The organism is Microbacterium sp. R86528 (assembly GCF_044596335.1).
In the GTDB taxonomy this organism is placed as follows: Bacteria; Actinomycetota; Actinomycetes; order Actinomycetales; family Microbacteriaceae; genus Microbacterium; species Microbacterium marmarense.
In genome coordinates this window covers 2809861-2867531 of the sequence record NZ_CP138996.1, presented here as the reverse complement: position 1 = coordinate 2867531, position 57671 = coordinate 2809861, and the positions used below count along the sequence as shown (strand labels likewise).

General features: G+C 63.4%; 53 protein-coding genes and 3 tRNA genes (2 of these 56 only partly in view). 21 read left to right on the top strand and 35 right to left on the bottom strand.

The window, feature by feature from the left end:
* Positions 1 to 508 carry the 3' portion of a DMT family transporter gene (locus SJY18_RS13270; protein WP_396667902.1) on the top strand. 422 nt of this gene lie to the left of the window's left edge, so the window shows 508 of its 930 coding nt (coding positions 423-930); its start codon lies beyond the left edge, outside the window; the stop codon is at positions 506 to 508.
* A 129-nt stretch (positions 509 to 637) separates the two neighbouring features.
* Here SJY18_RS13270 and ispD read toward each other — a convergent pair whose 3' ends face one another.
* Both ispD and SJY18_RS13260 read right to left on the bottom strand, forming a co-directional pair.
* Positions 638 to 1843 (bottom strand): 2-C-methyl-D-erythritol 4-phosphate cytidylyltransferase, encoded by a 1206-nt coding sequence (gene ispD, locus SJY18_RS13265; protein ID WP_396667901.1) that lies wholly within the window; start codon positions 1841 to 1843, stop codon positions 638 to 640.
* Positions 1844 to 1852: 9 nt separating this feature from the next.
* Entirely contained in the window at positions 1853 to 2335 is a 483-nt protein-coding gene (locus tag SJY18_RS13260; RefSeq protein ID WP_337337512.1) for a CarD family transcriptional regulator, read from the bottom strand.
* Positions 2336 to 2506: 171 nt separating this feature from the next.
* Here SJY18_RS13260 and SJY18_RS13255 point away from each other — a divergent pair, with 171 nt between their 5' ends.
* On the top strand, positions 2507 to 2977 hold the full coding sequence (locus tag SJY18_RS13255; protein WP_337337511.1) for a DNA modification methylase: 471 nt from the start codon (positions 2507 to 2509) through the stop codon (positions 2975 to 2977).
* A gap of 60 nt (positions 2978 to 3037) precedes the next feature.
* Here SJY18_RS13255 and SJY18_RS13250 read toward each other — a convergent pair whose 3' ends face one another.
* Together SJY18_RS13250 and SJY18_RS13245 are read right to left on the bottom strand one after the other, a co-directional pair.
* Complete coding sequence (locus SJY18_RS13250) at positions 3038 to 3721, bottom strand: response regulator transcription factor (RefSeq protein ID WP_337337510.1); 684 nt, start codon at positions 3719 to 3721, stop codon at positions 3038 to 3040.
* On the bottom strand, positions 3718 to 4944 hold the full coding sequence (locus SJY18_RS13245; RefSeq protein ID WP_396667900.1) for a sensor histidine kinase: 1227 nt from the start codon (positions 4942 to 4944) through the stop codon (positions 3718 to 3720). The genes SJY18_RS13250 and SJY18_RS13245 overlap by 4 nt, the downstream gene beginning before the upstream one ends.
* Before the next feature lie 166 nt (positions 4945 to 5110).
* Here SJY18_RS13245 and phoU point away from each other — a divergent pair, with 166 nt between their 5' ends.
* Positions 5111 to 5878, top strand: a complete 768-nt coding sequence (gene phoU, locus SJY18_RS13240) for a phosphate signaling complex protein PhoU (protein WP_396667899.1) — start codon at positions 5111 to 5113, stop codon at positions 5876 to 5878.
* A gap of 65 nt (positions 5879 to 5943) precedes the next feature.
* Here phoU and SJY18_RS13235 read toward each other — a convergent pair whose 3' ends face one another.
* From SJY18_RS13235 to SJY18_RS13215, 5 genes are all read right to left on the bottom strand, one after another.
* A complete protein-coding gene (locus tag SJY18_RS13235) occupies positions 5944 to 6690 on the bottom strand; it encodes a phosphoglyceromutase (RefSeq protein ID WP_337337507.1) in 747 nt (248 codons plus the stop codon).
* An 81-nt stretch (positions 6691 to 6771) separates the two neighbouring features.
* Positions 6772 to 7869, bottom strand: coding sequence for an FUSC family protein (locus SJY18_RS13230; protein WP_337337506.1), 1098 nt, complete (start codon positions 7867 to 7869; stop codon positions 6772 to 6774).
* A 36-nt stretch (positions 7870 to 7905) separates the two neighbouring features.
* Positions 7906 to 9012, bottom strand: coding sequence for a YgfZ/GcvT domain-containing protein (locus SJY18_RS13225; RefSeq protein WP_396667898.1), 1107 nt, complete (start codon positions 9010 to 9012; stop codon positions 7906 to 7908).
* On the bottom strand, positions 9012 to 9614 hold the full coding sequence (locus SJY18_RS13220; protein WP_396667897.1) for an FABP family protein: 603 nt from the start codon (positions 9612 to 9614) through the stop codon (positions 9012 to 9014). The genes SJY18_RS13225 and SJY18_RS13220 overlap by 1 nt, the downstream gene beginning before the upstream one ends.
* Before the next feature lie 127 nt (positions 9615 to 9741).
* Complete coding sequence (locus tag SJY18_RS13215; RefSeq protein WP_337337503.1) at positions 9742 to 10032, bottom strand: hypothetical protein; 291 nt, start codon at positions 10030 to 10032, stop codon at positions 9742 to 9744.
* A gap of 124 nt (positions 10033 to 10156) precedes the next feature.
* Between SJY18_RS13215 and SJY18_RS13210 the strand changes: the two genes are divergently transcribed.
* The 4 genes from SJY18_RS13210 to SJY18_RS13195 all read left to right on the top strand — a co-directional run bounded on the left by SJY18_RS13210 (position 10157) and on the right by SJY18_RS13195 (position 14599).
* Entirely contained in the window at positions 10157 to 10855 is a 699-nt protein-coding gene (locus tag SJY18_RS13210) for a response regulator transcription factor (RefSeq protein WP_337337502.1), read from the top strand.
* A 65-nt stretch (positions 10856 to 10920) separates the two neighbouring features.
* Entirely contained in the window at positions 10921 to 13089 is a 2169-nt protein-coding gene (locus tag SJY18_RS13205) for an RNA degradosome polyphosphate kinase (RefSeq protein WP_337337501.1), read from the top strand.
* Positions 13086 to 14024 carry an NUDIX domain-containing protein gene (locus SJY18_RS13200; RefSeq protein ID WP_396667896.1) on the top strand — a complete coding sequence of 313 codons (939 nt, stop codon included), beginning with the start codon at positions 13086 to 13088 and terminating at the stop codon, positions 14022 to 14024. The genes SJY18_RS13205 and SJY18_RS13200 overlap by 4 nt, the downstream gene beginning before the upstream one ends.
* Before the next feature lie 5 nt (positions 14025 to 14029).
* Entirely contained in the window at positions 14030 to 14599 is a 570-nt protein-coding gene (locus SJY18_RS13195; protein WP_396667895.1) for a chemotaxis protein CheY, read from the top strand.
* On the opposite strand, the gene SJY18_RS13190 is transcribed toward SJY18_RS13195, so the two are convergent.
* Genes SJY18_RS13190 through SJY18_RS13180 form a run of 3 tightly spaced genes read right to left on the bottom strand, consistent with a single transcriptional unit; the run spans position 14553 to position 20453 of the window.
* The gene (locus SJY18_RS13190) at positions 14553 to 15857 is read right to left on the bottom strand and encodes a M1 family metallopeptidase (RefSeq protein ID WP_396667894.1); all 1305 of its coding nucleotides are present in this window, start codon (positions 15855 to 15857) and stop codon (positions 14553 to 14555) included. The two genes, SJY18_RS13195 and SJY18_RS13190, sit on opposite strands and share 47 nt — an antisense overlap.
* Positions 15854 to 19765 (bottom strand): Pls/PosA family non-ribosomal peptide synthetase, encoded by a 3912-nt coding sequence (locus SJY18_RS13185; protein ID WP_396668925.1) that lies wholly within the window; start codon positions 19763 to 19765, stop codon positions 15854 to 15856. Before SJY18_RS13185 ends, SJY18_RS13190 begins: the two co-directional genes overlap by 4 nt.
* Positions 19766 to 19796: 31 nt before the next feature.
* Positions 19797 to 20453, bottom strand: coding sequence for a hypothetical protein (locus SJY18_RS13180; RefSeq protein WP_396667893.1), 657 nt, complete (start codon positions 20451 to 20453; stop codon positions 19797 to 19799).
* A 243-nt stretch (positions 20454 to 20696) separates the two neighbouring features.
* On the opposite strand from SJY18_RS13180, the gene SJY18_RS13175 reads away from it, so the two are divergent.
* The 5 genes from SJY18_RS13175 to SJY18_RS13155 all read left to right on the top strand — a co-directional run bounded on the left by SJY18_RS13175 (position 20697) and on the right by SJY18_RS13155 (position 26171).
* On the top strand, positions 20697 to 21797 hold the full coding sequence (locus tag SJY18_RS13175; RefSeq protein ID WP_337337496.1) for a phosphate ABC transporter substrate-binding protein PstS: 1101 nt from the start codon (positions 20697 to 20699) through the stop codon (positions 21795 to 21797).
* A 134-nt stretch (positions 21798 to 21931) separates the two neighbouring features.
* The gene (gene pstC / locus SJY18_RS13170; RefSeq protein WP_337337495.1) at positions 21932 to 22894 is read left to right on the top strand and encodes a phosphate ABC transporter permease subunit PstC; all 963 of its coding nucleotides are present in this window, start codon (positions 21932 to 21934) and stop codon (positions 22892 to 22894) included.
* Positions 22894 to 23982 carry a phosphate ABC transporter permease PstA gene (gene pstA / locus SJY18_RS13165; RefSeq protein ID WP_337337494.1) on the top strand — a complete coding sequence of 363 codons (1089 nt, stop codon included), beginning with the start codon at positions 22894 to 22896 and terminating at the stop codon, positions 23980 to 23982. Before pstC ends, pstA begins: the two co-directional genes overlap by 1 nt.
* 33 nt (positions 23983 to 24015) lie before the next feature.
* On the top strand, positions 24016 to 24795 hold the full coding sequence (pstB, locus tag SJY18_RS13160; protein WP_337337493.1) for a phosphate ABC transporter ATP-binding protein PstB: 780 nt from the start codon (positions 24016 to 24018) through the stop codon (positions 24793 to 24795).
* A gap of 557 nt (positions 24796 to 25352) precedes the next feature.
* Positions 25353 to 26171, top strand: a complete 819-nt coding sequence (locus SJY18_RS13155; RefSeq protein WP_396667892.1) for an endonuclease domain-containing protein — start codon at positions 25353 to 25355, stop codon at positions 26169 to 26171.
* Between the two features lie 706 nt (positions 26172 to 26877).
* Here the strand turns inward: SJY18_RS13155 and SJY18_RS13150 are convergent.
* The 4 genes from SJY18_RS13150 to sigK form a co-directional block, all read right to left on the bottom strand.
* Entirely contained in the window at positions 26878 to 27765 is an 888-nt protein-coding gene (locus SJY18_RS13150) for an aminodeoxychorismate lyase (protein WP_396667891.1), read from the bottom strand.
* 195 nt (positions 27766 to 27960) lie between these two features.
* Positions 27961 to 28599, bottom strand: coding sequence for a DNA-directed RNA polymerase subunit beta (locus tag SJY18_RS13145; RefSeq protein ID WP_337337490.1), 639 nt, complete (start codon positions 28597 to 28599; stop codon positions 27961 to 27963).
* A gap of 48 nt (positions 28600 to 28647) precedes the next feature.
* Positions 28648 to 29487: an anti-sigma factor domain-containing protein gene (locus SJY18_RS13140; RefSeq protein WP_396667890.1), complete on the bottom strand. Its 840-nt coding sequence runs from the start codon at positions 29485 to 29487 to the stop codon at positions 28648 to 28650.
* Complete coding sequence (gene sigK / locus SJY18_RS13135; protein WP_337337663.1) at positions 29484 to 30086, bottom strand: ECF RNA polymerase sigma factor SigK; 603 nt, start codon at positions 30084 to 30086, stop codon at positions 29484 to 29486. The genes SJY18_RS13140 and sigK overlap by 4 nt, the downstream gene beginning before the upstream one ends.
* Positions 30087 to 30261: 175 nt before the next feature.
* Here sigK and SJY18_RS13130 point away from each other — a divergent pair, with 175 nt between their 5' ends.
* From SJY18_RS13130 to SJY18_RS13120, 3 genes are all read left to right on the top strand, one after another.
* Complete coding sequence (locus tag SJY18_RS13130) at positions 30262 to 30927, top strand: fasciclin domain-containing protein (RefSeq protein ID WP_337337488.1); 666 nt, start codon at positions 30262 to 30264, stop codon at positions 30925 to 30927.
* A gap of 113 nt (positions 30928 to 31040) precedes the next feature.
* A tRNA-Lys gene (locus SJY18_RS13125) sits at positions 31041 to 31116 on the top strand.
* Between the two features lie 378 nt (positions 31117 to 31494).
* Positions 31495 to 32856 carry an esterase/lipase family protein gene (locus SJY18_RS13120; RefSeq protein WP_396667889.1) on the top strand — a complete coding sequence of 454 codons (1362 nt, stop codon included), beginning with the start codon at positions 31495 to 31497 and terminating at the stop codon, positions 32854 to 32856.
* A gap of 62 nt (positions 32857 to 32918) precedes the next feature.
* Here the strand turns inward: SJY18_RS13120 and SJY18_RS13115 are convergent, their stop codons facing one another.
* Positions 32919 to 33500, bottom strand: a complete 582-nt coding sequence (locus SJY18_RS13115) for an isochorismatase family protein (protein WP_396667888.1) — start codon at positions 33498 to 33500, stop codon at positions 32919 to 32921.
* Positions 33497 to 35791 carry an MMPL family transporter gene (locus SJY18_RS13110; protein WP_396667887.1) on the bottom strand — a complete coding sequence of 765 codons (2295 nt, stop codon included), beginning with the start codon at positions 35789 to 35791 and terminating at the stop codon, positions 33497 to 33499. The genes SJY18_RS13115 and SJY18_RS13110 overlap by 4 nt, the downstream gene beginning before the upstream one ends.
* A 57-nt stretch (positions 35792 to 35848) precedes the next feature.
* Here SJY18_RS13110 and SJY18_RS13105 point away from each other — a divergent pair, with 57 nt between their 5' ends.
* Entirely contained in the window at positions 35849 to 36802 is a 954-nt protein-coding gene (locus tag SJY18_RS13105; protein WP_337337484.1) for an EamA/RhaT family transporter, read from the top strand.
* Between the two features lie 14 nt (positions 36803 to 36816).
* Here the strand turns inward: SJY18_RS13105 and SJY18_RS13100 are convergent, their stop codons facing one another.
* From SJY18_RS13100 to SJY18_RS13050, 11 genes are all read right to left on the bottom strand, one after another.
* Entirely contained in the window at positions 36817 to 37215 is a 399-nt protein-coding gene (locus SJY18_RS13100; RefSeq protein ID WP_396667886.1) for a hypothetical protein, read from the bottom strand.
* A gap of 62 nt (positions 37216 to 37277) precedes the next feature.
* Positions 37278 to 37350: transfer RNA gene (locus SJY18_RS13095), tRNA-Thr, on the bottom strand.
* 73 nt (positions 37351 to 37423) lie between these two features.
* Complete coding sequence (locus tag SJY18_RS13090; protein ID WP_396668924.1) at positions 37424 to 38974, bottom strand: alpha/beta hydrolase; 1551 nt, start codon at positions 38972 to 38974, stop codon at positions 37424 to 37426.
* 5 nt (positions 38975 to 38979) lie between these two features.
* Positions 38980 to 40149, bottom strand: coding sequence for a DNA polymerase III subunit delta' (locus SJY18_RS13085; RefSeq protein WP_396667885.1), 1170 nt, complete (start codon positions 40147 to 40149; stop codon positions 38980 to 38982).
* A 10-nt stretch (positions 40150 to 40159) separates the two neighbouring features.
* A complete protein-coding gene (gene tmk, locus SJY18_RS13080) occupies positions 40160 to 40813 on the bottom strand; it encodes a dTMP kinase (RefSeq protein ID WP_396667884.1) in 654 nt (217 codons plus the stop codon).
* Positions 40810 to 43677 (bottom strand): type I DNA topoisomerase, encoded by a 2868-nt coding sequence (gene topA / locus SJY18_RS13075; protein ID WP_396667883.1) that lies wholly within the window; start codon positions 43675 to 43677, stop codon positions 40810 to 40812. The genes tmk and topA overlap by 4 nt, the downstream gene beginning before the upstream one ends.
* Before the next feature lie 67 nt (positions 43678 to 43744).
* The gene (locus tag SJY18_RS13070; RefSeq protein WP_337337479.1) at positions 43745 to 44062 is read right to left on the bottom strand and encodes an Rv3654c family TadE-like protein; all 318 of its coding nucleotides are present in this window, start codon (positions 44060 to 44062) and stop codon (positions 43745 to 43747) included.
* Positions 44062 to 44403, bottom strand: a complete 342-nt coding sequence (locus SJY18_RS13065) for a TadE family type IV pilus minor pilin (RefSeq protein ID WP_337337478.1) — start codon at positions 44401 to 44403, stop codon at positions 44062 to 44064. The genes SJY18_RS13070 and SJY18_RS13065 overlap by 1 nt, the downstream gene beginning before the upstream one ends.
* Entirely contained in the window at positions 44400 to 44606 is a 207-nt protein-coding gene (locus SJY18_RS13060) for a DUF4244 domain-containing protein (RefSeq protein ID WP_396667882.1), read from the bottom strand. Before SJY18_RS13060 ends, SJY18_RS13065 begins: the two co-directional genes overlap by 4 nt.
* A gap of 37 nt (positions 44607 to 44643) precedes the next feature.
* Complete coding sequence (locus SJY18_RS13055; protein WP_396667881.1) at positions 44644 to 45537, bottom strand: type II secretion system F family protein; 894 nt, start codon at positions 45535 to 45537, stop codon at positions 44644 to 44646.
* Entirely contained in the window at positions 45522 to 46553 is a 1032-nt protein-coding gene (locus SJY18_RS13050) for a TadA family conjugal transfer-associated ATPase (protein ID WP_396667880.1), read from the bottom strand. Before SJY18_RS13050 ends, SJY18_RS13055 begins: the two co-directional genes overlap by 16 nt.
* Positions 46554 to 46972: 419 nt before the next feature.
* On the opposite strand from SJY18_RS13050, the gene acs reads away from it, so the two are divergent.
* Positions 46973 to 48940: an acetate--CoA ligase gene (gene acs / locus SJY18_RS13045; RefSeq protein WP_396667879.1), complete on the top strand. Its 1968-nt coding sequence runs from the start codon at positions 46973 to 46975 to the stop codon at positions 48938 to 48940.
* A gap of 67 nt (positions 48941 to 49007) precedes the next feature.
* On the opposite strand, the gene SJY18_RS13040 is transcribed toward acs, so the two are convergent.
* Both SJY18_RS13040 and SJY18_RS13035 read right to left on the bottom strand, forming a co-directional pair.
* Complete coding sequence (locus SJY18_RS13040) at positions 49008 to 49475, bottom strand: RidA family protein (protein ID WP_396667878.1); 468 nt, start codon at positions 49473 to 49475, stop codon at positions 49008 to 49010.
* Positions 49476 to 49480: 5 nt separating this feature from the next.
* Complete coding sequence (locus SJY18_RS13035; RefSeq protein WP_363582061.1) at positions 49481 to 49696, bottom strand: hypothetical protein; 216 nt, start codon at positions 49694 to 49696, stop codon at positions 49481 to 49483.
* Positions 49697 to 49806: 110 nt separating this feature from the next.
* On the opposite strand from SJY18_RS13035, the gene SJY18_RS13030 reads away from it, so the two are divergent.
* The 4 genes from SJY18_RS13030 (at position 49807) to SJY18_RS13015 (ending at position 54428) form a co-directional block, all read left to right on the top strand.
* On the top strand, positions 49807 to 52524 hold the full coding sequence (locus SJY18_RS13030) for a transglycosylase domain-containing protein (protein ID WP_396667877.1): 2718 nt from the start codon (positions 49807 to 49809) through the stop codon (positions 52522 to 52524).
* A gap of 3 nt (positions 52525 to 52527) precedes the next feature.
* Positions 52528 to 53493, top strand: coding sequence for a metallophosphoesterase (locus SJY18_RS13025; RefSeq protein ID WP_396667876.1), 966 nt, complete (start codon positions 52528 to 52530; stop codon positions 53491 to 53493).
* A 24-nt stretch (positions 53494 to 53517) separates the two neighbouring features.
* A tRNA-Pro gene (locus SJY18_RS13020) sits at positions 53518 to 53591 on the top strand.
* Between the two features lie 63 nt (positions 53592 to 53654).
* A complete protein-coding gene (locus SJY18_RS13015) occupies positions 53655 to 54428 on the top strand; it encodes an HAD-IIB family hydrolase (protein WP_396667875.1) in 774 nt (257 codons plus the stop codon).
* Positions 54429 to 54492: 64 nt separating this feature from the next.
* On the opposite strand, the gene SJY18_RS13010 is transcribed toward SJY18_RS13015, so the two are convergent.
* The 4 genes in view from SJY18_RS13010 to SJY18_RS12995 are tightly spaced (at most 58 nt apart) and all read right to left on the bottom strand, a layout consistent with a single transcriptional unit that may run on beyond the window.
* On the bottom strand, positions 54493 to 55776 hold the full coding sequence (locus SJY18_RS13010; protein ID WP_396667874.1) for an alpha-hydroxy-acid oxidizing protein: 1284 nt from the start codon (positions 55774 to 55776) through the stop codon (positions 54493 to 54495).
* Positions 55777 to 55799: 23 nt separating this feature from the next.
* The gene (locus tag SJY18_RS13005; protein WP_337337467.1) at positions 55800 to 56510 is read right to left on the bottom strand and encodes an FCD domain-containing protein; all 711 of its coding nucleotides are present in this window, start codon (positions 56508 to 56510) and stop codon (positions 55800 to 55802) included.
* 58 nt (positions 56511 to 56568) lie between these two features.
* Positions 56569 to 57588 carry a UDP-glucose 4-epimerase GalE gene (gene galE / locus SJY18_RS13000; RefSeq protein ID WP_396667873.1) on the bottom strand — a complete coding sequence of 340 codons (1020 nt, stop codon included), beginning with the start codon at positions 57586 to 57588 and terminating at the stop codon, positions 56569 to 56571.
* Between the two features lie 13 nt (positions 57589 to 57601).
* On the bottom strand, positions 57602 to 57671 hold the 3' end of the coding sequence (locus SJY18_RS12995; RefSeq protein ID WP_396667872.1) for a thymidine kinase. It continues 584 nt past the right edge of the window; 70 of the gene's 654 nt are visible here — the last part of the coding sequence; its start codon lies off the right edge, out of view — the gene reads right to left on this strand; its stop codon occupies positions 57602 to 57604.

The window sequence follows — 57671 nt, the reverse complement described above, 5'->3', positions numbered from 1 at the left end:
TGTGGTGATGCTCGGCGTCGGGGGCGAATCGGGCAACGTCAGCACCGACCCGATCGGTCTCGCCAGCTCGGTGGGCGCGGGCGCCTGCTTCGCCGTGATCGCGAACTCACAGCGCACGCTGCTTGACTCGGGATGGGACCCTTTCACGGTCGTCGGGGCGATGGGAGCAAGCTCCGCGGCGCTGTCGGCGCTGTGTGTGCCGTTCGTTGATCTGCAGTGGTTGGGCACGCCGAGCGGCCTGTTCATGGCGCTCTGGGTGGGGCTGGCCGCGATCTCTGTCGCCTATGTGCTCTTCACGTGGGGGCTGAGCGGCTTGACCGCTGCCACGGCCGCGACGCTGACGCTCGGTGAGCCCCTCACCGCAACGGTTCTCGGCATCACTGTGCTGGGAGAGCAGCTGTCGCCGCTCGCGATCATGGGCCTCGTGATTCTCACCGCCGGCTTGGCGCTGCTGGCGTGGGGTTCTCGCAAGCAGCGAGACCCGGTTCCATTCGCCGTCGAGGGGTAAGCGTCGATGAACCTCCAGATTCGCCCGCCGACTTCGACGCCGACGACACCAGAGCTCTGGTCCGTCCTCGCGGTGTCGGTGGACTGAAACTGGAGGACCCCTACTCCGCGTTCATGGTGCGAAGCCTGTTTACGCCGGAACGATCAGTGCGACGGCAAACGCTGAAACACCTTCGCCCTGGCCTGTGAAACCGAGACCATCGGTGGTGGTTGCGGTGACGGACACAGGTGCGCCGCCGAGCGCAGCCGACAGCACCGCTTGCGCCTCCAGCCGGCGTGACGAAAACCGCGGGCGATTCGCTTGCACCTGCACCGAGACATTGCCGATCCGCCAGCCCGCTTCAGCGAGCAGCGCGCGGGTGCGGCTCAGAAACGCTTCAGCATGGGCGCCGGCATATTCGGGGTAGTCGGTGCCGAAATGCGTGCCGATGTCGCCGAGTGCCGCTGCGGCGAGAAGCGCATCGACGATCGCGTGCGCAACGGCGTCGCCGTCGGAGTGACCAGAGAGCGCTCGCTCGCCGGGCCACTCCAGGCCAGCAAGCCAGAGGTCGCCGTCGCCGCCGAAGGCGTGCACGTCTGTGCCCACACCAACTCGCGGCATGGCGGCCGCCCTGTTTGCGGCCGGATCGGATTGTTCAGTGACCGACGGCGTGACGAGGCTCTGAGCGCGTTCCAGATCGTCCCGTGTGGTGATCTTGAACGAGCGTGCATCGCCGTCGACCACGGCTACGCGGTGGCCAGCTTCGGCCACGAGTGCGGCGTCATCGGTGAACTCGGCGGTCGCCGAGCGGTAGGCAGCATCAAGCACCTCGCGGCGGAACCCTTGCGGTGTCTGCGCGGCCGCCAATCGCGAACGATCCACGTGTGCGGTGATCGTGGAACCGTCGACACGCTTGATGGTGTCGACGACCGGCAACACCGGGATCGCTGCCGGTGCTCCCGCCTCGATCTCGGCGATCACACGTTCAAATACAGCCGGGGGCGTAAGCGCCCTGGCCGCATCGTGCACGAGCACGATCTCGATATCAGCCCGCAGCGCCGCGAGGCCCGCCGCGACAGACGCCTGTCTCGTCGGTCCGCCGACCACAACGGATGCGAAGTCGGCTTTGTCGCCTGAAACCGCCAAGGCTTCGGTAAGAGCATCACCAGAGCGCGATTCGGGCGCGACAATCACGACCTGAGCATCTGGGACGGCGAAGACGCCATGAAGAGAGTGCCAGAGAATACTGTGGCTGTCGATGCCGACAAACGCTTTGGGAGCACCAGCTCCCAAGCGCGTGCCAGAACCGGCAGCGACCACGATGACAGCGACGCGCGGTACGGGTGTAATGCTCACCCGAGAAATCTAGCTTGCGAGAACCTCGTCGAGCAGAACACTGGCTTTTTCTTCGTCAGTCTTCTCTGCAAGAGCGAGCTCTGAGATGAGAATCTGCTTCGCCTTGGCGAGCATTCGCTTCTCACCCGCGGAGAGTCCGCGGTCTTGATCGCGGCGCCACAGGTCGCGTACGACCTCGCTGACCTTGATGACATCGCCCGAAGCGAGCTTTTCAAGGTTCGCCTTGTACCGACGCGACCAGTTGGTCGGTTCTTCAGTGAACGGCGCACGCAGCACTTCGAAAACCTGGTCGAGGCCTTCTTTGCCAATGACATCGCGAACGCCGACCAAATCGACATTCTCTGCAGGAACTTCAATAATCAGGTCACCCTGGGTGACGTTGAGCTTCAGATATTTCTTCGTCTCACCACGGATGATCCGGTCTTTGACCTCGATGATCGTTGCTGCACCGTGGTGGGGGTAAACGACCGTCTCGCCAACCTCAAAAAGCATGGAGTTATGTCCCTTCGGCAACCTCCAGGATAACACAGGCAACATACGCTAAGGTACGCCGCCTATCCGCTGGCGCCCTGTTGCGCGCCGCGAGATGCCGCGCCGACACCACGGGCGATACGCGGAGACCATAGAATGCAAGAGTCGTTGTCACCCGCACTTGGAGGATCCGTGAAATCGCGCCTCATCGCGTCGCTCGCCCTAGGCGCTGCCCTCGTTGTCACCACAACGGGCTGCAGCATGATCGCTCCGCAGGCGACCACCATCCAATACGCCGCCGCAGAGGGCGTGAATGTTCCGGACTCAGGACCGATCGAAGTGCGAAACGCCTTCATCGTCGCGACCGATGACGGCTCTGAGGGAAACTTCATCGCCGCGCTGATCAACGACACCGATCTGTCGCACACGCTGAGCATTCAGGTGGGCGAAGGCTCATCGAAGATCACCGAAACCGTGCGCGTTCCGGCGCGCACCACCTTGAGTCTCGGCGCCGACGAGGAGCCGCTGCTGCTCACCGATCTCGACGCTGTTCCTGGCACCGTCATTCTGGGGTACTTCGAATCAGACGGCACCGGAAGCCCAATCGTCGACATTCCCGTTCTTGACGGAGAGCTCGACTACCTCGCACCTCTGGTTCCGTAGCGAACAGCCCAAACGACAATCGCGCCCCGTGATGATCACGGGGCGCGATTCGTTTTGCGTTCAGTCTTCGAAACGGTAGCCCAGACCGCGAACGGTCACGAGCTTGGTCGGCACCGCAGGGTCTGCTTCAATTCGTGAGCGAATGCGCTTGATGTGCACATCGAGCGTCTTGGTGTCACCGAAGTAGTCGCTGCCCCACACTCGGTCAATCAGCTGACCGCGCGTGAGCACACGGCCCGAGTTGCGCATCAGCACCTCAAGGAGCTCGAATTCCTTCAGCGGCATGCTGATCTCTTCGCCCGCGACCGTCACCGAGTGCCGGTCGATATCGAGCACCACACGGCCGCCATCAAGCACCCGGTCTTCTAGGTCGGAGTCAGGCACTGCAAGACGACGCAGAACCGCGCGCATGCGCGCCAGCAGCTCGCGCGCCGAGTAGGGCTTGGTCATGTAGTCATCTGCACCGAGCTCAAGACCCACCACGATGTCTACCTCGGAGTCTTTGGCGGTAAGCATGATGATCGGCACCGCCGAGGTCGTGCGGATCTGCCGGCACACCTCGGTTCCGGGCATGCCGGGCAGCATGAGATCAAGCAGCACGATGTCTGCGCCGTCTGCGCTGTACGCGGCCAGGGCCGCTGGCCCGTCTTCCGCGATCTCGACTTCATATCCCTCACGTCGCAGCAGGTAGGCGAGCGGGTCTGAGAGGTCTGGTTCGTCCTCGACGATTAAGACGCGAGTCATTTAGGGTCTCCATCCTTGGAACGAGCTGTGGCCTCGCCAAGCTTTTGTTTCTTTGGCTTCTTCTTTTTCTTACGCTGTTTGCCTGGAGCCTCGTGAACGGGCGCGGCGATCTGAGGCAGGCGAATCGTGAACGTCGAGCCGCGTCCTGGGCGAGACCAAAGCGTGACCTCACCGCCGTGCAGCTGAATGGCGTGCTTGACAATCGCCAAGCCCAGACCGCTGCCTCCCGTACGTCGCGCGCGAGCAGGGTCGGCGCGGTAAAAGCGCTCGAACACCCGCGCTTGATCTCCCTCGGCGATACCAATGCCACGATCGGTGACTGCGATTTCGACAACGCTCTCGTTCACCCGAATGCCCACACCCACGTTGGTGTCGCGCGCTGAGTAGACGATCGCGTTGGAAATCAGGTTGCCGACCGCCTCGCTGAGGATCTGTGCGTCGCCGCGCACGTAGAGCCCTCGCTCGCCGCCTCGTGCGATTGTGATGTCGGCAGCGTCGGCCTGCAGTGCGTGAGCCTCGATGGCGCCCGCGACAACCTCGTCGATGGAGACGTCACGCTGAGCGTTGATGACGTCGCCCGATTGCAGTCGAGACAGACTCATGATGCGCGCCGTGAGGTTTGACAACCGACCGGCCTCGGCGAGCAGTCGCTCAGCGAAGATTCGAACCTGGGGCGGATCGTCAGCAGCAGACTCAATCGCTTCCGCGAGCAAGCTCACCGCCCCAACGGGGGTTTTCAACTCGTGGCTGGTGTTTGCGACGAAGTCGCGCCGCATCTGCTCCACGCGCTCGTGTTCAGTGATGTCTCGCATAACCAGCAGCGTCAGCCGGGTCGAGATGCGTGTGGCGCGAACGACGACGAGTCGGGGCTCGGCGGGCAATGCCCCTTTGCGAATTCGCAACGTCTCGGTCGTGGCCGCGTCGACAGTGCGAACCTCACGAACCACTTGCCGCAACTGATCGTTCGCGAGAGTCTCATCTTCTTCGAGCCCAAACGGCAGGGCCGGCCGAGACGCCGCCACGATTCGCATTGAAGAATCGACGACTACTGCCGCGTCGTCCATGGCGTGCAAGACGGCAGACACGCCTTCGGGAACGTCCACTGAAACAGCGGCGTGAGCTCGGTCTCGGGCGCGGAGTGATGCGACAATGACGGCTGCCACAGATCCGCCGATGAAGATTCCCGCAAGAAGCGCGACCAACGCCAGTTGCGTTACGTTCATTCTCACAGCGTATGGTGCCCAGAGGTGCCTGCACGCGCAAACGCCCCGGGACCGAAGTGACCGGGCTAGTATTCACCGCGGTAGCACCATTCGTTAACCTTCGCTCGCGACAATCACCAATGTCGCGCGGGCGGATGCCTGCCAAAGATCATGAGAGGTGCATCAGATGCGCGAAGTATTCCATCAGTCACTCGAAGACGTCCAAGACCGGCTCATCGAGATTTCAGAGATGGTGACGGTTGCCATCGACAAGGCGACCCGGGCCTTCGGCACCAGCGACGTCGCCCTCGCTGAAGAAGTGATCGAAGCCGACGCAATCATCGACGAGAAGGCAATCGCGCTCGACGAGCTCGCCATCGAGATTCTTGCGCGTCAGCAGCCGGTCGCACGCGACCTTCGCGTCGTGGTGAGCGCGTTGCGCACAAGCGCATCGCTTGAGCGTATGGGTGACATCGCCGAGCACATCGCGCAGCTCACACGCATGCGCTTTCCCGAACGCGCCATTCCGAGGGGCCTCAAGGGAACCTTCCGCAAGATGGGCGAATATGACGTCGAGGTCGCCCGGGCGCTCACCGAACTCTTGCGCACACAGGACCTGACTCTCGTCGAGAAGCTGCGCGATGCAGACGACAAGCTGGATGAATTGCACGCGTCGGTGTTCGAGAAGGTGTTGAGCGACAGCTGGCGAGGCGAAGCCGGCGCGACCGTCGACGCAACCTTGGCGAGCCGCTACCACGAGCGTTTCGCCGATCACGCGGTCTCGGTAGCCAAAAAGGTCGCCTACCTCGCCACCGGAGATTGGGTCGTCACGACCGACACGATCGGCATCGTCGTTGCGTCCAGCACGCCCGAGACCGATGCAGACTCAGCCGATGTTCTCGAAGTGGGCGACGTCGTCGAGGTCACCGACATCGACACAACTACCCAGCGCTAGCAGCTACATAAACGAAGAGAGCGGATGCCCCGGGGCATCCGCTCTCTTCGTTTATATGACGGGGCCTATTTGCCCTGGTTGGCCACGGCTGCAGCGCCCGCGGCAGCGGCCTCGGGGTCGAGGTACTCGCCCGGCCCCAGCGGATTGAGGTCTTCGTCTAGTCGGTAGACGAGCGGAATTCCGGTCGGGATGTTCAGCTCTGCAATGTCGTCGTCGCTGATGCCATCAAGGTGCTTCACCAAGCCACGCAGCGAGTTGCCGTGGGCAGTCACCATCACGGTCTTTCCCGCTTTGAGATCGGGGACGATGTCGCTCGACCAGTAAGGCAGCAGTCGGTCAATCACGAGCTTGAGCGACTCTGTGTGCGGAACCTCGCCGTCGATACCCGTGTAGCGAGGATCGTTCACCTGGCTGAACTCTGACTCGACGTCGAGCTCGGGCGGTGGCACGTCAAACGAGCGGCGCCACAGCATGAACTGCTCCTGGCCGAACTCTTCAAGTGTTTGCGCTTTGTCTTTGCCCTGGAGCGCACCGTAGTGGCGCTCGTTCAGACGCCAGGAGCGCTTGACTGGAATCCACAGTCGGTCGGCGGTATCGAGTGCGAGGTTGGCGGTTTGAATCGCGCGACTCAGCAGCGAGGTGTGCAGGACGTCAGGCAGAATTCCAGCTGCGGCAAGCAGTTCGCCGCCTCGGGCGGCTTCAGCCTTGCCCTTCTCAGTAAGACGGACGTCGACCCAACCGGTGAAGAGGTTGAGTTCGTTCCACTCGCTCTGGCCGTGGCGGAGGAGGATCAGGGTATGCGGGGCGGTCATGCGCCCAATGATATCGGCGCTTGAGCTACATCCGCAGTTCTGTGAAGCGTCGAGCCGCATCTGCGCTGAACAAACATCGCGTCACAGCCGCGGCACAGCCGCGCGCGCGTCGCTCGGGCTTACGCCGGCCGCGACTAACAGGTCGACCACAATTGGTCGAAGGGACGCGATGAGGTTCTGATCTCCCAGCGGTGCGTCGGGAGCGAGCTCGCGCGGGTCAAGGTGCGCAGCCACGGCAAGCAGCTGTGCGCGTGCGGTGGGTTCAACTGAGATATCGGTCAGCGAAGCGCTGACGACAGCCGCGCCCCGAAAAATGTCATTCACCAGATCGGCGGCCAGCGGCCGAGCCAGAGCGTCGTCTGACAGATAGACCGCACGGCGCGCCACTACCCGCAGTGATCTCACGACGAGATCCAACGAGGTGTGAATGCGAGCCTGTCGTTCAAGTTCGAATCGGCGCCGCCGCGTGAACGGCGAGATCCGCGAGATCGCCAGACCCGATTCGAGCGACTCTCCCCAGTTCTGCATCACAGGCTGCAGCGCGCGAGCTTTCTCCAGAGCGCGGGCAGCCCGCATACGGTCGCCCCGTCGCAGTGCCTGGCTGAGGGTAGCTGCAGCATCCTGAACTGCCGCGAATGCCGCTGCACCGTCGCGCAGTGTCGCGCGCAACGGATTGCGTGGAATGAGCGAGGTCACGACGATCGCGGCGATTCCGCCGATCACACCGTCGAGCAGACGCACGAAAGGCACGCCGACGGGCAACGCCATGACGATAATCGCCTGAATGGCAGCCGCGATCGCGAAGCTGGCCTTCGACGAGATGAAGCGCGCCACGATGAGCGCCACCCCTACCGAGAGCGCAAGCTGCCAGATTCCGGATCCGGCAAGAATCAACAGCAGCTCCGCGACGAGAATGCCCACCAGCATTCCCACAATCGTCTCAACCACCCGAATCGGGCGTGCATCGCGCACCAAACCGAGGCTCGACACGGTCACCGTGGCCGCCAACAGCGGAGTGGGATGCCCGAGGATGTCGGCAGCAAACCAGTAGGCAAAAGAAGCTGCGACGACGATCTGGACGATCGCGATGGCCGAGTCACGTACGCGCCGCAACCCCGGCCGCGGGTCGAAGCGTGAATACCAGCGGATGGGAATTGCCGTCGTCTGCGGATCAGCCATCTATGCTGCCTGACGGCGACGGAGCAGCCATCTCGATCACGTGGCGCGAGTACGCCGCGAGAGGCGCGGCATGCGCGGCACACCCGCCGTAGCTCCCGCCTCGGGGGGCACAATGATCTCTTGCGCGGCGGTGATCACACCGTCGTCGGTCTGCACAAGAAGAACTTCTTCGATCGGCGTCGTACGTTTGACCAGGGCCAGAGCGATGGGTCCGTCTTCATAGTGCAGCGCCACCGACGTGATCGATCCCACCACGGTTTCGCCCTTCAGCACGTCTGCGCCCACGGCCGGCAAGGTGCTGTCGCTGCCATCGAGTTGCAGAGCGACGAGGCGACGTGGCGGGTGGCCGAGGTTGTGAACCTTCGCCACAGTCTCTTGCCCGCGGTAGCATCCTTTGCTCAAGTGCACCGCGGTGCGCAACCAGTCCACTTCGTGCGGAAGGGTGCGTTCGTCGGTTTCTCTCAACCAGCGCGGCCGCCAGGCAGCCACGCGAAGGGCATCTACCGCCGCAAGACCCGAGATCGCAATGTCGCCTGCTGCAGCAGCAGCGGCGACTCGCTTCGCTTCGCCGTGGGTTGCGATCACTTCGACCCAGTCTCGGGCGGATCCAGGATGCGGCTCAGCGACCGCGTAGGCCCAACCACCCACTGAGACGGCAGGCCAGGGGTCAACCCAGACCAGCGGCACGCCAGCAGGCTCGGCAGCGGTGACGAGTTTCGCTCCCGACCGTGAGGCGCCAAAGACTGAGTACTCTTCGCTCGCGTCGCGAACCTCTACCCGCAGCCGGAACCGCATGCGGGTGAGCCAGGTTGCCAGCGCCTGCGCACCGTTTTTCTCCACAATGAGCCACGCTGTGGCACCGTCGTCGATTACCGATGCTGCGTGCTCAATGTGACCGTGTGGGTCAAGAACGAGCAGTTCGGTGCTCTCGCCGGGCGCGAGCGCATTCAGCGCTTGCGAGGTGAGCGAATCGAGCCACGACAGTCGGTCTTCGCCCGTTACCGCCAGCACACTGCGATCGGCGAGGGGTGCAATCGAGGTGCCGCGAGCGAGTGAGCGTTGCTCGCTGAGTGGATTGCCCAGATGAACAAGTCCGCGGTCGTCGGTCACCGCGCCGTCGAGGGTGCGGAATGCAGCATCCATCATTCAAGCCGCGCAAGCCGCGCGGAGGCATGGGAGCTGAGCTCTTTTCCAAGAGCGGCGATATCCCAGGCCCACAGCAGGTGAGCGTCTACGAGCCCATACATCCGCGTTGCCGCACCATATGGTTTCGCACCAACCGGGCGCACGATCGCGTCGGTTGCGATGTCGACACGCGGGCCTGCGATCTGGCCGAGATACAACTCGCTCACGCCATTGGAATGCACCAGCGAGACTTCGATATCGAACGCTCCCGCCTCGTTGCGGAGCTTCTCGATATCGTCGACTGTGCGCGCGAGCGGCGGCCCCTGCGGGCTCAGCAGCGCGGGACCAGGGTCAGAAACTTCTGCAGCAAGCGCCAAGCGCCAATAACCCACTTCAGAGACCAGCGAAGTGCGCACGTCATCATCACCGTGCAGCCAGGCTGACGCCGAGTAGTTCAGAAAACCGCCGCCATCGTGGCTGAAGCTCACGCGGTGAGTGAACTCGCCCGCGAAATGGTGGGTCTCAGTCTCGTAGTCAATGACACCGGTGCCTTCCCAGACGCCGATCAGCCACGAGAGCGGAGCCAGCTCGGCAGGAAGGTCGGTAGGAAGATCGAGCATCGCTCTAGCGCTGGCCGCGATACAGGTTCTTCAGCACGACGATCGAAACGAAGGCGATCGCAAGTGATGCGAGGCCGAGAAGTCCGACGAAGAACAATTCGAGCGCAACGAGATCCATGTGACCACCCTATCTGGGAACGACTTCTGCGAGCGCGAATCCCAAGCTGATCACTCCGAGAACCAATAGCGATCCGACCATGCTGGCTGCGACTCGAAGAATGAAGCCGTCAGCGCGGCCGATCATGAGCTGCACGACAAACGAGAGCATCAGGCACCCGCCGAGCGCCACTGCGAGCCACGCAGCACGCCAATCCGCTCCTACAAAGATGCCGATGAAAACGCCCGCGATCGCTGCCGCGATCCACACGACCGCGATGGAGCCGAGAGATTGTCGCTGAGCGAGTTCTGGTTGGGACACATCTCTATTGTGGCGCACGACCGCTGGGCGTGCACGAATCGCTCCGAGTAGCGCTGCGCACGAACACTCGTCGTCACGCTCTACACTGGAGCACGGCGCGAGACCGCGCGGGAAAGGCATTCCTTTGGCACAGCTCCTGGTTTTGAGCTCTACTCACGGCGGCAGTCCGGTGTTGCCGTCGCTGGAGTTGCTGAGCCATCGTGTGCGCCAAATCCCGGCTGAACCAGCCCAGCTCGTCAACGCCCCGAGCTCAGACATCATCTTCGTTGACGCCCGCGTTGATCTCGTCGGAGCAAAGTCGCTGTGCAAGATTTTGAACACCACAGGCCTGGATGCTCCCCTTCTGCTGGTTGTCACCGAGGGCGGGCTCACCGCTGTTTCCCCTGACTGGGGCGTGGATGACGTTATTCTCGTCACAGCCGGACCGGCTGAAGTCGACGCGCGAATTCGCCTCGCCATCGGTCGGCAGTCGGCTGAACAGGTCTCGACGCGCATTCAGACCTCGGGAATCACGATCGACGAATCTTCGTACTCTGCGAAGGTTCACGGCAAGCCGTTGGATCTCACGTACAAGGAGTTTCAGCTGCTTCACTTCTTCGCCACCCATCCGTCGCGGGTGTTCACTCGCGAACAACTGCTCAGCGAAGTGTGGGGCTACGACTATTTCGGCGGTACCCGAACCGTTGATGTGCATGTGCGTCGACTGCGCGCCAAGCTCGGCGATCTCGAGCAGCTGATCGGAACCGTGAGAAACGTCGGATACCGCTTCAACGTCTACGAAGACGACCAGGTTCCCACGCCCCGCGAGCGCTCAGAAGCCTAGATTTTGCAACTCTCGGCCCGTGGTTCGTTCACGTGCACGTCACCTGCGACTGCAATGATGAGTGGATGATCGAAAATGAGCCACTCGACGCTGGACTCGGCGGCGGAGACGACGACGACGACTTCGACGTAACTGAGGAGTTTGACGCCCAACTTCCCGAGCAGCGCTACCTTGACCGTGAGCTCAGCTGGCTCGCATTCAACCAGCGCGTGCTCGAGCTGGCTGAAGACCCCGCGGTGCCTGCGCTCGAACGCGCGAACTTCCTCGCGATCTTCGCGAGCAACCTCGACGAGTTCTTCATGGTGCGCGTCGCGGGCCTGAAGCGACGCATTCTCACCGGCTTGGCCGTGCCGACCAACGTCGGCCGCGCTCCCGCAGACGCTCTGGCCGACATCTCGACCGAAGCGCACCGGCTACAGGTGCGCCACGCAGAGGCGTGGATGAACGACGTGCGTCCCGCACTCGCTGAAGCTGGAATCGAGCTGGTGAAGTACGACTCGCTCAGCGACGACGACAAGTCAACGATCTACGACTACTTTCACGCCCAGGTCTTCCCTGTCTTGATGCCATTGGCTGTGGACCCCGCCCACCCGTTCCCGTACATCTCGGGTCTGTCACTGAACCTTGCCATCCGTATTCGCAATGCGCGCACCGGCCGTCAGGAGTTTGCACGACTCAAGGTTCCCGCGATGCTTCCGCGCTTCGTGCCGTTGCCGTCACTCGACGGCCGACTGCGCTACATGTCGATGGAAGACGTCATCTCCAACCATCTCGACGACTTGTTCCCGGGAATGGAAGTGCTCGATCACCACGCATTCCGCTTGACCCGCAACGAAGACGTCGTCATCGAAGAAGACGAGTCTGAGAACCTGATTCAGGCGCTCGAGGCCGAGCTGCTGCGTCGCCGGTTCGGTCCGCCGATCCGCCTTGAGATCACCGACGACATGGACGACGTCACGCTGGATCTTCTGCTCAAGGAACTTGAGATCACCGCGCAAGAGGTTTATCGCCTCACCGGACCTCTCGACCTTCGGGGGCTTTTCGACCTGGGGCGCATTGACCGACCCGACCTGCGCTACAAGCCTCATGTGCCCACGACGCATATGGCCTTCCAGCCCGGCGACAACAATGAGCGGCCCGATATCTTCGCCGCTATTCGCAAGAATGATGTGCTCGTGCATCACCCGTACGAGTCATTCGCAACGAGCGTGCAGGCGTTTCTGGAGCACGCGGCCAAAGACCCCCACGTGCTGGCTATCAAGCAGACGCTCTACCGCACCTCGGGCGACAGCCCGATCGTTGAAGCTCTGATCAACGCCGCTGAGGCGGGCAAACAGGTGCTCGCCCTCGTCGAGATCAAGGCGAGGTTCGACGAAGCAGCGAACATCGTGTGGGCACGCAAGCTTGAGAAAGCTGGCGTGCACGTCGTGTACGGGCTCGTGGGCCTCAAGACCCACTGCAAGCTCGCCCACGTCATTCGCGAAGAGAACGGCGTTCTTCGCAGCTACAGCCACATCGGCACGGGCAACTACAACCCCAAGACCAGCCGCATCTACGAAGATTTCGGGCTGTTCACCGCCGATGATCAGGTCGGTCGCGACCTCACGCGATTGTTCAACGAGCTGAGCGGCTACGCCATCGAGAAGAAATTCAAGCGCCTTCTCGTCGCGCCGTTGCACCTGCGCAAAGGCCTGCTGCGACTCATCGACAAAGAGCGCCTCAACGCGCTCGAGGGCAAAAAAGCCCGCGTGCGCATCAAGGTCAACTCCATGGTCGATGAGCAGATCATCGATGCCCTCTACCGCGCCAGCCAAGCCGGCGTCTCGGTGGAGGTGTGGGTGCGTGGCATCTGCTCGCTGCGGCCTGGCGTTGCGGGCATGAGCGAGAACATCATCGTGCGCAGCATCTTGGGTCGATACCTCGAGCACTCTCGTATCTTCTCGTTCGAAAACGACGGTGATCCGATTACCTATATCGGCAGCGCCGACATGATGCACCGAAACCTCGACCGTCGCGTTGAGGCGCTCGTCAAAGTCGTTGCTCCCCCGCATCTGAAAGAACTCCACGACCTCTTCGATCTGGCGATGAGCGACAGCACCAGTTCATGGCATCTTGGTGCTGACGGCGAATGGGTGCGACACTCTTTGGATGCTGAAGGCAAGGCGCTCGTCGACATTCAGGATCGAACCATGACCAACGTGCAGCGGCGACGCCGCGCACGGGCGGTGCGATGACCGACACAGCGGTATACGCTGCGGGCGGGGTGGTATGGCGGCTTGTCGACGGCAAGCTTTATGTGCTGCTCATTCACCGCACCAAGTACCGCGACGTCACTCTGCCGAAGGGCAAGGTCAACCCCGGTGAGATGCTCGCCGAGACCGCCGTGCGCGAAATATTCGAAGAGACCGGCATTCGCGTCGCGCTCGGCGTTCCGATCGGCGTGTCGCGATACCACCTGCCCAGCAAACGGCTCAAGATCGTGCACTACTGGGCGACCGAAGCCACCGAAGCTGCGGTGCGCGCCTCGGAATTCGTGCCTAACCGAGAGATCGCTGCGATCGAGTGGGTCAGTTCGAAGAAGGCGCTCGGCCGCCTGAGCTACCCCGTCGACGTTGAGATCCTCGAGAACTTCCTTCACCTCGTTGATGACGGAGTGCTCGAGACGTTTCCACTCATCGTACTGCGTCACGGGCATGCACTGTCGCGGAGCGACTGGGATGGCGAGGACTCTGATCGCCCTCTCGATGCGCGCGGCAAAAGCGAGGCAAAGACGATCGTCGGCCCGTTGCTGGCCTTTGGCGCTGACAAGATCGTCACCAGCAACGCCGTGCGCTGCGCGAAGACCGTCGCCCCACTGGCGAAGTCTCTCGATCGCAAGGCTGAGAAGACCGAGCTCATCAGCCAAGATGCACGGGAACGCGGCAAGGCCGATGTGAGAACCGTGATCGGTGATCGGGTACGCGCTCGCACGCCCGCAGTGATCTGCAGCCACCGCCCCGTGCTGCCCGAGATTCTGAGCGAGATCGCGCTGGCGACAGCAACCCTTCCGGGCTCTTATCTGTCGAGCGCGGCCACACTGGATCCGGCGGCTTTCTCTGTGGTGCACATTTCGGCGCGCAATCCCGGCTCGGGCATTATCGCGATCGAAACTCACTCGCCGAAGAAGTAGCTCGGATGCCGCCGCCCGGAGCATTGCAACTCCGCTGGAAGCGCGTACCGCCGACGAAGACGCGCCGCGATGTCGCGTGGTCGCTCATTCGCGAGGTCGTCGGGGGCGGCATCCTGATCTCCAATCCGTGCGCGCACTGCGGCCGACCTCATGGCGCTGTTCAGCTTTCAGACCCGGGCATGCACGCCAGCGTGACATACGCTGGCGACTACGCCGTTGTCGCGGTGGCGACCGGCCCGTTCGCCGGCTTCGCGATCGACGCGGAACTGGACGAGAGCGCGGTGCGTGACGACGCGGGACTGGAGGGCGTATTGCGCAGGGGTGCCGCCGCAACGATTCGCGAATGGGTGCGGGTCGAGGCAGCGCTCAAGGCGGATGGGCGTGGCCTGCGAGTAGACCCGACCAGAGTCTTGGTCGAAGCACTCTCACCGCACCAGTGGAGGGCGCACGTACCCGATGGCGCGCCGATCAGCGGGTGGGATGTTGACGACGGCCCCGATGGGGTGGTGCTGTCAGCGGCCTACGCTTTCAGCGCGGCAATGCCGGAAGCGCCGACTGTTCCAGCCACGGTGTGAGCAACGCGTTCGCTGACTCCCCGAGCGTGGCGCTCACGTGACTCCTGAAGTCTGCCGTCGACACTGATTGTTCGGCGCGGGTGGCCACCCACGCACGCAGCATCGTGAAGAAAGCCTGGTCGCCGACAGCAAGCCGCAGTGCGTGCAAGGTCACCGCACCTCGCTTGTAGACGCGGTCGTCAAACATGAGCTCGGGACCAGGATCTACCAGCACGATGTCTTGCGCTGAGCCCGCGAGCTTTCCGTAGTAGTGACGAACTTTCGAGCGCACCGACGGACCGCCCGAGGCTTCGGACCACAGCCACTCCGCGTAGCAGGCGAAGCCCTCGTTGAGCCAGATGTCGCGCCAGTGCTCGACGCCGACGCTGTTGCCGAACCATTGGTGGGCTAGTTCGTGGGCGACGAGACGCTCACTGACACTGTCGAGGTGATTTGAGCCGAACACGGCCATTCCCTGAGCCTCGAGAGGAATCTCCAGTTCGTCGGCCGTCACCACCAGCGTGCATGCGTCCTGCGGGTAGGCGCCGAACATCTCGGTGAAGACCGAGAGCATGCGCGGAACCGGAGAAAATGCGCTGTCTACAGCCACGCGCAGCGCCGGCGGGTTCACTATGGTGACGGTCACCGGAGTGTCGGTGGCCACGCGGGGCATGGCGCGCGTCTCATAGCGGCCGAAATGCAGGGCAGTGAGATAGGTGGCTGTCGGCACTTTCGACGTGAAAGTGTGAGCCACCATCTGGCCGCGGCGCGCTGTGCTTACCGGAACCCCGGTAGCCACCGCGGTATAGCCCGCATCGGTCGCGACCGTGATCGTGTATCGCGCGCGGTCGTCGGGCCGATCGTTGCAGGGAAACCAGGTGCCCGCGCCGACGGGCTGTGAGGCGACCAGCGCGCCATCTTCAAGTTCTTCGAACCCGAGCGCACCCCAGCGTGTGCGTCGAGGAGCCGGTGAGCCGCCGTAGGTGATGTCGACAGAGAACCGCTCCCCCGGTTGCATCTGACGAGGCAACGTGACGCGCAACTTTCGCGGACCTTGCTTGTAGGCCGTTCGACGGTCGCCGTCCGCACGAACCTTGGTCGCACGTAAACCGATCAGATCGAGGGAGATCGATGACGTGGCCGTGGCAGCCACGGCGTTGATAATCGCCCGCGCGTCGAGCCGATTCGTTCGTACTCGGTAGGTGACATCCAGTTCGTAGGACTCCACGTCGTACGAGCGATCACCGCTGCTCGGGGCGTACGTGTCAGCGTCAGTCACGATGTCGACTGGTACGAACGCACCTTGACCGCGCGCCACGGTCCGATTGGGTTTCCGCTCCATCGAGAACCGACCGGCACAGTCTCACCGCGCATCACGAGCGAGGCCGGGCCGACTGTCGCATTCGCACCCACCGTTGCCCCCGGAAGAACCACGCTGTGCGGCCCTAGGGTTGCGCCTTGCTCAAGTTCCACAGAATCCATACTCATGATTCGATCATGGAAAAGGTGTGTCTGCACAACGCAGCCGCGGTTCACTGTTGATCCGTCGCCGAGCGTGACCAGGTCAGGCTCCGGAAGCCAGTAGCTTTCACACCAGACGCCGCGCCCGATCTTCGAGCCCAGCGTGCGCAACCAGACGGCGAGCGCGGGAGTTCCCGACGCCGCGCGTGCAAACCACGGCGCCGCGACCATCTCGGTGAACGTGTCTGACACCTCGGTGCGCCACACAAAGCTCGACCACAGCGGCTGCTCACCAGCGCGGATCACGCCGACAATCAGCCATTTGGCGAGCGTCGAGACGCCCGCCGCGACCGCACCGGCAATCAGCATCACGATTCCCGACAGCAGAATGGTCCATACCGCGCCAACGCTCTGCCACAGGGCAGCGAGAGCGAAGATCACGAGCAGTCCTAGCGCGCACGTCACGATGACGGGCACGATGCGCCCGAGTTCCCACAGCGCCCGCGCGATGCGCAAGCCTGCGGTCGGACGGTAGGTGCGGCTCTGGTCGCCCTCGGCGTTGAGCCTGCGCAAGCGCACCGCCGGTGAGCCGAGCCACGATGAGCCCGGCTTGGCTTTGGCGGGCGCAGCCGAGAGCACGGCAACGAGACCGTCGCGTGGCACACGGTGCCCCGGCGCGGCCATACCCGAGTTGCCGAGGAAGGCGCGCTTGCCGATGCGAACCGGGCCGAGGCGCAGCCAGCCGCCCCTCAGCTCGTACGAGCCGACCATGGTGTCATCGGCGAGGAACGCCCCATCGTCGATGCGCGTCATCGAGGGAATGAGCAGAACGGTGGATGCTTCAACGCTTCGCCCGACACGCGCGCCGAGCATTCGCAGCCACACCGGCGTGAACAGGCTCGAATACAACGGGAAGAGAACGCCGCGCGCCGAATCGAGCAGGCGTTCAATCGTCCACGCTTGCCAGCCGACACGGCTTCGCACGGGATGCATGCCAGCGTGAAGACCAATCGAGAGCAACCGGACCGCGATCACAACTGCACCGGCGAACACCAGGCCCACGGTCAGTACAGCGGGAACGAGCCAGATGAAGGCCGCTCCGAGCGCTGACGAGAGATCGGGGGACCCCTGGATGCCCAGTGCAAGCACCACGGCCCCCACAGCGAACGAGAACAACGGGAGCATCGCGAGGGCCAGCGATGATGCCGCATAGGCCCACAACCATCGCCGAGGAGCGGGCGCGCGCTCGGTAGGCCACTCGGAGTTGACCCCGCCGACGCGAACGGCCGGTGAACCGGCCCACGACTGGTCGGCGCGCACACGCCCGAAGACGGCGGATCCCGGTGCTACTTCGGCGCGCTGGCCGATGCGGGTACCTGGAGCGAGCGTGCTGCGGGCTCCGATGGTTGCATTCGCACCGATGCGCACCTGTCCGATGCGCACGACGTCGCCGTCAATCCACGTGCCGGTGAGATCCACCTCCGGCTCCACCGCGGCACCATCACCGATCTCGAGCATGCCGGTGATCGGCGGCAGCGTGTGCATGTCGACGCCCTTGCCGATCTTCGCGCCGAGGGCACGGGCGTAAGAAAGCACCCAAGGGGCTCCTGCCAGCCCGACCGCATCAATCTGATCGGCAATCTGCTCGGCGAGCCAAAGTCGAAGATGAACCGAACCGCCGCGCGGATAGTCGCCGGGGCGAACGCCCGCGAGAAGGATGCGAGCACTCAGCGCTGCGATGCCCATTCGTCCGAAGGGAGTCGCGAACACGAGCAAGCCGAGCAGCAGAGCCCACCAATCCACGGATGGCAACGCCTCGAAGCCAGGGAACAGGTGCAGTATCGCACTGGCTGTCAGCAAATAGAGCAGCCATCGCACGCCGGAAAGGATAAACAGGGGAACGCCCAAGAGGGTTTGCACCCACTGGGTCGAGCGCGGCGTCGGCAACGGCTTGCGATACTTGCCGGAAACTTCTTCGGCCAGCGGGCCCAGCGCTTTGGCCATCGTGCTCAACCGTGGCACGTCGTAGACGTCGGCGACTGAGAACTCGGGAACCCTCGCACGAATGCGCGACACAAGCTGCGCCGCCGCGAGCGACCCGCCACCGAGGTCGAAGAAGTCTGCCGTGCGACTGGGCACGGCAAGCCCGAGCACCGTCTGCCATTGCTCCGCGAGCCACGCCTCGGTCGGCGACAGTCCTTCGATGGGCGAATCTACGCCGGGCAACGGCCACGGAAGCGCGGCGCGGTCTACTTTGCCCGAGGTGCGCACCGGCAACTCGTCGACGATTGCCAACAGCGGCACTATCGCCGCGGGCAGCTTCTCAGAGAGCAGGGCACGCGCGTGCGAAGTGTCGAAGGCGGTGCCGACCTCATTGGCGACGAGGTAGCCCACCAGCACGGGAACACCCGCGCCAGTGGTGCGCACGGCTGCGGCCGCGGCGGTGACGCCGGGAAGATCCTGCAAGGCGTTCTCGACCTCACCGAGTTCGATGCGACGGCCGCCGACTTTCACCTGGTCATCGGCGCGGCCGACGAAAAGCAGTCCTTCGGCCTCGTAGCGAACAAGGTCACCCGAACGGTAGGCGCGATCCCAGCCCAACGCTGGCATGGGCGCGTACTTTTCCGCGTCCTTCGCGGGATCGAGGTAACGCGCCAGTCCAACGCCGCCGATGATGAGCTCACCGGTCTCGCCCTCTGCGACCCGGCGCCCCTCAGCATCCACCACCGCCAGCACCCAGCCGTTGAGCGGCAGACCAATGCGCACGGGCCCAGCGTCGAGCGGTGCGGCACACGCCACGACCGTCGCTTCGGTCGGTCCGTAGGTGTTCCACACCTCGCGGCCGTCAGCCGCAAGCCTCGCGGCAAGCTCTGGGGGGCAGGCTTCGCCGCCGAAGATCAACAGGCGAACGTTCTCAATCGCGTCTTCGGGCCACATCGCTGCGAGCGTGGGAACCGTCGATACCACCGTGATGCCTTGGCGAATCAGCCACGGTGCAAGATCAGCGCCAGATCGAACCAGCGACCGTGGCGCCGGCACCAGGCAGGCGCCGTGACGCCATGCGAGCCACATCTCTTCGCACGACGCGTCGAACGCAACCGAGAGCCCCGCGAGCACGCGATCCTGCGGGCCAAGAGGTTCTGACTGCAAGAACAGCTGTGCTTCAGCGTCGACGAAAGCGGCAGCCGAACGATGCGAGACCGCGACGCCCTTGGGCACTCCGGTCGAGCCGGAAGTGAAGATGATCCAGGCATCGTCAGTGAGCTCGGGCGGCGGCACCGTGACGATAGCGTGGGTGCTTGGATGAGCGGCAGCGTTGTCGAACAGTGACGACCCGGCGGCAGGCTCGGAAGCCTTCGAGGGCGTGTAGACACCCGGGTCATTGATGATGCCGACAACGTCTGCTTCACCGAAGACAAGGCGAGCACGCTCGTCGGGGTCATCGACGTCGACCGGCACATACGCGGCGCCGGCGGCGAGCACGGCCAGAATCGAGACGTAGAGCTCCTTCGAGCCGGACGCCACACGCACGCCGACCCGATCTCCGCGACGCACTCCCGCTTCGTGCAGTGCTGCTGCGGTTTGACCGACGCGGGCCATCAGCTCACGGTAGCTCAGCGCTCCCGAACCGTCGTCAATTGCAGATGCTTCGGGATGCAGCGTGGTCGTCTCTCGAAGAATGTCAACGAGCGTGCGTTCCGGCGGGGTGCGCGGTGAACCGTCCAGCTCGCGCTGAGCGTTTCCCTCGCTGACCGCCTCAGGAAAGGAGTTCAACGAGCTGCGCCTTCGACAGGCGTGAGTATCCGGTCTTTCCCTCGTCGCGCGCACGTTGGCGCAGAGCGACAACGGTGAGAGCGTTCAGGTCAGTCGATTCGGCCTCATCAGCCGACTCGACCTGATCTGCGCTGGAGGACTCATCCGTTGCCGCGGGCTCCGCCGGAGCCGGTGCTTCGTCGGGCGTGCCCAGTTCAGCATCCAAGTTCGATTGAGCGTCGGCAGACTCTTTCTCGGCCCGAGCGGCGGCCTTCTCTGCCTTAGCCGCTTGCTTCTTCAACGTCTTCGCCTCGCGCGCTTGTTCGGCTGCTGCCTCAGCAACCTGTCGAGCCTCTTCGGCAGCGCGATCAGCCTTGGCGCGCAGACGCACCTTCTTCTCTGCCTTCTCCAGCGCGCGCGCAGTCGCCTTGACCAGCGCATCCGTCGCACGCGAGGCACGCTTCGCGACCTTGGCGGGGTGCTTGCGAACCGCTTTCTTCGATACGTCGGAGGCTTCGCGCGCATCTTCTACGAGGTCGCGCAATTGCTTGGCCGGCTTCTTCGGCAACTGCTTCGCTACCTTCTTGCCCTGTTTGGCCGCTTCCGCAGCCTCATCGATCGCTTCGAGCGCCTTGCGCTCGGCCTTCGTTGTCGTCGCCATGGCCACAGACCATACAGCCCGAAGGTAAACAGAACGCGTAGATGTTGCTTTCGAAGGCAAAACACTGCCCCGCTTCGACGCGAAAACCGCGCAGATGTCGGTGCGCCGTTCACTTTCCGTTTACCAACGACCACCACTCTCTTAAGGGTTCACGCCTACGTTTCAGTGCGTGCCCCGCACCGGGCATTTCCCGAAGCCCGAATTCTCGGGCATCTAATCCCTGACACGTGAAGGATTCACACAGTGAAGATCTCCCGCATCGCCCAGGTGGGCGCTGTAGCTGCCATTGCAGCTCTTACCCTTGCTGGCTGCGCCGCTAACGAAGACACCTCGTCGGACAGCACCGACGACTCAATGGGTCTCTCCGGCACGCTTTCGGCTACCGGAGCCTCGTCGCAGACCGCCGCCCAGGAAGCATGGGTTGCCTCCTTCCAGACCGCGAACCCCGACGTGACTGTCAACTACGAGCCCACCGGTTCAGGCACCGGCCGCGAGAACTTCATCGCGGGCGCCAGCAACTTCATCGGCTCTGACCGTGCATTCAACGACGAAGAGATCGCCGCAGGCGGCTTCGGCGCATGCGCAGAAGACGGCGCCGCGGGCATCGTCGAGCTGCCGCTTTACATCTCGCCCGTCGCAGTAGCGTTCAACGTCGAGGGCGTCGACAGCCTCAACATGTCGGCAGACGTCATTGCCGGCGTCTTCGCTGGCACGATCACCAACTGGAACGACGACGCAATCGCGGCAGAGAACGACGGAGTCGAACTTCCCGACCTCGCCATCTCGCCCGTGCACCGCTCGGATGACTCGGGCACCACCGAGACCTTCACCTCATACCTCGAGGCTGCTGCCCCGAGCGTCTGGGAGTGGGAAGCAGACGGCGAGTGGCCGCTTGACTCGGGCGAAGCCGCTCAGGGCACTTCCGGTGTTGTGGCCGCTACCACCGGTGGAAACGGCACCATCACGTACGCAGACGCATCGCAGGTCGGAGACCTCGGCACCGTATCGGTCGGCGTCGGTGGCGAATTCGTTCCTTACTCGGCTGAGGCCGCCGCGATGATCGTTGACTCGGCACCGCAGGTCGAGGGCCGCGGCGAGGGAGACCTCGCGCTCGAGGTGGACTACTCCACCGAAGAGGCTGGTGTCTACCCGATCGCTCTCGTGAGCTACCTCATCGGTTGCATCGAGTACGAAGATGCAAACACGGCAGAGCTCGTGACGTCGTACTTCAGCTACATCGCTAGCCCCGAGGGCCAGGACGACGCGGCAGCGAACGCTGGCTCGGCTCCGATCTCTGACGAGCTGCGCACCGAGGTTGAGGCGGCGATCGCGCTGATCGGCTGAGACTTCACTCTCTGACACCTTGCCCCGCTCGCAGTCACCAGACCACGAGCGGGGCAAGGTTCAGCAGGGGAACGGGACCACCTGATACCCGAGCTTCTGCTGAGCCTTACACGCCCGACACAAAGGACACATGAATGGCGACTACGACTGACACCGTCAGGCCCGTGGCAAGCAAACGCAAAGTGCCACGGCGACCGGGTGACCTCGCGTTCTCCGGCACCGCGCTGGCTGCCGGAATCACGATCCTGGTCGTTTTGGCCGCGGTGGCGATCTTCCTCGCTATTGAGAGCATCCCTGCTTTCACCGGTGAGCCCACCGAGAACCCGATCCTCAAGGGCGAGTCTTTCTGGGCCTATGTCGCCCCACTCGTGTTCGGAACGATCTGGGCATCGATGCTGGCGCTGTTGATGGCCGCTCCCCTCGCTATCGGCATTGCGCTGTTCATCTCGCACTACGCGCCAACGCGGATCGCTTCGTTCCTTGGCTACATCATCGACCTGCTCGCCGCGGTGCCTTCGGTGGTCTTCGGCCTGTGGGGTGGCGTCACATTCGCCGGGATGGTGCAGCCGTTCTACGCATGGCTCAACGAGTACTTCTCGTGGATCCCTCTCTTCAGCGGGCAGGTTTCGGCCACTGGACGAACGATCCTCACCGCAGCCATGGTGTTGGCGATCATGGTGCTGCCGATCATGACGGCAATCTGCCGTGAGGTCTTCCTTCAGACTCCAAAACTGCACGAAGAGGCAGCGCTCGCGCTCGGCGCCACTCGCTGGGAGATGATCCGCATGGCCGTGCTCCCGTTCGCCCGTGGCGGCATGGTGTCATCTGCGATGCTCGCGCTCGGCCGTGCACTCGGCGAGACGATGGCGGTCACTATGGTGCTGTCGGTTTCTGGCGTGATCACATTCGAGTTGCTCACCGCAACGAACCCCACCACGATTCCCGCGAACATCGCGCTCTCGTTCCCTGAGGCATATGGCGACGGCGTGAGTGTGCTCATCGCCACCGGCTTGGTCTTGTTCGTTCTCACCTTCGCCGTCAACGCACTGGCGCGTTGGATTGTCAGCCGCCGTTCGGAATTCTCGGGAGCCAACTGATGTCGACTACCACATCCCCCCCGGCGAGGGTCAACGCCCTCACCAGCGGCAAGCTGCCCCGCTCCGCGCCTTGGTTCATGCTGGCCGGCTCCATGGTCATCACGTTCATCGTGTTCGCGGTGCTGAACCTCGGTCAGCCGATCGGCAACTTCAACATCGTCGCCGCGGTGTTTCTCGGTGCCGTGCTGTTCGTCATCACGATCGGATTGGTCTCTCGCACGGTTGAAGGTGGACGCAAAGCGGCCGACCGTGTCGTCACCGCCGTCGTGTCGGCAGCGTTCATCGTCGCGCTTCTCCCCCTGATCTCGCTGCTCTACACAGTGGTCTCTGAGGGTCTCGCCCGTTTCGACATCGACTTCTTCACGATGAGCATGCGCAACGTTGTGGGTGCGGGTGGTGGCGCGGTTCACGCGATCTACGGAACGCTGCTCATCACTGCGGCAACCACACTGATTTCAGTGCCTATCGGTCTGATGACCTCGATCTACCTCGTCGAGTACGCACGTGGCGGCCGGCTCGCCAGATCGATCACCTTCTTCGTCGATGTGATGACGGGCATTCCCTCGATCGTTGCGGGTCTATTCGCCTACTCCGCATTCGCGCTGTTCTTCGGCCCCGGCATCTCGATGGGAATCATGGGCGCTATCGCGCTCAGCGTGTTGATGATTCCAGTCGTCGTGCGCTCATCCGAAGAAATGCTGCGACTCGTGCCCAACGAGCTGCGTGAAGCCGCGTACGCCCTCGGTGTGCCGAAGTGGCTCACCATCGTCAAGGTCGTGCTTCCGACATCGATCGCCGGTATCACCACCGGCGTGATGCTGGCTATCGCCCGCGTCATCGGCGAAACTGCCCCGCTGCTCGTCACCGCCGGATACACCCAGAGCCTCAACCTCAACCTGTTTGAGGGCGACATGATGACTCTGCCGGTGTACGTGTACAACCAGTACGCAAACCAGGGCACCAGCCCTGACGACGCCGTCGCCCGAGCCTGGGCAGGCGCGCTCACCCTCATCCTCATCGTCATGGTGTTGAACCTCGCGGCCCGTATGATCGCGAAGATCTTCTCGCCCAAGACCGGCCGCCGCTAGCCCGCGCTGGCGCAATCCATAGAAAGAGCCCTTGTGTCTAAGAGCATTGAAGTCAACGACCTCAACGTCTACTACGGTGACTTCCTCGCCGTAGAGGGAGTGTCGCTGTCGATCGAGCCGCGCTCGGTCACCGCATTCATTGGCCCCTCCGGCTGCGGAAAGTCCACCTTCCTTCGCACGCTTAACCGCATGCACGAAGTCATCCCCGGCGCCTACGTCGAGGGGGAAGTTCTTCTCGACGGAGATGACCTGTATGGCCCTGGCGTTGACCCGGTAGCCGTGCGCCGTGACGTCGGTATGGTATTCCAGCGCCCGAACCCGTTCCCGACGATGTCGATTCGTGACAACGTCTTGGCCGGGGTGAAGCTCAACAACAAGCGCATGTCGAAGTCGAACGCCGACTCGCTGGTAGAGGAGTCGCTGCGCGGCGCCAACCTCTGGAACGAGGTCAAGGACCGCCTCGACCGTCCGGGCTCAGGCCTCTCCGGCGGTCAGCAGCAGCGTCTGTGCATCGCACGCGCGATCGCCGTGTCACCCGACGTGCTGCTGATGGACGAGCCGTGCTCGGCGCTCGACCCGATTTCCACTTACGCGATCGAAGAGCTGATCGGCGAGCTGAAGAACGACTACACGATCGTGATCGTGACGCACAACATGCAGCAGGCGTCGCGTGTCTCGGACCGCACCGCCTTCTTCAACATCGCTGGCACCGGAAAGCCCGGCAAGCTCATCGAGTACAACGACACCAAGTCGATCTTCACGACGCCAGAGGTTCAAGCAACCGAGGACTACGTTTCGGGTCGCTTCGGCTGATCCCGACTGCTTCCGCTTCAACCGGTCGTTGCCTTCGGGCAGCGGCCGGTTTTGGCGTTTCCGGGTGGTCGGCGGCGGGGCGGCCCGGCGTGCCGGGCACGCGAGGCGGTGGTTGCGGGGCCGGTGGGGCTGCGGGGTAACGGGGCTGCGGAGCAGGGGCTGCGGGGCTGGTGGGGCTGCGGTTGCGAGGCCGGTGGGGCTGCGGGGCAACGGGGCAACGGGGCAACGGGGCTACGGGGCAACGGGGCAACGGGGCAACGGGGCAACGGGGCAACGGGGCAACGGGGCAACGGGGCCACGCGAAACGGCCGGGCATTTCGACGACACGCCGCCAGGCGGCATCCCACAGCGCCTTTCTCACCATTTTTCCGGCCGTTTCCAGCACGGGTCTGCAGTTCTCGGCTGCACGAGGAACAGCCCCGTAGCGAGTTGTCTTGGCTGCGAGACCCGCGCGTCAACCCTGCGCCCCTGTCCTCCCCCACGCCTTGCTGCATTTGGCTTTCGACAACCTCGGCGAGACTGATAGTCGCGCGGCGGGCAGAGCACAGAGTGTTCTCATGTGCGAACGGACTCCTGCCATATTGAGGTCTGCACAGTTGCGAGAGTTTGCCGGTACTCGCGCGCGGGCTTCGCTGCTCATTCGCGACGGCGAATGGCACCGTCTTCGTCACGGGTTGTACGCGTCGATGGGGGTGTGCGAACCAACGCGCACAGCTGCAGACCACGGCGGCGCATTGGCCTGCGTGTCCGCGGCGCGACACCTCGGGTTCTGGGTGTTGCCTGACCTGACCGAGATTCACGTATGGCTGCCAAGTGGGGGTCGGGTTCACCACAGCGGCTGCCTCTGCGTCGTGCACTTCGACGAAGTGGCCGCTGAAGCCTTCAACCTGCCGTCAGTACCACGGATGCTGCGGCAGATTCTGCGATGCCAGGGTGTGGAGTCATTTTTCGCCTGCCTCGAATCCGCTCTTCGGCAGCATCGCATCAGCGCTGCTGAGATTGAGTGGCTCCGCATCCACACAAATGCTGCTGGGCGCGAGGCGATCGCTTTCGCTCGAAGGGATGCCGATAGCGGCATTGAGTCGCTGTTTCGCTGGCGGCTACGCACGTTAGGACTGCCGATCACCCCACAGGTGCGCATCAGCGGCGTGGGGATCGTCGACTTCGTCATCGGTGATCGCCTGATTGTCGAGCTCGACGGAAAAGCGAACCACGGGGATGGACCATTGCGCCACAAAGATCTTGTCCGCGACGCCGCCGCCGCGAGTCGAGACTATGTGACGCTGAGGTTCGACTTCGCGCAGGTCATCTACGACTGGGGCACTGTCGAAGCGGCAGTAGTCGCGCAGGTAAGTGCTGGGCGGCACCTCGACTAACTCGCACACGCGGCACGGAGCACCAAACGGCCGGGCATTCCGCCGACACGCCGCTACGCAGCATCCCTCACCGCCGATTACGGCAATCCCCCGGCCGTTTCGCGAGCAACACGACGCACACGACGCACGGCGCCCGGCGCCCGGCACAAGGCACGCGGCGCGCGGCGCGCGGCGCGCGGCAAGCGGCACCAAACGGCCGGGCATTCCGTCGACACGCCGCCCGGCAGCATCCCGCACCGCCGTTTGCGGCAATCCCCCGGCCGTTTCGGCGCACCCGGTGAGCGACGCGACGCACGCGGCGCAAGACACGCGGCACGCGGGACCAGCCCGCGGCCCGAGGCACGCGGCACGACTCGCGCACGCGCCACAGGCCCGCACGCGGCACCCGGGGCACCAAACGGCCGGGCATTCCGCCGACACGCCGCTGCGCAGCATCCCGCACCGCCGATTACGGCAATCCCCCGACCGTTTCGTCAGCAACACGACTCCCGCGGCACCAGATACACGGGCACACGGCACGCAGCACCAAACGGCCGGGCATTCCGCCGACACGCCGCTACGCAGCATCCCACATCGCCGATTACGGCAATCCCCCGGCCGTTTCGCGAGCAACCCGTTTCGCGAGCAACACGTTTCGGCGCACCGCGGCGAGCAACGCGACCGCCACCGCTCCCCGACGCCAGGTCGGTGTCAGCACGGTCGTGCGCTAGTCGCGCGGGCTGAGCAGGTATTCGTTGATGGATGCTGTGAGCTCCCGATCGACCGGAACATCCTTGCCGTCGATCGACGTGATCGGCGCGGCAAGCCGAACGCTCGAGAGCAGCCAGGCAGCATCCGCTTCGGCCATGAGCGATACCGGAACGACCTCGTAGGCAGTGTGCAAGCCCTGCGCTTCGAGGTGCTCGAACAGGCTCAGCTGAGTAGTGCCGTGCAGAATTCCGCCATTGGGCGCGGGCGTCACGAAGCGTCCGTCGACACGCAACACGAGCGATGCGGTCGGCGCTTCGAGCACGAAGCCATCCGAGGTCACGAAGATCGCGTCGTCGGCGCCGCGACGCTTGGCTTCGCGCAGCGCTGCCATGTTCACCGCGTACGAGAGCGTTTTCGCCCCGAGCAGCAGCCAGGGAGCGCGGCTCGGCACATCGAGCCCATAGCCGCGGTCCAGCGTCACGACACGAACCCCGTGCGCACGCGCCAGGGCGAAGTCCGGTGCCGAGCCTGAGGTAACCCACGCGGTGGGCGCAGGGCCATGCTCAACGCCGCGGCTCAGGATGAGCTTGATGACTCCCTCTCCCCTGCGCGGCGTGTGTTCAGCGGCCGTGGTGACCGCTTGACGCCATTGCTCACGATGCGGTGCCGGCAGGTCGCAGATCTTCGCGGAGTGCGCGAGCCGGTCAAGATGCGCGTCTACCTCTTGCGGATGACCGTCGACCACGCCCACCGATTCGAAGATGCCGTCGCCGCGCTGCGTGCTGAGCTCTCCGACGCTCAGAGCTGGAGCCGCGGGGTCGATGACCGTGAAGGTGTCAGCAAAAACGGTTTGAGAGCTGTCGGATGCTGCGGGCTCAATCACCAGCGCAAAGTGCCAAGTCATGCCCTGAGCCTACGCCGCGAGTACGCGTCGCAGAGCGGTTAGGGGCGCCTGGGAATGAAACTCATGGACGCACTTGTTACACTGTTTCAGCCGGGCCGCAGTAACCCCGGGCTCCAAATTTTGCCGCTTAGAGCGGCCTCGCGCCGAGAGGCGTTTCTGCGGCCCGGTACTTCTTTGCCTGCTGCAGGTGATGGTTCAATTCAGCGACTCACGCCGCCACAGCGCCGCACATGCCGCGAGGTCGCCCGCGTACGTCGACAGCCGCAACGCGCGAGTGGTGAACCCAGAGGAGCGCTCGGGCTCGGTCGATTCGTAGTCGTCGGCGAGATGGGTGGAGCCGGCAGCCTCGACCCTGCAGAATGCGGCGGCACGCTCGAGGGCGACGGCGAAGTCTCCTTGGAACAGCCCGCGCAGAATCGTGTTGATCAGCACCACGAGTTCTGCCGGTCCCGCGGGCGCCGGCGCACCCGCGACCACCGAATCCACAGAGTCCAACGCGTGCCGTCCTCGCTCGTAAAGCAGCGCGGCGGACTGCGGGTCATCGTGGATCATCAGCTGCAACAGGTACAACCGCCACAGCGCTCCCGGCAGTGACTTCGCGGGAGAACGTGACCACAATTCTGCAACGTCATCGATTCCATGCTCACCGGTGAAGGCGATCAACCGGTCGACCACCGCATCGTCAGGTTCCGCCCTGACTCTGGCCACGAGGGCATGCGCGGTTGAATGAGCAACCCGCGATACCTCTGCCGGGTCCTCTGCGGCGAACAGCCGATCGAACGTCTCGGCAGGGCGTTTGACCGGTTTGTGAAAGCCGCGGGAGTCATCAGTCATCCGCTACAGATTACCGCCCAGCGGTGCGTCGGGCGCCGGCCTCGCCAATCAGGCTGTGGCGATGACGATGATCGGATCAGTCGTGGGCTCGCCCGTGGGCGAACCGCCTTCTTCTTCGATGGTGACCGCAATGACATCGCCCGGCTGCATTGTGCCCTCAAACTGCGCGGTCGCCGAGTTGTCGCTGCTCGCGTCGAAGGTTCCGGCGGCAATCGGCGGCTCATCGCCGCGAATGAACCACAGCTCGAACGCCTGGTCTTCTGAAATCGACGGCAGCCCGTCAGAGACGAGCACGACTTCACCCACCGACTCCGACCAGTGCACGGTGGCCATCCCGCCATCGGCGACATCGACCGAGGCCTGCTGAGCGTCGGGAGCATCTTCAATCTGCTCCAAAGCGACCACGGCTGGCGACGGTCCGATCATCTCGCCGATCGTCGCCGCACCCAGTCCGAGTGCGACGAGGAAGACCAGCGATGCAGCGAGCCCGAACAATCCCCGCGTCCAGTTGCGACGTTCAATAGCCTGGATCGTTGTGGTCGTAGGCGTGGGTTCGACGAACACGGTGTCGACGTCAGCATCCACTTCTTCTGAAGACTGCTCTTCCGCGGTCGCGGCTGACGGCATGCTCTCGTGGAGGGCCACGCCAGCGTCGACATCGTGCTGCGGTGTCACCGCGATCTGTGCAAGCAGCGATGCTCGAATGCTCGCCGGCGGAGTTGCTTCAGCGCCCCCTGCCAGCTCAGCCACGGTCTCAACGTCATCGTTGACCAGCTTTTCCCATTCAGGATGCTGCGCACGGGCGTCATTGAAGATCTGCGCATCTTCGGGCGACAGCGCGCCTAAGGCGTAGCCCGCTGCAAGTTCAGCGAATTCGTTCTCGTTCATGCCGTCACCCCCATTTCAGTTCGTAGTCGCGATAGTCCATCGCGCATTCGTGTCTTGATCGTGCCGAGTGGCGCACCGACGAGCGCTGAAATCTCGCTCTGGCTGTAGCCACCGAAGTAGGCGAGTGTGATCGCCTCGCGTTGTGGGTCGGGAAGTGTCGCCAATGCGGTCGTCACTTTCTCCCCCTCAATACGCAGTTCAACCTGCTCAGATACTCCGTCGTGAGCTACGTCAAGATCGCGCACTCCGACCCGCACATCACGGTCACTGCTCGCTTGCGACGAGCGCACCCGGTCTACGGCCCTTCTATGAGCGATCGTGAGAACCCACGATCTTCCTTGACCCTTATTCGGAACGAACTTGGAAGCGGATTGCCACACCTCGAGAAAAACCTCTTGCAGCACTTCTTCGCTCTGCGAGCGATCCACGAGAACACGAAGGATGAGGCCGAAGACGCGCGAAGACAACATGTCGTACACGCGCGCGAACGCAGTCTGGTCTCCGGCTGCAACCTGCTGCAGCAACTCACCTATGTGGTCGACAGAATCGGCGCCGTCCTCCGGCACGTCGACACCATCAATAACCATGAGTACCAGCATGCCGTACGACGCGTGAATCCCCTGTTTTTGAGAGGTGCGAAACACCGACTTGACATTTTTCCAATCCGATTGCGCCGCTCCTCCGAATGCCTATTTGTAACCGCCCAAGCGGATGCAAGCCCCCACCGGGCACCTGTAGATCACGGTCCACTCGGACCCCACAGAGGAGGAACTCATGTCACGCATCACCAAGAAGCGCGTCTCAGCAGGACTCGCACTCGCCCTTGCCGCATCGTTCGCACTGAGCGCATGTTCAGGAGCATCCACGGAAACCGAGTCGGATGAGCCCGACACCACGATGAGCGAAGAAGCCGAAGAGCCCATGGCTGAAGAGTCCATGGACATGGACCCCGCCGCGTACCTGGTCGGCTCGGGCTGTGCTGACTATGCAGCTGCGGTTCCGGACGGCGATGGATCGGTCGCCGGCATGGCTGAAGACCCGGTAGCGGTCGCAGCATCCAACAACCCGCTCCTCACCACTCTCACCGCAGCCGTCAGCGGCGGCCTCAACCCCGACGTCGACCTGGTTGACACGCTCAACGGCGACGAGTTCACCGTCTTCGCACCCGTCGATGAGGCATTCGCGGCTATTGACGCAGACACCATCGAGGCGCTGAAGACCGACTCCGAGACGCTGACCGCGATCCTGACCTACCACGTGATCCCCGGTCAGATCCTTCCGGAAGACCTTCCTGGAACCCACACCACCGTGCAGGGAACTGATGTTGAGGTCACCGGCAGCGGCGACGACCTGATGGTCAACGGCGCAACCGTCATCTGCGGTGGCGTTCAGACCGCGAACGCAACCGTCTACCTGCTTGACACGGTGCTTCTCCCGTAAGTCAGGGCACCCAATTTCGGGCGGTGGGGCCGCCGTCTCCGTGCAATGCGGAGACGGCGGCCCCTCCCTATGTGCACGGGCACTACTCATCTCAAAGTAGGCTTGTACTGCAAGGGCCTCTAGCTCAGTCGGTAGAGCATCGGACTTTTAATCCGTTGGTCGTGGGTTCGAGCCCCACGGGGCCCACCAAAACCGCGATACTCCAGTGGAGTGTCGCGGTGTTTCACGCTTAGCTGTCAATAGTCGGACACGTCTGATCAGGCATTCTCGCGCGCTGCGCCGCGAGTCGTTCGGTCGAGACGCCGAGATTTCTGTTGAAGCTCGCGACGCAGATATGATGTATAGGGGGAGCACAGTGCACCGCACTCCTAGCTGTGTCCGCAACGCGAACGTTGCTGTGCGCCATACCCCGCAAATTGACGGGGAGATCGCGGACATGTACAGCGCAACCAACAGCACGTTGGATGTATCTGCACGCCTTGTTGCCGTGTGTCGCGTTCTCTTTGACCATCTACGGCCGCGGCTCGCTGGTCGCTCGCACGCTACCGCGCTCCAAATCATTCGACAATGTTGAAGCTCGGTGGCGCAGTCCGGCACGTGTGGTCAACACTGCTCGCTGTGTCAATGCCCCTCACCGCACTCTTGGGCGGCGCGGGCGCTGATGCCCCGTCGGTCACCGACAGTGCGAGTGCAGTCGGCATCGCCCATCACGCCACGTCAGCGGATTGCTTCACCGATATCGACGAGCTCGACCTCGTTGGCGGCATCGGCTTCGACGAGCAGCGCGCCGGCACGGACGTGCCCCTCGGCAAACCCGTCGTGCTCGTACACGGCTGGGCAGACAGCGGAGCGGTCTTCGAACAAGACGTGGAATGGGTCGGCACAGATCTCACAACCGCCGTAAGCGCCGCCGAGGAGGCGTCAATAGTCGAGCGGTTGAGCCAGCTCGATGGGGTGAGCCTGTTCTCGTTCGACTACAGCGAGCAATCTGCGCAGTGGGTCACGGGGCAGAGCGGGATCGATCTGATGCGAGCGATCGACTGTCTCTACACCCTGTCTCAACAATCGGTCACGGTAGTCGCCCATTCGATGGGAGGACTGGCGTTGCGCTTTGCGCTGGACGGGCAAACCGAGCGTGGAGCGATGATCGATCAGGTCATCACTCTCGGTACGCCGAACACCGGATCTGACGTGGCCGCCACTTTGGCCACTCCGCTGGAAACGTTCATGGATGTGCTGCGCCAGCCCACGAGCAACGTCTTGCTCTGGATGGGCGTGAAGACAATCGACTCCTGCATCGATGCCAACTACATAGATTCCTGGGACACCTGCGGGTGGCAGTCAGATGTCTTGCGACCAGCGATCGGGATGTTTGGCCAAGCGGGCAAAGCGCTGCGCACGAACTCAAGCGAACTCGCGGAGCTCGCACCCTGGCCATCGAATGTCGAGGTAACAGCAGTCGCGGTCGAGCAGGAACTTGATCTGACCAGTCTGCTGCCTTCAAGCATCGCTGCCTCTCTGCCCGTAGCCGCTATCTCTGCCGCCAGCGGGATCAACGTGCTGTCGATGGGCGATCAGCTCGTCTCTGTTGCGTCGGCTATCGACCAAGCGACCGATAGCCGCGTGTTTCGTTGCGGCGAACCCGTCGATATCGATGAGCTCGTGCCGGTGCTCTTTTCGAATCCGTGCTTCCACGGAACGATGACGAGGAACCTGCAAGTCGTGAACTTCGTGGTGTCAACGGTTGATGCGAGCGACAGGCTTGCGAGCGAGAACATTGCCTCGATGGGCTACACCGTTGGCGTCGAGGCGGTCGCGACAGCGAATCGTCTTCGGTCGGTGAGCACCTTCATGGCTGAACCGAACCTTGCCGTGAGCGCGATGAGCGTCGCTGATCCCGGCGCGGCCTTGCTGTCCGTGACGGGTTAGGAACTGGCACGCCGCACACGGCACACGGCACACGGCACACGGGGCAGCGTGAGCCTGCCGGGCTAGTGACTGCTCGACTCAGCGAGCTCTGCGCCCGCGTGGGCGAGCTCCGCAAGCGCGGCTTCGCTCGGTTCGGGCGCGACCCCTGCGATCAGGTCCGTGAAAATGCGCACATGACGCCCATGCGAAATCGCGTCAGCCGCTGAGGCACGCACGCAGTGATCAGTGGCCAGACCCGTGACGTCGACCGACAGCACGCCATGTTGATCAAGCAGCGCTGCCACCGAGAGTCCCTCGTCTGTGGTGCCTTCGAACAGCGAGTACGCGGGAACGCCCTGCCCCTTCTTGACGTGGTGGGTGACCGATGCGGGGTCGAACTCGGGGTCGTACTCGGCCCCGAGTGACTCCGCTACACAGTGCACTGGCCACGTGTCAACGAAGTCAGGACTCTCGCTGATGTGACCGCCGTTGTCACTGTCGGGGTCATGCCAGTCTCGTGACGCGATGATCAGCGCGTACTCCCCGGCGTGCGCTTCGAGGTAGGTGCTGATCCGTCGCGCGACAGCGTCGCCGCCGGTGACGGCCAGCGCACCGCCCTCGGTGAAGTCGTTTTGAACATCGACAATGAACAGTGCTCGACTCATGATTCGAGGGTACGCCGATACTCGTCGCGTGTCAGGGTGTGACCATCGGCCGCGATCAGACCAGGGTCGGTAGATGCCGGCACCGTCGCCTGCGGCTCCTGCGTTTCGACGCCATGACGCCACAGCTTCGAGGGCCACCAGATTGCGCGTCCGATGTCGTACGACAGAGCCGGCACGAGGAAGGAGCGGACCACGAAGGTGTCGAGCAGCACCCCGAACGCGACGATGAATGCCAACTGGGCGAGGAACAGGATGGGGATAACTCCCAGCGCTGCGAACGTGGCTGCCAGCACCAGTCCGGCCGAGGTGATGACACCTCCTGTCGCGACCAGACCACGCAGAATGCCGCGCCTGGTGCCGTGCACCAGCGATTCTTCTCGCACTCGAGACATCAGGAAGATGTTGTAGTCCACACCCAGCGCGACAAGGAACACGAAGCCGTAGAGCGGAACGGCTGGGTCGCCACCAGGGAAGTTGAAGACGTTGTTGAACACCAGCGCACTCACGCCCAGTGCGGTGCCGAACGAAAGGATGACGGTGCCGATCAAGATCACCGGCGCGAGGATCGAGCGCAGCAAGAGCATGAGGATGAGCAAGATCACGACGAGAATGACCGGGATGATGAGGGTGCGGTCCCGGATCGAGGTGTCGTTACTGTCGATGTCGGTGGCTGTTTCGCCGCCCACAACTGCCGTGCTGGCGCCGAGTTGCGCGTCAAGGTCGGTGCGCAATTCGCGCACGGTGTCTTCGGCCTCAAGCGAGTCAGAAGCATCAGTCAATGTGCCAGTGACAAGCACGTCTCCGTCAGCGACAGTCGGCGCGGGCGCTTCCGTTCCGGGAGGGCCGACGGCAGTGAACACTGCTTCGCCGTCTTCGACGCTCACCTGAACAGAACCGGTTGGCGAATCTTCGCTCGACAGAGCGACCGATTCGACGCCAGCGGACTCCTCCATGATCTGCACGGTCTCGACGATGTCGCTCTCGGGAACCACCACATAGACGGGGCTGCCTGATCCGGCCGGAAAGTGCTCAGCGAGCGCGTCTTGACCGTCACGCGCCTGGCTTTCTCCGAGCACGAGGTCGCTAGATGGCACGCCATCCGCCTGGAGCTGTGTAACCCCGAGGGCGCCACCCACGAGCACGATCGTGCAGACGATCCAAACCGCGCGAGCGTGGCGGGCGACAAACCGCGCCTGACGCGGCCACAGGCCCTTCACGGGCTGCGTGAGGTCGTCGGGGATCTCAGCGACACCGTGCTTGGGAATGAACGGCCAGAACGCGACCCGGCCGAACAGCGCCAGGAGAGCGGGCAGGAAGGTCAGCGCCGAGAGCATCGAGAACGCGATTCCGATGGAGGCAATGGGACCCAGCGCGCGGTTGGTCGCGAGGTCGGAGAGCAACAAGCACAACAGACCGGCGATAACCGTTCCGCCCGAGGCCAGGATGGGTTCGAACGAGCCACGCCATGCCTGCGTGGTTGCCGCCCAGCGTCGCTCACCGCGAGCAATCGACTCTCGGAAGCGAGCAACGTAGAGCAGGGCGTAGTCGGTGGCCGCACCAATCACAAGAATGAACAGAATTCCCTGCACCTGACCGTTGAGCACGACCACGCCGGCGTAGGCCAGCCACCACACCGTGAGCAACGCCACGCAGAGCGCGAACAACGAAGTCATCAGCACCAGGATCGGCAGCAATGGCGAGCGGTAGACGATGATCAGAATGACGAAGACCGCGAGGAGTGCGACACCCAGCAGCAGCCCGTCAATGCCCAGGAATGCGGCACTGAGGTCAGCGGTGAAGCCGGCAGGCCCGGTTACCCAGCCCTCCAGGTCTGTCGACAGCTCTTGTTCGAGCAACTCGCGCATTTCTACCACGATGTCGCCAACGTCGCCATCGGCGTCGATCGGCACGAATATCTGCACGGCCTGACCGTCGTCTGAGACGATGGGCGGCGATACCCCGTCGACCACTCCGCCAACATCAGCGATGTCGTCCGCGAGCGTCTGCATCTCTGCCAGTTGCTCGTCGGTGAGTTCACTATCGCTTGCAACCACCACGAGCGCCGGAATGCTGTCATCGCCGAGAAAATCCGGGAGCCGCTCGTTGACCTGAGTCGCGTCAGCACTCTCGGGTAGGAACGAGGATCGATCGTTCGATGACACCTCATCGACCTTGCCGAAGTACATGCCGCCCACGGATCCACCGACCAACCACACGAGCACGAGAAGTGCGGGAATTGCCACTCGAAGCCATCGGGTGGGTTGCTTATTCGCGTGATGTGGCGTTTGCATAGTCGCTAGCTTATCTAGCGAATTACGTGCGCGCGACCACACCTATGCTGAGACTCGATGTTTTCTGCCGCTCTTGCCCTGTTTGGCGCACTTTTTTACGGATCCGCCGATTTTCTGGGCGGGCTCGCCGCTCGTCGTCTTCGATCGATCGTCGTCACGGCGATTGCCGCAGCATCCGGGCTCGCTGCTTTTGCGGTCGTGCAAATCTTCATCGATGGCGTGTGGACCGCAGCCGACGTCGGATGGGGCGTGGCGGCCGGAATCGTCGGCGTTGTCGCACTGATGCTGTTATATGCATGCCTGGCTATCGGCCCGATGAGCATTCTGTCGCCGCTGACAGCGGTGGTCTCTGCCATTGCGCCGATGCTGTTCGGCCTCTTCGCCAAAGGCGAAACGCTATCTGTGCTGGGCTATCTCGGGCTCGTGGTCGCCCTCGTCGCTGTCGTGCTGGTCGGTTTCATTCCGGGCGAAAATACCGTGCGACCGTCAGTTCGCGGAGTCGTGATGGCGGTGGGTTCTGGGCTTGCTATCGGCGGTTTCTTGATCATCATCGATCAGACGAGTCCTGAGAGCGGGCTCATTCCGCTCATCGTCGGACGCGGTACCAACACAATCATCACCGGCATCATCATCGCGAGCTTCGTCGTGATCGCGGTGCGCCGGGGCAAGAGCGCGTCCAGCGCATTGGAAGCCAGCGGCTTTGCTGTCGGCGGCACCCCTAGCGGACACGTCGATCTGGAGCACGCCACCGGCCCGATTGCTCTTGGGATCACACGACGCAACGCGGTCGTGCTCGCCGTGGGGTGCGGAGTGCTCGACGCCACCGCAAACGCCCTCATTCTGCTGGGGTTGCGCGTGGGCGACCTCACCGTGGTCTCGGCGCTTACCGCGCTGTACCCCGCCGGAACCATCCTGCTGGCTGCCGTCGTACTGCGCGAGCGAGTCGCGGCGGTGCAGTGGGTTGGACTCACGCTCGCACTGACTGCCGGCGGCATGCTCGCGCTCGCCTAGTGCGCGGACGGGACTCACCCTCGCACGAAGAGAACAATCCCAGAAGCGACAAGCGCCGCCACCCCGAAGCCGAGCAGCCCTAGAGCCAGCAGCAGCACCCCACGCACGATAGGCGAGCCCTGAGTGAGTCGTATCTGCCCAGTCGTGCCGCGTCGGTAGAACACATCGGCTTCGTCTTTTCCCGCCAGAGCATGATCGATATCGGGCGACAGCTGCGCAGAGCCCACTCCCCCGTCAGCATCGAACCATCGCGCGATTCGACCACCAGGTGAGTCTTCGATCAATGCGCGCACCGGCAACCACGTGCCATCAGCGAGATACAGGCCCAGCGTGATCACGGCCAGCACGGTCCCAAGCCCGAACCCTGCCCAACCGAATATCTCAAGTACAGCATCGAGAGCACGATCCGGCACTGCGATACCACCGTTCTGCGGATATGAAGGAAGGCCCGCACAAGGCGGGCCTTCGGCATCTGAGCCACCTGAGAGAATCGAACTCTCGACCTATTCATTACGAGTGAATCGCTCTGCCATCTGAGCTAAGGCGGCGAACATCACCGAAGCGATGCACGATCATCAATCCTACAGGCTGCGGTGACGCTGCGCGAACTGGCAATTGCCCTCACTCGCAGCGGAGCCCGTCTTCAGGCGGCGTGCCATCGATGAGGTAGGTCTCGACCGCTGCGTCTACGCAGGCGTTGCCCTTGTTATAGCCGGAGTGCCCCTCGCCGACACGCGTGACCAGCACTCCCGACGACAGCTGTTCAGCGAGCGATACCGACCACTCGTACGGGGTTGCCGGGTCGTTCGTTGTTCCCACCACAACGATGGGGTCAGCACCCTCAGCGGCGATGGGTTCGCGCACACCTGACGGCGGATAGGGCCACTCGTCGCATCCATCAGGTCCGCTCCAATAGGGAGCAACAGTCGGCGCTTCAGCCTCGAGAAGCGCCTGTGAAGCGGCCTCATCCTCGGGCGTGGAGTCGTTGGGATAATCCAGGCAGTTGTAAGCGCTGAACGCTTCGGTCTGATTGTCCAGATACACGCCGCCGGAGCGGTTGTAGTAGAAATCAGCCAAAGTGAACGCCAGCTCAGGGTCGCCGGCGAGGGTGTCGGTCAGCGCAGCGGTCAAGTATGGCCAGCTGTCTTCGGAATACAGCGCCGCGATAATCGCTGTCAGCAGGGTGTCGGCTCCCAGCATCCGCCCGTCCGCGCCTTGTTGGGGGAATCGATCGGCTCCCGCCAACAGCGTGCCGAGGTCAGCCATGCCTTGGTCGACGGTGCCGCGGAACGGACAGTCGCTGCCGTCGATGCAGTCCGCCATGTATGCGCGCAGGGCCGACTCGAATCCGACGCCCTGCGTGGTGCCTACCTCAAGCCCTGAAACTGAGGGGTCAATAGCGGCATCGAGCACGAGCCGCCCCACGCGTTCCGGGAACAGTTTGGCGTACGTGGCACCCAAGAACGTGCCGTACGAGTAGCCGAGATAGTACAACTCGCTGTCGCCGAGAACGCCACGCAACAGGTCCATATCGCGGGCTGACTGGTCGGTTGTGATGTAGGGCAGGATGCCATCGCTGTTCGCCTCGCATGCCGCGGCGAATTCTGCGCTGCTTGCGAGCAGCTCGTCATTCCATGCGTCGGAGCCGCGCGAATTCTCGGGAATGTCAAAGAGATAGGAGTCCATGTCAGCGGGGTCTGTGAAGCACGTCACCGCCGTGGATGCTCCTACTCCGCGCGGGTCGAAACCAATCACGTCGAAGTTCTCTCGCACGTCTTCACCCACGGCGTAGCTGATCGAATCGCGGATGAATCCAAGGCCACTCGCGCCCGGGCCGCCCGGGTTGGTCAGCAGCGACCCGATCGCGTCGCCGCCGGTCGCGTGACTGCGAATGATCGCCAACTCGATCTCACCGAGACCGGGATTCTGCCAGTCGAGCGGCGCGGTGACGATCGCGCACTCCATTGCCGATTCGCAGGACTCCCACTCGAGAGTCTGCTCGTAGAACGGCAACAGCTCGTCAGCGATCCCGTCGCTTTCAGGCGCTGGACTCGCCGATGACCGCGGTTGCTCCGCCGGGATCTGCGCGTAGAGGCACCCCGAGAGGGCGAGCGAGGCGGCCAGCACCCCGGCAACAATGGCGGCGATTCGCCGCGGAGTTCGAGCAACCATCGCGGTCACGGGATCCTTCCGTTCGAGACGGTGACGAGCATGCTTTCGAGCGCCAGCAGCGGCGCGGCGTTCTGCTCGATGTTGCGCCGAGTTTCGGCTATACGGTCGACGATCACCAGAGTGCGCTCGGGATGCCAGGCTGCCGCTATCGCACGCAGGTCTGGCTCGATTTCAAGGTTGATCAGTTCGCCGTCGTTGCCGAACTGAATCATCAGCACGTCGCGGTACATCGACTCAAGATCGGTGAGCACGCGGTCGATGCCATCGCGAAGGCTGCGCGTGCCGCGTCGCTTCTGATCATCTTGCAGCGCCGAGACCTGTGACCGCACCGCGGGCGGCACTGCCTGCCCTTCGACGATGCCGAGGGTTCGCAGCAGAGCGGCGCGCTCTTCTTCGTCGCGTTCAGCCGTCAGCGCCTTCGCGTCTTCAGTCGCCGCCTGCACAATCCGACCAGCGACTTCAACGGCGTCACCGACGCTGCGCACACGCAACACCGCACGCAGCGTCTCGTCACGTCTCGCTCGCGACGCATCGTCTGTCGCCAAGCGTTGCGCCATGCCGATGTGACGCTGGGCGTGCCGAGCAGACTGCTCTGCCACCGCATAGTCGATGCCGGAGCGCTCGGTGATCAACTGGGCGACATCGGCCACATCGGGCTCGCGAAGGCGCAGGGTGCGCACCCGCGAGCGGATTGTGGGAAGCAAGTCGGCGTCGCTCGGAGCACACAGCACCCAGACGGTGCGCTCGGGCGGTTCTTCGAGTGCTTTCAACAACACATTGGAGGTGCGCTCTGCCATGCGATCAGCATCTTCCATGACAATCACGCGATAGCGGCCAAGCGAGGGAGAAAAGTAGGAACGCTCCACGAGCGCTCTGGCATCTTTGATCGTGATGATCACGCCCTCAGTGCGCAGCGCCGCAAGATCGGGATGCGCGCCGGCGAGCACCTGCCGCATTGCGTGTGTGTCGCCAGGCTCTGCGATCAACGCCGCAGCGAACGCGTAGGCGAGCGTGGAGCGTCCAGATCCTGGCGGCCCGGTGATGAGCCACGCGTGGGTCATGGAGTTGGGGTCGGATGCTGCCGCTTGCAGCGCCGCCACCGCGGCATCTTGACCCCATACGTTGCCCCAGGGCAGCGCGTTCAGGTCGACCTCGGCCGATGCCGTCGCATCCATACGGATCAGCCTAATGCGAGGTGCTGACGTCACCGATGAGCGTGCTCACTCGATGCCGAACGACGGCAGCCAGCTCGCTTGCTGGCAGGGCGGCATCCAACACCAGAAACCGCTCAGGCTCGGCCTCGGCGAGCGCGAGGAATGCCGCCCGCACACGCGTGTGAAAGTCGAGCTCCTCAGCTTCGAGGCGGTCGAACGGTTTGTCATCTGCATCGAGCCGCTTGCGCGCGTGCGCCGGGTCAAGGTCGAGAAGCACAGTGACGTCGGGGAGGGCGCCGTCCGCGGCCCAGAGCGAGAGGTTGCGCACCTCGTTCGAATCGAGCACGCGCCCGGCTCCCTGATAGGCGACGGATGAGTCGAGATAGCGATCTTGGATCACCACGTCGCCCCGTGAAAGCGCAGGCCGCACCAAGGTTTCAATGTGGTGTGCGCGGTCGGCGGCGTACAGCAGCGCTTCCGCGCGGGGTGCCACGTCACCTCGGTGGTGCAGAACGATGTTGCGAATCAGGTTGCCGACTTCAGTGCCACCGGGTTCACGAGTTCGCACTACGTTTCGACCCTGCGACTGCAGCCAGTCTTCGAGAAGGGTCGACTGCGTGGTCTTTCCCGCGCCGTCGCCACCTTCGATGGTGATCCACAATCCCTCGGACGCGCGAGAGGTCACTTTGCCTCCGGTGCCTTCTTTGCTGGCGCTCGCTTCGCCGGCGTCTTTGTGGCGGCAGACTTAGCCGCAGCGGTCTTTGCGGCAGTCGTTTTTGCGGCAGTCGTTTTCGATGCGGCACTCTTCGCGGCAGTTGTCTTTGTGGCGGCTGCTTTTGTGGTGGTTGCCTTCTTCGCAGGCGCCTTCTTTGCTGGCGCCTTGCGTGCTGTTGCGCGCTTCGGTGCGGGGCCCTTCGCGCGCTTGTCGGCAAGCATTTGCACGGCGATCTCGTAGGTGATGTCGTCGGGGGTCTGGCCCCGAGGAATGGTCACGTTGGTCACGCCGTCAGTGACATACGGCCCGAAACGACCGTCTTTCACCTTGATCGGCTTTTCGCTGACGGGATCGGCTTCGAACTCTTTCAGCGCACTGGCTGCGGCGCGGGCACCGTATTTCGGTTGCGCGTACACCGCGAGCGCCTCTTCGAGGGTGATGTCGAAGAGCTGTTGCTCATTCTGCAGGGTGCGCGAATCAGTGCCCTTCTTCAGATAAGGGCCGTAGCGACCGTTCTGGGCTGTGATCGGCGTTTCGGTCTCGGGATCGATGCCGACCGTGCGGGGCAGATCGAGCAAACGAAGTGCGGTCTCAAGATCAACGGTGTCCACCGACATCGACTTGAACAGCGACGCCGTGCGCGGCTTCGGAGCGGCAGGCTTTTTGGCACCGCGCTTGGGCTTTTCAACCGGAGCTGCCTCAACGACTTCGCCGGTTGCCTCGTCGACAGACTCTTCGGCAGGCGGGTCTACTTCTTGCACGTAGGGGCCGAACCGGCCGTCCTTTACGACAACGAGCTTCTGGGTCTCGGGGTTCTCGCCCAGCACTCGATCGCCTGCGACGGGAGCATCGATGAGCTCTTGGGCCTTGGCCGGAGTGAGCTCATCGGGTGCGAGGTCTTCCGGAATGTTGATTCGTCGCGGCTCACCCTCTGGGTCGTCGGCGTTGGGAATCTCCAGATACGCGCCATACTTGCCGAACCGAAGAGTCGCCACACCGCCAATCGGTGTCGAGTTGAGTGCTCGAGCGTCAATCTCGCCGAGATTCTCGACGATGTTTCGCAAGCCGACATGGTCTTCCGAGCCGAAGTAGAAGTCCTTCAACCAGTCAACACGTTGCTGTTCGCCTCGTGCGATCGCATCGAGATCGTCTTCGAGCGCTGCGGTGAAGTCGTAGTCGACGAGGTCAGCGAAGTGCTCCTCGAGCAGCCGAATCACGCTGAACGCGAGCCACGTCGGAATCAGTGCCTGACCCCGTTTGGTGACGTAGCCGCGGTTCAGAATGACGTCGATAATGCTCGCGAAGGTCGATGGGCGACCGATGCCCTTTTCTTCGAGCGCCTTGACGAGACTCGCTTCGGTGTATCGAGGCTTCGGGCTGGTTGAGTGCCCCTTGGGCTCAACATCGCTGAGCTGCAGTACATCGCCGGCGACGACAGCAGGCAACGACTGTTCTTCGTTCTTGTCGTCGTCACTGCGCTTTTCGTCGCGGCCTTCTTCATACGCTTCGAGAAAGCCTTTGAAGGTGTACACGGTGCCCGATGCGGTGAACTCGGCGCGCTTGCCAGCTGCCTCAGCCTCGAGAGTGATCGTCGTGGTTTCATACTTCGCATCAGACATCTGGCTAGCCATGGTGCGCTTCCAGATCAGGTCGTAGACGCGCAGCTCATCGCGGTCAAGCTCACCCGAAACCGAAGACGGAGTGCGGAAGGTGTCGCCAGAGGGGCGGATCGCTTCGTGCGCCTCCTGCGCGTTCTTTGACTTGCTGCGGTAGACCCGCGGCGTCGCCGGTACGGCCTTGTCGCCGTAAAGAGCGACGGCCTGCTCTCGTGCCGCTTCAACCGCCTGCTTTGACAGCGCGGTTGAGTCGGTTCGCATATAGGTGATGAAGCCCTTTTCATACAAGCGCTGTGCCACGCTCATGGCGTGCTTCGCGCTCATCGACAGCTTGCGACCGGCTTCTTGCTGAAGTGTGGATGTGGTGAACGGAGCTCGAGGACTGCGCGTGCCCGGCTTTGCTTCTACGCCCGAGACCGTCGCCGTACCGGTGCTCTCGATGGCGGCGGCGAGTTCGCGAGCCGCTGCTTCGTCGAGAACCAGAACGGCCTTCTTGAGCACGCCCATGTCGTCGAAGTCGGTGCCGCGGGCCAAGGGCGCGCCATCGACACGCACCAACCGTGCACCAAACGAGTCAGCCGCTTTGGCGGCCACGGTATCGATGCCCCAATACGACGCTGACACGAAAGCCATGCGTTCGCGCTCGCGCTCAACAACCATGCGAGTCGCAGCTGACTGCACGCGGCCCGCAGAAGTGCCCTGCTGAACCTTGAACCACAGCACGGGGCTGACGTCCCAGCCGTAGAGTCGGTCAAGAATACGGCGCGTCTCTTGAGCATCCACCAGAGCAAGATCAAGCTCGCGGGTGTTCTGCACCGCTGCTTCAATTGCGTCCTTGGTGATCTCGTGGAACACCATCCGTTTGACCGGCACCTTGGGCTTCAGCGTTTCAAGCAGGTGCCACGCGATGGCTTCGCCCTCGCGGTCTTCATCAGTCGCGAGCAGGAGCTCGTCGGCGCCTTTCAGTGCGCGCTTCAACTCGGTGACGGTCTTCTTGCCGCGGTCGCTCTCGACGTAGTACGGATCGAATCCGTTGTCGACGTCGATCGAGTATTTGCCATAGGCCTGCTTTTTTTCCGCAGGGATACTCTTCTTGTCCGCGAGATCTCGAATGTGTCCAACCGAGCTGAGAACTTCATAGCCGTCGCCGAGATAACCCTGGATCGACTTCATCTTGGTGGGTGACTCAACGATGACGAGCTTCTTGCCTTCTGCCAACGGGGGCGTCCTTCCTTCGTCGCAAACCATACACGTCAGAACCGGACGTGATCTTTGTGCGCGACGCTCAGCGTGGCGGACCAGCCCGCGCAGATGCTGCGGCGGGCAGGCCAGCAAACGTGGTTGCCACGGTCACCGTGGCAACCAGTCCACTGAGCTGACAGTGTGAAACTTGCACCCCGAGCGCCTGCGCCACTTGGGCTGCACGCTCACACGGAAGACCGGTCGCCGCGCCCGAAGCAGCATCGGCGGCGGCGAGCGCTGCCGAGTCAGCCGCGGCGGCGAGCCGTTGTGAAACGACGTGAGCAGACCCTGCTGTCACCAGCGCTACTGAGAGTGTTGCGGTCAATGCCACGACCCCCGCAGCCGCCACTGCGCCAGCCATCACCATCCGCCTTCGAGCGCACAGCCGGTAGCGGTGAGCTCAATGAACAGCGCCGGTGCTGTCGCGTTCACACAGACGAGTCCATCACCACGATGATCGACGCCGCCCGTCGCTGCTGCGGCAGACAGTGCAGCGTCTATGCGTTGTGTGCTTTCGCCGCGCGCGGCCAATCGCGCGGCATCAGCAGTGGCGTCTTGCAGTCGAACCTGGCGCGCGCAGACGTTGAGTGCTCCCGCGGCCAACATGATGACGACAACGATCGCTGGCAGTGAGACCGCGAACTCAGCCGTCACCGCGCCGCGATCCGCGAAACGGCGACCGCCGAGTCCGCGGGAGATCACTGAACGCTCAATGCACGGCGCACCAGATCGGTCAAGATTCCGCGCACCTCGTCGCTTCGCATGATCACCACGAGAAGCCCGGCGAACGCCACGGCGGCCATTGTCGCGATCGCGTACTCCGCGGTCGCCGCGCCGGCGTCGTTTGCCAGCGGGTCGACGAAGAGCCGTTGAGCCCGGCGGCGGGTGAGGGTAGGGATTGTCATGGGTGTTCTCCAATCGATGGGGTGAGAGTGGGCACGTTCAAAGTTGGATGCTGACGCTCGACAGCACGCCGAGCAGCATGGGCGCAACGCCCAGAAGCAGAAAGGCTGGCAGAGTGCACACGCCGAGGGGCAGAAGCAATCTCGTCGATAGACGCGCGGCACGAAGGCGCCCCTCGGTTCGAGCACGATGACGGGCCAGCACCGCCGACGCGCGAAGCAGTTCGAGCGCGGGGACGCCGGCGGTGCGCGAGAGAGCAAGCAGCGAATCGGTGTCATCGTCGATCGCAAACCCCGCTTCGCTGACAAGCGATCGTGCGCGTTCAATTGCTACGCCCCCGCTCAGGGCGATAGCGACCAGTTCGGCGCCGAGCCCGGGCAGCGCAACGTCAGCGGCAGCCGCTCTCGCGAGAGTCGCAGTCCACCGACGTGCCACCAGCACGAGAACAATTCCTCCCACCAGACATGCAACACCGATGGGATTGGTGAACAAGACACCGACGGTGTCAACGCCGAGTGCGAATCCGAGCCCGATTGCGACGAGGGGAAGCCAGCCCATAAGCCTGGCAGTGCCCGCGGGCTCAGCGAGGACCACCCGCACCTCATCAGCGACATCACGGGTATCGCGCATCGCAACCGCGATATTGCGCAGACTCTGCGCAAGGGGCGCACCCACCGTAGCTGCGATTGACCAGGCGACAGACACTTCACGCCACGACTGCTGGCCGGTGTTCGCGCCGATGCCCGCGATTGCGTCGACGAGCTTCTCGCCCCGCTCGCAGGCGCGCGCGACTCTCAGCGCCTCCTGCTGGCCCACAGACGCCAGGTACTCCCACGCCCGCACCGGCGGCAAGCCTGCTTCGAGCAGCACCGCCAGGTGCAGGATGACTTCAGCCGAGTCGGCCGCGGCGTCGCCGTTCACTCGTCTGCCCATTGCGCCTTCTCAATTGCGAGACGGCCCGACGCGGCGAGCACCGGGCGTCCGATGCCATCGACGCGGCGCTGCCCGTCGTCGGCCCGTCGAACATGAATCACGCAAGCGATCGCACTCGTCACCTGGCGGGCCAGCGAGACGTCGTCGAGACCCGCGAGAGCGCCGAGGGCTTCGAGCCGCGCGCTGACGTCGTCAAGGCTGTTGGCATGCACCGTGCCTGCCCCACCGTCATGGCCGGTGTTCAGGGCCGAAAGCAACTCCCGAATCTCGGGCCCTCTGCATTCTCCGACCACGAGTCGGTCTGGACGCATGCGCAGGGCTTCTCGCACCAGTTGAGCCATCGCGACCCCACCCGCACCCTCGAGGTTCGCCTGCCGAGATTCCAGTCGGAGATGGTGCGGATGACTGAGGCGCAATTCGGCGACATCTTCAATGGTGATAATGCGCTCTGTCGCGGGCACCGCGGAGAGCATCGCCCCCAGCAGGGTCGTTTTTCCTGCTCCCGCGGCCCCGGTGATCAGCACGTTCTCGCGGCGATCGACCAACCGGTCCAAGCGCCCTCGGAGCGCTTGCGAGAACATTCCCGATTGCTGCAGGTCTGCGAGGCTCGGCCGGTCTAGCCGTGGAATACGTATCGACAGTGCCGTACCTCCGACGCAGATCGGTGGCAGCACCGCGTGCACGCGGATGCCATCGCCGAGCCGAACGTCAACGCAGGGGTGCGCATCGTCTATATGACGATCGCCCAACGCGATCAGGTCTACCGCGAGGGCACGAACTTCTTGTTCCGTGGCACGCCACCCTTCGACCGCGCACGGTCCCGCGCCTTTGTCGACGAACAGGCGTTGGTCTGGATTGATGAACACGTCGGTGGTGTTCGGGTCGTCGAGAAATTCCGCCAATGGTTGCAGCGCTGGCGGCAGGGCTGCCGGCTTGCGCGCGGCGACGGGCGACGAAGCGATCGAGGCGCCGCCAGGGATGGCCGTTCGCGGACGAACGACAAACGCTTCAGGCATGCAGCGACGCTATGACTCAGCGGGGCGCCGGTCGGGGTCTGCCGTCTGAACGGTGGGCTGCGTTGCACCAGCAGTTGGTGGGGAGGAACCGCAGCGGAAGGGCCCGAGAACCGTGCGAGAAAACGGGGGCGGCATCCCAATGGGGGGAATGGGATGCCGCCGCGCGCAGCGTCACTAGTCGGGGGTGAGGTGGACGCTGCGAAGCACGAATCAACGTTCGGGCGATGATGAGCCTAGGCGACAACAGGGTTCGCAGCCAATAAATCGCTTGCGTCGCGTGGCGATATGTCGGGTTGAATTCCAGATTCATACGCTCCCTACTATCGGAGGTAGTCACAACGCCCACCCGAATGTAGATTTCACACAAGCTCACCGGCACTCCGGTGCTTCACTTACAGCCCGCAAAGGAGCGCGCTCACATGAGTAGCCAGATTGACCACCTCCTGAACGAGAATCGCAAGTTCGCGCCCTCGGAATCCTTCGGTGCCAACGCCATCGGCACGGTCGGGCTCTATGAGCACGCCCGCGCCGACCGCGAGGCGTTCTGGGCGCAGCAAGCCCGAGACTTGCACTGGCACAAGCCGTTCACCGCGGTTCTTGACTGGTCCAACCCCCCTTTCGCAAAGTGGTTCGACGACGGAGAGCTCAATGTCGCCTACAACTGCCTCGACCGACACGTAGAAGCCGGAAACGGCGACCGTGTCGCGTTGCTCTGGGAGGGCGAGCCCGGCGATGAACGTCGCATCACATACGCAGAACTCACCGACGAGGTGAAGCGCCTCGCGAACGTACTCACCGGTCTCGGTATCGGCCAGGGTGACCGGGTGGCGATCTACCTGCCGATGATTCCCGAGGCGGTCGCCTCGATGCTGGCGGTTGCTCGCCTCGGGGCGATTCACTCGGTCGTCTTTGGCGGATTCTCTGCCGATAGCCTGCGCTCGCGCATCGACGATGCCGGAGCGAAACTGGTCATCACTGCAGACGGCGGCTATCGCAAGGGCAAAGTCTCGGCGCTGAAGCCGGCTGTCGACATGGCGCTCGCCGACCGCAACGGTTCCGGCGCTCAAGAGAGCGTCGAACACGTTCTCGTCGTCAAACGGGGCGAGAACGACGTCGATTGGACTGAAGGGCGCGACCTCTGGTGGCACGACGTCGTGCCCGCAGCATCCAAAGATCACGAAGCTCAGGCATTTCCAGCTGAGAACCCGCTGTTCATCCTCTACACCTCGGGAACCACGGGTAAGCCCAAGGGAATTCTGCATACGTCTGGCGGCTACCTCACCCAGGCGACGTTTACCAACAAGGTCGTTCATGACCTGCACCCCGAAACCGACGTGTACTGGTGCACAGCCGATATCGGGTGGGTGACCGGCCACAGCTACGTGACCTATGGCCCGCTGGCCAACGGCGCGACACAGGTCTTGTTCGAAGGCACTCCCGACTCGCCGCACCCCGGTCGCTGGTGGGAGCTGGTCGAGAAGTACGGCGTGACCATTCTGTACACCGCGCCGACCGCAATCCGCTCGTTCATGAAGCTCGGTCGCGCCATTCCCAAAAAGTTCGATCTGTCGTCGCTGCGTCTGCTCGGTTCGGTCGGCGAACCCATCAACCCCGAAGCATGGATGTGGTACCGGGAGATCATCGGCAACAATCTGGCACCGATCGTCGACACGTGGTGGCAGACAGAAACCGGCGCCATCATGATCTCGGCGCTGCCGGGGGTCACCGAGACGAAACCGGGCAGCGCTCAGGTTCCCGTGCCCGGCATCAGCATTGACGTGGTGAACGAAGACGGCACCCACGTCGGCAATGGCAACGGCGGCTTGCTCGTCGTCACCGAGCCGTGGCCGGCAATGCTGCGCGGAATCTGGGGCGACCCCGAACGCTTCGTTGAGACGTACTGGGAGAAATTCCACGCGCAGGGCTTCTATTTCGCTGGTGACGGCGCGCGCCTCGATGACGACGGCGATGTGTGGTTTCTCGGGCGCGTCGACGATGTCATGAACGTGTCGGGCCACCGGCTTTCGACCACCGAGATCGAGTCAGCAATCGTGGGGCACGATGCGACCGCAGAAGCCGCGGTCGTGGGAGCCTCCGACGAGACCACCGGCCAGGCGGTCGTGGCGTTCGTCATCATCAAGCAGTCATACCTGGATGCGCATACCCCCGAGGGACTGGGCCATTCGATTCGGAGCTGGGTGGGAGAGCAGATCGGGCCTATCGCTCGCCCTCGCGACGTGTACATCGTGAACGAGCTGCCGAAGACGCGTTCGGGAAAGATCATGCGACGACTGTTGCGCGATGTCGCCGAAGGACGCGAGGTCGGAGACACGACCACGCTCGCCGACACCGCGGTCATGAGCGTCATCTCGGCCCAGGTGAAGTAGCCGCCCACAAACAAGAAAGAGGGATGCTGCAGCGCGATACGCGTCGCAGCATCCCTCTTATCGTCGATCACACGCGAGTGAAGATGACCTCAACCTCAACCGGCGAATCAAGCGGCAGTACCGGCACACCCACAGCCGACCGAGCGTGCACACCGGCGTCACCGAAGATCTCAGCGAGAATCTCGCTCGCACCGTTTATGACGCCCGGCTGGCCGGTGAACTCCGGATCCGATGAGACGAAACCCACCACCTTGAGCACACCCGAGAGCTCGTTCACGCCTCCCGCGACAGCGGCCGCGGCCGCGATGGCGTTCAGCGCACACTGGCGGGCGTAGCTCTTCGCGTCTGCCGGCGACACGTGGTCATCGCCCTCACCAACCTTCCCCGTCGCAGGAAGCGCACCCGCAACCATTGGAAGCTGGCCCGAGGTGAACACCAGATCACCGTGGACCTTGGCGGGGATGTACGCGGCTACGGGAGGCACGACATTCGGGATCTCGATACCGAGCTCAGCCAGTCGTTCAGAAACGCTCACCGACATCAGCTCTCGCCGAACTGCTTTGCAGCCTCTGCTGCCGCACCAAGCCCAGCGTTGGCCTCACCGCCGCCGGTCGGACGTTTGAAGTAGGCCACCAGCCCACCTTCGGGACCAGGCACCACCTGCACCAGCTCCCACCCTTGCTTTCCCCAGTTATTGAGAATGGCGGCGGTGTTGTGAATGAGTAGAGGTGTTGTGAGGTATTCCCACGTCGTCATTGCGACTCCTGTCGAAGACTTTGAATATCAGGCCGGTAAACGCTGGGAATTAGCCCGTGAGCGCTTGCCGGTAAAGGGATCGCCCAGGGTTCTCCCCTACGATCAAGCCTATGCCTGGAACCAAACGGACAGCTAGCGGCGTGCTCGGGGGCCTTGCCGGAATCATCGGCCTGAGCGCCGTAGCCGGAATTCTCATCAGCGCGACAGTGACCCCTGCCATCGCGCTGTCTGGCAACGCCGCATCGAGCGCCATCACCCTCTTCGACAATCTCCCCAGTGTGCTGGAGATCGACGAGCTGATGCTGCCGACGACGATCTATGCGAAGGACTCCGAGGGCAACGACAAGGTGCTCACGCAGTTCTACGACCAGAACCGCTCCCCCGTCGAGTACGACGAGGTGGCGCCCGCGATGTATGACGCAGTGCTCTCGAGTGAAGACCCCCGCTACTACCAGCACGGCGGCGTCGACCTCATCGGCACCAGCCGCGCGCTGCTCAGCAACATCCAGGGCGGCGGCGAGACCCAGGGTGGATCGACGATCAGCCAACAGTACGTGAAGAACATTCTCGTGCAGCGGTGTGAGGCAGACGCCAACGACCAGGCACGCACAGAGCTCAACGCTGCGGCCGAAGCAGCTGCGGAAGAGAGCGGCGAGGACGTCGTCGCGCCCACGGGTGACGAATTGATCGCCAAGAGCGAAGAGATCAAGATCAACTGCTGGAGCGAGGCGACCACCGCCGCGGGCAGCGACGGCATCGAGCGCAAGCTCCAGGAGATGCGCTACGCCATCGCTTTGGAACAGAAGTACTCGAAGAACGAGATTCTTCTGGGATACCTGAACATTGCGAACTTCGGTGGCACCACCTACGGCATCGATGCCGCCGCCAAGTACTACTTCGGCGTCTCGGCAGCCGACCTCGATTACGCACAGGCGGCCACCCTCGCGGGTATGGTGCAGAACCCCAACACGTACCGCATCGACATGAAGGGCGGCACGATCACCAACTCTGAGGGTGTCGCGCTGAACTCCGAAGAAGACGGCTACGCTCTGACGAAGCAGCGTCAGCAGTATGTGCTCGACCGCATGCTCGAAGACGGCAAGATCACCCAGGAGCAACACGACGAGGCCTACGAGGCACCGATCGTGCCCAACATCACCACACCCAAAACCGGCTGCACCGCCGCGACGGGAGCCGAGTACTTCTGCCAGTACGTGCGCTATGTGATCGAAGCGGATCCCGCCTTCGGCGAGACTGACGAAGAACGCACCGAACTGCTGCGTCGCGGTGGACTCAACGTGTACACGACGCTCGACTGGGAACTTCAGAACGCGGCGCAGCAGAGCGTCTCAACATGGACTCCCACGTCGCTTGACAACACCAAGTTCGGCGCTGTGGCAACCAACGTTGAGCCGAGCACCGGACGCATTTTGAGCATCGCTCAGAACACCAAGTTCAGCGAGTCGATCACCGACGACCCGAGCTACTCTTCTATCGTCTACGCCGGCGACACGGAATTCGGTGGCTCGGCGGGCTTCAGCGTCGGTTCAACGTTCAAGATCTTCACGCTCATCGACTGGCTCGAGCAGGGCCGTTCCGTCAACGAGGTGCTCAACGGACAAGTGCGCGAAATCGACAGTCTGACGAACTCGTGCGGCGGCGACTGGGTCAACTTCGGCGGCGACACCATCTTGAACTTCAACAAGCAGTCCGGCTACGTGGGCACCCCGATGAGCTTCACACGGGACTCTCTCAACTCAGGGTTCTTCGCGATGGCAGAGCAGCTTGACCTCTGCGACATCAAGAACGACGCAACCAAGATGGGTGTGACGCTGGGCAACGGCAACGAAGTGAAGGTCGATACTCAATTCTCGATCATCGGCTCGAACGCCGTTTCACCGATCGCAATGGCAAGCGCCTACGGCACCGTCGCGAACAACGGCATCTACTGCGAACCGCGCGCGATCGACAAGGTGACCGATTCCAACGGCAACGATGTCGCCCTCCCCGAGCGCACCTGTGAGCAGGTACTCGACCCCGCGGTCGCGGCAACCGCCGCCTATGCGCTTGAAGGCGTAATGGCATACGGCGGAACCGGTGCTAGCGGCAACCCGTTTGACGGCACAGCGATGCTTGGCAAGACAGGCACCCACGAGAACCTGCAGACCTGGCTGGTCTCTTCGTCGACCGCAGTTGCGACGGCGGTCTGGGTGGGCAACGCCGATGGAAAAGCGGATGTGTTCAACGCCTGGTACGACGGCTACCAACTCTCGCAAGCGCGCTACCTGATAACGAAGGACGTCGCCAGCGTCGCGAATCGTCTCTACCCCGGTTCTGCCTTCCCGGCACCCGATAGCAACCTGACACGTACCGTGTACACGACTTTGCCGAGTGTGGTCGGCATGTCGATCGATGAAGCTACGAGCACCTTGAAAGCTGCCGGCTTCACGGTTCGCGTCGGCGGAGAAGTTGACTCTTCTGAGGCCGAGGGCCTCGTCGCCGAACAGAGTCCGGGTGCTGGTCGCGTAGCCGGTGGCTCCGTTGTGACCATCAGCCCGAGCAACGGGCAGGGCGCCACCGTGCCGAATGTCAGCGGATCCGTCTCGAATGCAGAATCCGCGCTGCGCGCAGCCGGCTTCGGGCGTATCAGCTCGTCGTGTTCCGAAGACGAGAATGCCAGCGGCGAGTCGGTAACGGGCACGTCGCCCGCCGCTGGCGAAGCGGTGACGAAGAACACGAGCATCACGATCAACTACGTCTCGCCTGATTGCGATGGCGATGGCGGTGGCGGCAACGACGATGATGACGACGACGACGACAATGGCTAAGCCGTGAGCTTTACCCGTGCCGCCCTCACCGCGCTTGGCGCAGTGGGGGCGGTCGGCGCAGGCGCCGCGGTGTGGGGCATCGGTATCGAACGGTATCTGTTCACCGTGCGCGAGCACGAGATTCGGGTGCTCCCGCACGGCGAGTCACCGATCCGCGTGCTGCATCTGTCTGACGCCCATATGGCACCGTGGCAACACCGCAAGCAGCAGTGGATCTCTCGTCTGGCTGATTTGAAGCCCGATCTGATCGTCAACACGGGCGACAACCTGGGCCATTCCGAAGGTCTGCGCGGTATCCGAACCGCCTTCGCTACGATGCGGGGAATTCCGGGCGTCTACGTGCACGGATCGAACGACCATGCCGCACCGTCACCGCGCAACCCGTTCAAGTACTTCACGGGACCATCAAAAGTGACCGTGGCCGAAGAACCCCTCGACACCGGCGCGCTCGACGCCTACTTCACCGATGAGCTCGGGTGGTTCCCGCTCAACAACGCCGCACACACGATCACGGTCAACGGCACTGCCATCGATACTTTCGGTATCAGCGACGCTCACCGCGGTTGGGACCGCCTCGACCTGCTTCCCGACGCGATCGATGAGATGCGCAGAAACTCGGCGGCGACAGTGACCCTTGGCGTCACCCACGCGCCGTACCGCAAGGTGCTAGACGCATTCACCGAACTCGGCGCGGATGCGCTGTTCGCCGGCCACACGCATGGCGGGCAGGTGCGTCTGCCCGGCTACGGCGCCCTCGTCGCCAACTGCGACATCCCGCTCGATCAAGCACGCGGCCTCAGCACCTGGTCTCACGACGGCCGTGCGGTCCCTCTCAACGTAAGCGCGGGACTGGGCCACTCGATCTTTGCGCCCGTCCGATTCGCCTGCCGGCCAGAAGCATCCCTCATCACGCTCTTGCCGCAGGTGAGCGCACCTGATCCTGCCGCCGGTTCGGCGCAGGCCACGTGATCGGGTAGACTCGCAGGGTTGCCACGGGGTGTGGCGCAGCTTGGTAGCGCGCTTCGTTCGGGACGAAGAGGCCGCAGGTTCAAATCCTGTCACCCCGACACAACTACAGGGCCCTACCGCGAGGTGGGGCCCTTTATTTTCCCCGACACGCAGGAGTTCTGATGACCGCCGGCACCACCCCTCGCCTCGTCGCCTTCGATCTGGACGACACCCTTGCGCCATCCAAGAGCGCCATTGACCCGCGCATCGGCGCTCAGCTGATCGCACTCGCCGAACGCGTGGAGGTCGCCATCATCTCGGGTGGGCATCTCGCACAGTTCACTGCCCAGGTGGTCGACATGCTTCCGAACACAACGCCGGCGGTTCTCGCGCACATCCACCTGCTTCCCACGTGCGGCACGCAGTATTACCTGCTGAACGAGTCCGGAATCCACACCGTCTACGCCCACTCACTGACCGACGATGAGAAGTCGCGCGCCCTCGCCGCGGTGGAACGCGAAGCCCGTCGACTGGGGCTGTGGGCAGAAGAGACGTGGGGCGCCATTCTTGAAGACCGCGGCTCGCAGATCACCTTCTCGGCGCTGGGACAGAAAGCTCCGCTCGAAGCCAAGACCGCGTGGGATCCCACCGGCGAGAAGAAGAACACTCTGCGCGCGGCCGTCGCTGCCGCCATCCCTGACCTCGAAGTTCGCTCTGGCGGCTCAACCTCTGTCGACATCACGCATCGGGGAATCGACAAGGCCTACGGCATGAACCAGCTGTCTGAAGCGACAGGCATTCCGCTCGACGAGATGCTGTTCATCGGCGACCGTCTCGATCCGGACGGCAACGACTATCCCGTGCTCGCGATGGGCGTTCCCTGTCACGCGGTCGAAGGTTGGGAAGACACCGCCTCATACCTCGACGAGTTGCTTCCGACGCTGCCCACCCGCTGAGACCACCACGCCCTGTGCCGCCTCGAAGCGAGACGGCACAGGGCGCGATGGCGTTCAGCAGCGGTTAGACCTTCTTCGCCGCGGCTGTCGCGCGCGGCGTGCGGCGCGCTGCGGGCTTGTTCACCGGCGCGAGACGCTGCAGCTGCGTCACGTGCTTGGGCTCAAGCTCGTCGAGCGACGCCACACCGAGCAGACGCATCGTGCGCTCAATCTCGCTGCGCAGAATGCCGATGGTGCGGTCGACGCCCTGGCGGCCACCAGCCATCAGACCATAGAGGTACGCGCGGCCGATCAGAGTGAATTTCGCGCCGAGGGCGATGGATGCCACGATGTCGGCACCGTTCATGATGCCGGTATCCACCATGACTGTTGCGTCCTTGCCGACTTCTCGCACGACCTGGGGCAGCAAGTGGAACGGGATCGGAGCGCGGTCGAGCTGGCGCCCGCCGTGGTTCGACAGAATGATGCCGTCGACGCCGGCGTCGATGAGTCGCTTGGAGTCTTCGACGTTCTGCACGCCCTTGACGACGAGCTTGCCGGGCCACATGTCACGGATGACCGCGAGGTCGTCATAGCTGATGGTCGGGTCCATCGCGGAGTCAAGCAGCTCGCCGACGGTGCCGCCGGTGGTGCTGAGCGATGCGAACTCGAGCGATGGCGTGGTGAGGAAGTCAATCCACCACCACGGACGCGGAATCGCATTGATGATGGTGCCCAAAGTCAGTTGCGGCGGAATCGAGAATCCGTTGCGCTTGTCACGAAGTCGCGCTCCAGCAACCGGCGTGTCGACGGTGAACTGCAGTGTGTCGAAACCAGCTTCAGCTGCACGGCGCACCAAGCCATAGGAGATCTCTCGGTCACGCATCACGTAGAGCTGAAACCAGTTGCGCCCGTGTGGGTTCGCTGCCTTCACATCTTCGATCGAAGTCGTACCGAGCGTCGAGAGGGTGAACGGGATTCCTGCTGCGGCGGCAGCGCCGGCACCAGCGATCTCACCCTCGGTCTGCATGAGCCGCGTGAATCCCGTCGGCGCAATTCCGAACGGAAGAGCGCTGCGGCCCCCCAAGATTTCTACTGAGGTGTCTACATCGGGAGCGGGGCGAAGAATGCCGGGGTGAAACTCGATGTCTTCGAACGCCTGGCGAGCGCGAGCGAGCGAGAGCTCACCTTCGGCGGCGCCATCGGTGTAGTCGAACGCGGCCTTGGGCGTGCGTCGCTTGGCGATGCTGCGAAGGTCGGCGATCGTCAACGCCGAATCGAGCCGGCGTTTGCGGCCATCGAGTTCGGGCTTTTTGAACTGCATCAGTTCGAGCAGCTCTTTGGGGTTGGGGACTTGCCGGGTGACCATGTGGTGCCTTTCGATGCGAGGATTCACTGCACGTCGCGGGCTAGACCCGCGTGCGCGTAGTAGCCGGTGATGTGATCGTGGATGAGAGTGACGGCACGATCGGAGTCGTGGGTGTCGATGGCGTCAAGAATGGCGTGGTGTTCTTCGCGCAAGCGGCGCGCGGTCGCATCCCAGTCGGAGATCGCGGCTGCTCCCGCCTGAACGTATGACTCGATCGCTTCACGCAGTCCCGCCATCACGGCGGCGATGACGACGTTTCCGGATGCTTCGGCGAGCGCGAGGTGCAGCTGGGCGTCGAGCACGAGAAACTCGGCAGCGGTGAGCGTCTCGCTGTCCATCGCAGCGACAACGGCATGCACGGGGGCAGTATCAGCCTCTGCGCTCGTGGCCAAAGCGCGTGCAACCGCAGATTCCAGCACAAGTCGTGTCTGCACAACGTCGTCGAGGGGAAACCCTTGTGCTGCTACTTGCAGCCTGAGAAGCGCAGCCATGCCGCCCCGCGGAGTGGCGATGATGATCGCGCCGGAAGACGGGCCTGAGCCGGTGCCGGTGCGTATGAGTCCCATGACTTCGAGCACGCGCAGCGCCTCACGCACGCTCGAACGTCCGATGCCGAGAGAGGTCGACAGTTCGCGCTCAGGGGGCAGATGATCACCCGGCGATAGCCGGCCTTCGAGCAGATCCGACTCGATCTTCTCGAGAACGACCTGCCACGCGCGCACAGTGGTGGGCACACAGACTCCTTCGTAATGGTCTGACCACACTAGCGGGTGGTCAGACCACACTCAAGTTCTATGAGCCGGCGTAGCCGTTCGGGTTCTGCGACTGCCAGTTCCAATAGTCACGGCACGCGTCGTCTATGCCGAGTTTGGCCACCCAGCCGAAATCGCTCTTCGCCTTCGCCGGGTCGCAATAGGTCGCCGCCACATCACCCGGGCGCCGATCGAGAATGACCTGGGGAAGTTCGCGCCCCACAGCCTTCTCAAACGCAGCCACCAGCTCTTTCACGCTCACAGGCGTGCCAGTGCCGAGGTTGTACACGCAGTAGCCGGCAGCGGCTTGCTCGAGCGCGACGACGTGGCCCTCGGCCAGATCCACGACATGGATGTAGTCGCGAAGCCCGGTGCCGTCAGGGGTGTCATAGTCATCGCCGAAGATTCCCACGCGCTCAAGAGAGCCCACCGCCACTCGCGAGACGAAGGGCATGAGGTTGTTCGGAATGCCGGCGGGGTCTTCGCCGATCAAGCCGCTCGGGTGAGCGCCGACAGGGTTGAAGTAACGCAGCACCGTGAAGTTCACATCAGGGTTGACTCTGGCCACGTCTTCGATGACCACCTCGTTCATGCGCTTCGACTTGCTGTAGGGGTTGGACAAGTCGACACTCGTCGTTGATTCCTCGGTGAAAGGGAGGTCTGCCGGGTCTGAGTAGACGGTGCCGGTGCTCGAGAAGACAAACGACCGAATTCCTCGGCTGAGCCCGACGCGCAGCAACGCGTAGGTAGTGTCCAAGTTGTTCGAGTAGTAGTCCAGCGGCTTCTGCGTTGACTCCCCCACGGCTTTGAACGCCGCAAGGTGAATGATCGCGTCAAACGGGCCGTAGTCGTCAAACGCTGCCGCCACGACGTCGTCGTCCGCGGCGTCGCCGACAATCAGCGGCACCTTCTTGCCGCTGATTGCTTCGACGCGCTCGGCTGCCACAGCATGTGTGCCCGAGAGGTCGTCAAGAAGCACCGCTTCGTGGCCGTTGCTCAGAAGAGAAATCGCCGTGTGAGTGCCGATGTAACCGGCGCCGCCGGCAAGAAGAACGCGCATGCTCCCAGCCTAGTCAGCCGAGACGCCCGCCGGATTCTCGCAGATAGCAGTCCGCGCACATCGACTCGTACGTCACGCGCTCA

Bases quoted from the DNA above. Each gene is read 5' to 3' on its own strand.
- SJY18_RS13260 (WP_337337512.1), bottom strand. From the start codon at position 2,335: ATGCTTTTTGAGGTTGGCGAGACGGTCGTTTACCCCCACCACGGTGCA.
- SJY18_RS13250 (WP_337337510.1), bottom strand. From the start codon at position 3,721: ATGACTCGCGTCTTAATCGTCGAGGACGAACCAGACCTCTCAGACCCG.
- SJY18_RS13245 (WP_396667900.1), bottom strand. From the start codon at position 4,944: ATGAACGTAACGCAACTGGCGTTGGTCGCGCTTCTTGCGGGAATCTTC.
- phoU (WP_396667899.1), top strand. From the start codon at position 5,111: ATGCGCGAAGTATTCCATCAGTCACTCGAAGACGTCCAAGACCGGCTC.
- SJY18_RS13235 (WP_337337507.1), bottom strand. From the start codon at position 6,690: ATGACCGCCCCGCATACCCTGATCCTCCTCCGCCACGGCCAGAGCGAG.
- SJY18_RS13230 (WP_337337506.1), bottom strand. From the start codon at position 7,869: ATGGCTGATCCGCAGACGACGGCAATTCCCATCCGCTGGTATTCACGC.
- SJY18_RS13225 (WP_396667898.1), bottom strand. From the start codon at position 9,012: ATGGATGCTGCATTCCGCACCCTCGACGGCGCGGTGACCGACGACCGC.
- SJY18_RS13220 (WP_396667897.1), bottom strand. From the start codon at position 9,614: ATGCTCGATCTTCCTACCGACCTTCCTGCCGAGCTGGCTCCGCTCTCG.
- SJY18_RS13205 (WP_337337501.1), top strand. From the start codon at position 10,921: ATGATCGAAAATGAGCCACTCGACGCTGGACTCGGCGGCGGAGACGAC.
- SJY18_RS13200 (WP_396667896.1), top strand. From the start codon at position 13,086: ATGACCGACACAGCGGTATACGCTGCGGGCGGGGTGGTATGGCGGCTT.
- SJY18_RS13195 (WP_396667895.1), top strand. From the start codon at position 14,030: ATGCCGCCGCCCGGAGCATTGCAACTCCGCTGGAAGCGCGTACCGCCG.
- SJY18_RS13180 (WP_396667893.1), bottom strand. From the start codon at position 20,453: ATGGCGACGACAACGAAGGCCGAGCGCAAGGCGCTCGAAGCGATCGAT.
- pstC (WP_337337495.1), top strand. From the start codon at position 21,932: ATGGCGACTACGACTGACACCGTCAGGCCCGTGGCAAGCAAACGCAAA.
- pstA (WP_337337494.1), top strand. From the start codon at position 22,894: ATGTCGACTACCACATCCCCCCCGGCGAGGGTCAACGCCCTCACCAGC.
- SJY18_RS13155 (WP_396667892.1), top strand. From the start codon at position 25,353: ATGTGCGAACGGACTCCTGCCATATTGAGGTCTGCACAGTTGCGAGAG.
- SJY18_RS13150 (WP_396667891.1), bottom strand. From the start codon at position 27,765: ATGACTTGGCACTTTGCGCTGGTGATTGAGCCCGCAGCATCCGACAGC.
- SJY18_RS13145 (WP_337337490.1), bottom strand. From the start codon at position 28,599: ATGACTGATGACTCCCGCGGCTTTCACAAACCGGTCAAACGCCCTGCC.
- SJY18_RS13140 (WP_396667890.1), bottom strand. From the start codon at position 29,487: ATGAACGAGAACGAATTCGCTGAACTTGCAGCGGGCTACGCCTTAGGC.
- sigK (WP_337337663.1), bottom strand. From the start codon at position 30,086: ATGCTGGTACTCATGGTTATTGATGGTGTCGACGTGCCGGAGGACGGC.
- SJY18_RS13130 (WP_337337488.1), top strand. From the start codon at position 30,262: ATGTCACGCATCACCAAGAAGCGCGTCTCAGCAGGACTCGCACTCGCC.
- SJY18_RS13120 (WP_396667889.1), top strand. From the start codon at position 31,495: ATGTTGAAGCTCGGTGGCGCAGTCCGGCACGTGTGGTCAACACTGCTC.
- SJY18_RS13115 (WP_396667888.1), bottom strand. From the start codon at position 33,500: ATGAGTCGAGCACTGTTCATTGTCGATGTTCAAAACGACTTCACCGAG.
- SJY18_RS13110 (WP_396667887.1), bottom strand. From the start codon at position 35,791: ATGCAAACGCCACATCACGCGAATAAGCAACCCACCCGATGGCTTCGA.
- SJY18_RS13105 (WP_337337484.1), top strand. From the start codon at position 35,849: ATGTTTTCTGCCGCTCTTGCCCTGTTTGGCGCACTTTTTTACGGATCC.
- SJY18_RS13090 (WP_396668924.1), bottom strand. From the start codon at position 38,974: ATGGTTGCTCGAACTCCGCGGCGAATCGCCGCCATTGTTGCCGGGGTG.
- SJY18_RS13085 (WP_396667885.1), bottom strand. From the start codon at position 40,149: ATGGATGCGACGGCATCGGCCGAGGTCGACCTGAACGCGCTGCCCTGG.
- SJY18_RS13070 (WP_337337479.1), bottom strand. From the start codon at position 44,062: ATGGCTGGCGCAGTGGCGGCTGCGGGGGTCGTGGCATTGACCGCAACA.
- SJY18_RS13060 (WP_396667882.1), bottom strand. From the start codon at position 44,606: ATGACAATCCCTACCCTCACCCGCCGCCGGGCTCAACGGCTCTTCGTC.
- SJY18_RS13055 (WP_396667881.1), bottom strand. From the start codon at position 45,537: ATGGGCAGACGAGTGAACGGCGACGCCGCGGCCGACTCGGCTGAAGTC.
- SJY18_RS13050 (WP_396667880.1), bottom strand. From the start codon at position 46,553: ATGCCTGAAGCGTTTGTCGTTCGTCCGCGAACGGCCATCCCTGGCGGC.
- acs (WP_396667879.1), top strand. From the start codon at position 46,973: ATGAGTAGCCAGATTGACCACCTCCTGAACGAGAATCGCAAGTTCGCG.
- SJY18_RS13035 (WP_363582061.1), bottom strand. From the start codon at position 49,696: ATGACGACGTGGGAATACCTCACAACACCTCTACTCATTCACAACACC.
- SJY18_RS13030 (WP_396667877.1), top strand. From the start codon at position 49,807: ATGCCTGGAACCAAACGGACAGCTAGCGGCGTGCTCGGGGGCCTTGCC.
- SJY18_RS13015 (WP_396667875.1), top strand. From the start codon at position 53,655: ATGACCGCCGGCACCACCCCTCGCCTCGTCGCCTTCGATCTGGACGAC.
- SJY18_RS13010 (WP_396667874.1), bottom strand. From the start codon at position 55,776: ATGGTCACCCGGCAAGTCCCCAACCCCAAAGAGCTGCTCGAACTGATG.
- galE (WP_396667873.1), bottom strand. From the start codon at position 57,588: ATGCGCGTTCTTCTTGCCGGCGGCGCCGGTTACATCGGCACTCACACG.